Annotated in this window: 58 protein-coding genes, 1 tRNA gene and 3 pseudogenes (1 of these 62 cut by a window edge); 38 read left to right on the forward strand and 24 right to left on the reverse strand. The window is 68.5% G+C overall.

Annotation, left to right across the window (positions count from 1 at the left end):
• The 4 genes and pseudogenes from DI276_RS51870 to DI276_RS07260 all read left to right on the forward strand — a co-directional run.
• Positions 1-193, forward strand: a pseudogene (locus tag DI276_RS51870) (hypothetical protein); the annotation flags it as partial.
• A 374-nt stretch (positions 194-567) separates the two neighbouring features.
• Positions 568-870 carry a YbaB/EbfC family nucleoid-associated protein gene (locus DI276_RS07250; protein WP_112262747.1) on the forward strand — a complete coding sequence of 101 codons (303 nt, stop codon included), beginning with the start codon at positions 568-570 and terminating at the stop codon, positions 868-870.
• Between the two features lie 15 nt (positions 871-885).
• Complete coding sequence (gene recR, locus DI276_RS07255; RefSeq protein WP_112262505.1) at positions 886-1,494, forward strand: recombination mediator RecR; 609 nt, start codon at positions 886-888, stop codon at positions 1,492-1,494.
• Positions 1,491-2,009, forward strand: coding sequence for a uridine kinase family protein (locus DI276_RS07260; RefSeq protein WP_112262506.1), 519 nt, complete (start codon positions 1,491-1,493; stop codon positions 2,007-2,009). Before recR ends, DI276_RS07260 begins: the two co-directional genes overlap by 4 nt.
• On the opposite strand, the gene DI276_RS07265 is transcribed toward DI276_RS07260, so the two are convergent.
• Positions 1,988-5,266 (reverse strand): AfsR/SARP family transcriptional regulator, encoded by a 3,279-nt coding sequence (locus DI276_RS07265; RefSeq protein WP_112262507.1) that lies wholly within the window; start codon positions 5,264-5,266, stop codon positions 1,988-1,990. The genes DI276_RS07260 and DI276_RS07265 overlap by 22 nt on opposite strands.
• Positions 5,267-5,483: 217 nt before the next feature.
• Here DI276_RS07265 and DI276_RS07270 point away from each other — a divergent pair, with 217 nt between their 5' ends.
• The 6 genes from DI276_RS07270 to DI276_RS07295 all read left to right on the forward strand — a co-directional run bounded on the left by DI276_RS07270 (position 5,484) and on the right by DI276_RS07295 (position 11,900).
• Positions 5,484-7,163, forward strand: coding sequence for an ABC transporter substrate-binding protein (locus DI276_RS07270; protein WP_112262508.1), 1,680 nt, complete (start codon positions 5,484-5,486; stop codon positions 7,161-7,163).
• Between the two features lie 42 nt (positions 7,164-7,205).
• Positions 7,206-8,210, forward strand: a complete 1,005-nt coding sequence (locus tag DI276_RS07275; RefSeq protein ID WP_112262509.1) for an ABC transporter permease — start codon at positions 7,206-7,208, stop codon at positions 8,208-8,210.
• A 5-nt stretch (positions 8,211-8,215) separates the two neighbouring features.
• Positions 8,216-9,142: an ABC transporter permease gene (locus tag DI276_RS07280; RefSeq protein WP_198680499.1), complete on the forward strand. Its 927-nt coding sequence runs from the start codon at positions 8,216-8,218 to the stop codon at positions 9,140-9,142.
• Positions 9,143-9,148: 6 nt separating this feature from the next.
• The gene (locus DI276_RS07285; RefSeq protein WP_112262511.1) at positions 9,149-10,147 is read left to right on the forward strand and encodes an ABC transporter ATP-binding protein; all 999 of its coding nucleotides are present in this window, start codon (positions 9,149-9,151) and stop codon (positions 10,145-10,147) included.
• A 26-nt stretch (positions 10,148-10,173) separates the two neighbouring features.
• The gene (locus DI276_RS07290) at positions 10,174-11,250 is read left to right on the forward strand and encodes an ABC transporter ATP-binding protein (protein ID WP_112262748.1); all 1,077 of its coding nucleotides are present in this window, start codon (positions 10,174-10,176) and stop codon (positions 11,248-11,250) included.
• 68 nt (positions 11,251-11,318) lie between these two features.
• Positions 11,319-11,900, forward strand: coding sequence for a TetR/AcrR family transcriptional regulator (locus DI276_RS07295; protein ID WP_112262512.1), 582 nt, complete (start codon positions 11,319-11,321; stop codon positions 11,898-11,900).
• A 20-nt stretch (positions 11,901-11,920) separates the two neighbouring features.
• On the opposite strand, the pseudogene DI276_RS07300 reads toward DI276_RS07295, so the two are convergent.
• Positions 11,921-12,343 (reverse strand): annotated as a pseudogene (locus tag DI276_RS07300) (DedA family protein); the annotation flags it as partial.
• A 43-nt stretch (positions 12,344-12,386) separates the two neighbouring features.
• Between DI276_RS07300 and DI276_RS07305 the strand changes: the two are divergent.
• The 4 genes and pseudogenes from DI276_RS07305 (at position 12,387) to DI276_RS50775 (ending at position 16,489) form a co-directional block, all read left to right on the forward strand.
• A complete protein-coding gene (locus tag DI276_RS07305; protein WP_112262513.1) occupies positions 12,387-12,701 on the forward strand; it encodes a hypothetical protein in 315 nt (104 codons plus the stop codon).
• A 115-nt stretch (positions 12,702-12,816) separates the two neighbouring features.
• On the forward strand, positions 12,817-14,382 hold the full coding sequence (locus DI276_RS07310) for a discoidin domain-containing protein (RefSeq protein ID WP_332874622.1): 1,566 nt from the start codon (positions 12,817-12,819) through the stop codon (positions 14,380-14,382).
• A gap of 29 nt (positions 14,383-14,411) precedes the next feature.
• Positions 14,412-15,598, forward strand: a pseudogene (locus tag DI276_RS50770) (MFS transporter); the annotation flags it as partial.
• Positions 15,584-16,489: a hypothetical protein gene (locus DI276_RS50775; RefSeq protein ID WP_408610508.1), complete on the forward strand. Its 906-nt coding sequence runs from the start codon at positions 15,584-15,586 to the stop codon at positions 16,487-16,489. The pseudogene DI276_RS50770 and the gene DI276_RS50775, both read left to right, overlap by 15 nt.
• On the opposite strand, the gene leuA is transcribed toward DI276_RS50775, so the two are convergent.
• Positions 16,479-18,287 carry a 2-isopropylmalate synthase gene (gene leuA, locus DI276_RS07320; RefSeq protein WP_112262514.1) on the reverse strand — a complete coding sequence of 603 codons (1,809 nt, stop codon included), beginning with the start codon at positions 18,285-18,287 and terminating at the stop codon, positions 16,479-16,481. The genes DI276_RS50775 and leuA overlap by 11 nt on opposite strands.
• A gap of 331 nt (positions 18,288-18,618) precedes the next feature.
• Here leuA and DI276_RS07325 point away from each other — a divergent pair, with 331 nt between their 5' ends.
• From DI276_RS07325 to DI276_RS07335, 3 genes are read left to right on the forward strand one after another with little or no spacing between them, the layout of a single operon-like run.
• A complete protein-coding gene (locus tag DI276_RS07325) occupies positions 18,619-18,915 on the forward strand; it encodes a hypothetical protein (protein ID WP_112262515.1) in 297 nt (98 codons plus the stop codon).
• A 30-nt stretch (positions 18,916-18,945) separates the two neighbouring features.
• A complete protein-coding gene (locus DI276_RS07330) occupies positions 18,946-19,221 on the forward strand; it encodes a hypothetical protein (protein ID WP_112262516.1) in 276 nt (91 codons plus the stop codon).
• 10 nt (positions 19,222-19,231) lie between these two features.
• Complete coding sequence (locus tag DI276_RS07335) at positions 19,232-19,732, forward strand: NUDIX domain-containing protein (protein WP_112262517.1); 501 nt, start codon at positions 19,232-19,234, stop codon at positions 19,730-19,732.
• Here DI276_RS07335 and DI276_RS07340 read toward each other — a convergent pair.
• Positions 19,718-20,278 (reverse strand): nitroreductase family protein, encoded by a 561-nt coding sequence (locus DI276_RS07340; RefSeq protein ID WP_112262518.1) that lies wholly within the window; start codon positions 20,276-20,278, stop codon positions 19,718-19,720. The two genes, DI276_RS07335 and DI276_RS07340, sit on opposite strands and share 15 nt — an antisense overlap.
• Positions 20,278-21,435, reverse strand: a complete 1,158-nt coding sequence (locus DI276_RS07345) for a hypothetical protein (RefSeq protein WP_112262519.1) — start codon at positions 21,433-21,435, stop codon at positions 20,278-20,280. The genes DI276_RS07340 and DI276_RS07345 overlap by 1 nt, the downstream gene beginning before the upstream one ends.
• A gap of 170 nt (positions 21,436-21,605) precedes the next feature.
• Here DI276_RS07345 and DI276_RS07350 point away from each other — a divergent pair, with 170 nt between their 5' ends.
• From DI276_RS07350 to DI276_RS07380, 7 genes are all read left to right on the forward strand, one after another.
• Positions 21,606-22,871, forward strand: a complete 1,266-nt coding sequence (locus tag DI276_RS07350) for an aspartate kinase (RefSeq protein ID WP_112262520.1) — start codon at positions 21,606-21,608, stop codon at positions 22,869-22,871.
• Positions 22,868-23,932, forward strand: coding sequence for an aspartate-semialdehyde dehydrogenase (locus tag DI276_RS07355; RefSeq protein ID WP_112262521.1), 1,065 nt, complete (start codon positions 22,868-22,870; stop codon positions 23,930-23,932). Before DI276_RS07350 ends, DI276_RS07355 begins: the two co-directional genes overlap by 4 nt.
• 43 nt (positions 23,933-23,975) lie before the next feature.
• A complete protein-coding gene (locus DI276_RS07360) occupies positions 23,976-25,118 on the forward strand; it encodes an ADP-ribosylglycohydrolase family protein (RefSeq protein WP_112262522.1) in 1,143 nt (380 codons plus the stop codon).
• A gap of 9 nt (positions 25,119-25,127) precedes the next feature.
• On the forward strand, positions 25,128-25,859 hold the full coding sequence (locus tag DI276_RS07365; RefSeq protein ID WP_112262523.1) for a class I SAM-dependent methyltransferase: 732 nt from the start codon (positions 25,128-25,130) through the stop codon (positions 25,857-25,859).
• Positions 25,856-27,271, forward strand: coding sequence for a gluconokinase (locus tag DI276_RS07370; protein WP_112262524.1), 1,416 nt, complete (start codon positions 25,856-25,858; stop codon positions 27,269-27,271). Before DI276_RS07365 ends, DI276_RS07370 begins: the two co-directional genes overlap by 4 nt.
• A gap of 195 nt (positions 27,272-27,466) precedes the next feature.
• A complete protein-coding gene (locus DI276_RS07375) occupies positions 27,467-28,654 on the forward strand; it encodes an MFS transporter (protein ID WP_112262525.1) in 1,188 nt (395 codons plus the stop codon).
• 11 nt (positions 28,655-28,665) lie between these two features.
• The gene (locus DI276_RS07380; protein ID WP_157984568.1) at positions 28,666-29,841 is read left to right on the forward strand and encodes an MFS transporter; all 1,176 of its coding nucleotides are present in this window, start codon (positions 28,666-28,668) and stop codon (positions 29,839-29,841) included.
• On the opposite strand, the gene DI276_RS07385 is transcribed toward DI276_RS07380, so the two are convergent.
• Positions 29,817-30,869 (reverse strand): alpha/beta hydrolase, encoded by a 1,053-nt coding sequence (locus tag DI276_RS07385; RefSeq protein WP_112262527.1) that lies wholly within the window; start codon positions 30,867-30,869, stop codon positions 29,817-29,819. The two genes, DI276_RS07380 and DI276_RS07385, sit on opposite strands and share 25 nt — an antisense overlap.
• Positions 30,870-30,934: 65 nt before the next feature.
• On the opposite strand from DI276_RS07385, the gene DI276_RS07390 reads away from it, so the two are divergent.
• From DI276_RS07390 to DI276_RS07400, 3 genes are all read left to right on the forward strand, one after another.
• Entirely contained in the window at positions 30,935-31,510 is a 576-nt protein-coding gene (locus tag DI276_RS07390; RefSeq protein ID WP_112262528.1) for an NADPH-dependent FMN reductase, read from the forward strand.
• Positions 31,511-31,590: 80 nt separating this feature from the next.
• Positions 31,591-32,013: an organic hydroperoxide resistance protein gene (locus DI276_RS07395; protein ID WP_112262529.1), complete on the forward strand. Its 423-nt coding sequence runs from the start codon at positions 31,591-31,593 to the stop codon at positions 32,011-32,013.
• A gap of 16 nt (positions 32,014-32,029) precedes the next feature.
• Positions 32,030-32,506, forward strand: a complete 477-nt coding sequence (locus DI276_RS07400; protein ID WP_112262530.1) for a Dps family protein — start codon at positions 32,030-32,032, stop codon at positions 32,504-32,506.
• Here the strand turns inward: DI276_RS07400 and DI276_RS07405 are convergent.
• From DI276_RS07405 to DI276_RS07415, 3 genes are all read right to left on the reverse strand, one after another.
• Positions 32,503-33,483: a DUF4872 domain-containing protein gene (locus DI276_RS07405; RefSeq protein ID WP_112262531.1), complete on the reverse strand. Its 981-nt coding sequence runs from the start codon at positions 33,481-33,483 to the stop codon at positions 32,503-32,505. The genes DI276_RS07400 and DI276_RS07405 overlap by 4 nt on opposite strands.
• A 185-nt stretch (positions 33,484-33,668) precedes the next feature.
• On the reverse strand, positions 33,669-34,754 hold the full coding sequence (locus tag DI276_RS07410; protein ID WP_112262532.1) for a hypothetical protein: 1,086 nt from the start codon (positions 34,752-34,754) through the stop codon (positions 33,669-33,671).
• 25 nt (positions 34,755-34,779) lie between these two features.
• Positions 34,780-36,594 carry a prolyl oligopeptidase family serine peptidase gene (locus tag DI276_RS07415; protein WP_198680502.1) on the reverse strand — a complete coding sequence of 605 codons (1,815 nt, stop codon included), beginning with the start codon at positions 36,592-36,594 and terminating at the stop codon, positions 34,780-34,782.
• A gap of 42 nt (positions 36,595-36,636) precedes the next feature.
• Between DI276_RS07415 and DI276_RS50780 the strand changes: the two genes are divergently transcribed.
• Positions 36,637-37,338, forward strand: coding sequence for a hypothetical protein (locus DI276_RS50780; protein WP_198680503.1), 702 nt, complete (start codon positions 36,637-36,639; stop codon positions 37,336-37,338).
• Positions 37,335-37,784: a DUF3291 domain-containing protein gene (locus DI276_RS07425; protein WP_112262533.1), complete on the forward strand. Its 450-nt coding sequence runs from the start codon at positions 37,335-37,337 to the stop codon at positions 37,782-37,784. Before DI276_RS50780 ends, DI276_RS07425 begins: the two co-directional genes overlap by 4 nt.
• Here the strand turns inward: DI276_RS07425 and DI276_RS07430 are convergent.
• A complete protein-coding gene (locus tag DI276_RS07430; protein WP_112262534.1) occupies positions 37,763-38,515 on the reverse strand; it encodes a heparin lyase I family protein in 753 nt (250 codons plus the stop codon). The genes DI276_RS07425 and DI276_RS07430 overlap by 22 nt on opposite strands.
• A gap of 126 nt (positions 38,516-38,641) precedes the next feature.
• Here DI276_RS07430 and DI276_RS07435 point away from each other — a divergent pair, with 126 nt between their 5' ends.
• Positions 38,642-39,121, forward strand: coding sequence for a GAF domain-containing protein (locus DI276_RS07435; protein WP_112262535.1), 480 nt, complete (start codon positions 38,642-38,644; stop codon positions 39,119-39,121).
• On the opposite strand, the gene DI276_RS07440 is transcribed toward DI276_RS07435, so the two are convergent.
• The 7 genes from DI276_RS07440 to DI276_RS07465 form a co-directional block, all read right to left on the reverse strand.
• Positions 39,114-39,407, reverse strand: a complete 294-nt coding sequence (locus tag DI276_RS07440; protein ID WP_112262536.1) for an antibiotic biosynthesis monooxygenase family protein — start codon at positions 39,405-39,407, stop codon at positions 39,114-39,116. The genes DI276_RS07435 and DI276_RS07440 overlap by 8 nt on opposite strands.
• Positions 39,408-39,417: 10 nt before the next feature.
• The gene (locus tag DI276_RS49770; RefSeq protein WP_157984569.1) at positions 39,418-39,735 is read right to left on the reverse strand and encodes a hypothetical protein; all 318 of its coding nucleotides are present in this window, start codon (positions 39,733-39,735) and stop codon (positions 39,418-39,420) included.
• A gap of 131 nt (positions 39,736-39,866) precedes the next feature.
• Positions 39,867-40,928, reverse strand: a complete 1,062-nt coding sequence (locus tag DI276_RS07445) for a pentapeptide repeat-containing protein (protein ID WP_157984570.1) — start codon at positions 40,926-40,928, stop codon at positions 39,867-39,869.
• Positions 40,929-41,191: 263 nt separating this feature from the next.
• Positions 41,192-41,629: a hypothetical protein gene (locus tag DI276_RS49775; RefSeq protein ID WP_157984571.1), complete on the reverse strand. Its 438-nt coding sequence runs from the start codon at positions 41,627-41,629 to the stop codon at positions 41,192-41,194.
• Positions 41,593-42,594 carry a hypothetical protein gene (locus DI276_RS07455; protein ID WP_157984572.1) on the reverse strand — a complete coding sequence of 334 codons (1,002 nt, stop codon included), beginning with the start codon at positions 42,592-42,594 and terminating at the stop codon, positions 41,593-41,595. Before DI276_RS07455 ends, DI276_RS49775 begins: the two co-directional genes overlap by 37 nt.
• A 362-nt stretch (positions 42,595-42,956) precedes the next feature.
• A tRNA-Pro gene (locus DI276_RS07460) sits at positions 42,957-43,030 on the reverse strand.
• Between the two features lie 19 nt (positions 43,031-43,049).
• Entirely contained in the window at positions 43,050-44,003 is a 954-nt protein-coding gene (locus tag DI276_RS07465; RefSeq protein ID WP_112262540.1) for a metallophosphoesterase, read from the reverse strand.
• Between the two features lie 68 nt (positions 44,004-44,071).
• On the opposite strand from DI276_RS07465, the gene DI276_RS07470 reads away from it, so the two are divergent.
• Positions 44,072-44,542 (forward strand): GatB/YqeY domain-containing protein, encoded by a 471-nt coding sequence (locus DI276_RS07470; RefSeq protein WP_112262541.1) that lies wholly within the window; start codon positions 44,072-44,074, stop codon positions 44,540-44,542.
• A 43-nt stretch (positions 44,543-44,585) separates the two neighbouring features.
• Here DI276_RS07470 and DI276_RS07475 read toward each other — a convergent pair whose 3' ends face one another.
• Positions 44,586-45,302, reverse strand: coding sequence for a haloacid dehalogenase type II (locus DI276_RS07475; protein WP_112262542.1), 717 nt, complete (start codon positions 45,300-45,302; stop codon positions 44,586-44,588).
• Between the two features lie 54 nt (positions 45,303-45,356).
• On the opposite strand from DI276_RS07475, the gene DI276_RS07480 reads away from it, so the two are divergent.
• Positions 45,357-46,007, forward strand: a complete 651-nt coding sequence (locus DI276_RS07480; protein ID WP_112262543.1) for a GntR family transcriptional regulator — start codon at positions 45,357-45,359, stop codon at positions 46,005-46,007.
• 1 nt (position 46,008) lies between these two features.
• On the opposite strand, the gene DI276_RS07485 is transcribed toward DI276_RS07480, so the two are convergent.
• Positions 46,009-48,468 carry a transglycosylase domain-containing protein gene (locus DI276_RS07485; RefSeq protein ID WP_112262544.1) on the reverse strand — a complete coding sequence of 820 codons (2,460 nt, stop codon included), beginning with the start codon at positions 48,466-48,468 and terminating at the stop codon, positions 46,009-46,011.
• Positions 48,469-48,705: 237 nt separating this feature from the next.
• Between DI276_RS07485 and DI276_RS07490 the strand changes: the two genes are divergently transcribed.
• Positions 48,706-48,996, forward strand: a complete 291-nt coding sequence (locus DI276_RS07490) for a WhiB family transcriptional regulator (protein ID WP_045311615.1) — start codon at positions 48,706-48,708, stop codon at positions 48,994-48,996.
• A gap of 5 nt (positions 48,997-49,001) precedes the next feature.
• On the opposite strand, the gene DI276_RS07495 is transcribed toward DI276_RS07490, so the two are convergent.
• From DI276_RS07495 to DI276_RS07505, 3 genes are read right to left on the reverse strand one after another with little or no spacing between them, the layout of a single operon-like run.
• Positions 49,002-50,129: an ArsA family ATPase gene (locus tag DI276_RS07495; RefSeq protein WP_112262545.1), complete on the reverse strand. Its 1,128-nt coding sequence runs from the start codon at positions 50,127-50,129 to the stop codon at positions 49,002-49,004.
• Positions 50,126-51,118, reverse strand: a complete 993-nt coding sequence (locus tag DI276_RS07500) for an ArsA family ATPase (RefSeq protein ID WP_112262546.1) — start codon at positions 51,116-51,118, stop codon at positions 50,126-50,128. Before DI276_RS07500 ends, DI276_RS07495 begins: the two co-directional genes overlap by 4 nt.
• 44 nt (positions 51,119-51,162) lie before the next feature.
• Positions 51,163-51,414 (reverse strand): hypothetical protein, encoded by a 252-nt coding sequence (locus DI276_RS07505; protein WP_112262547.1) that lies wholly within the window; start codon positions 51,412-51,414, stop codon positions 51,163-51,165.
• A gap of 68 nt (positions 51,415-51,482) precedes the next feature.
• On the opposite strand from DI276_RS07505, the gene DI276_RS07510 reads away from it, so the two are divergent.
• Genes DI276_RS07510 through DI276_RS07525 form a run of 4 tightly spaced genes read left to right on the forward strand, consistent with a single transcriptional unit; the run spans position 51,483 to position 53,845 of the window.
• Entirely contained in the window at positions 51,483-51,638 is a 156-nt protein-coding gene (locus DI276_RS07510; RefSeq protein ID WP_112262548.1) for a DUF4177 domain-containing protein, read from the forward strand.
• A complete protein-coding gene (locus DI276_RS07515) occupies positions 51,635-52,087 on the forward strand; it encodes a RidA family protein (RefSeq protein ID WP_112262549.1) in 453 nt (150 codons plus the stop codon). Before DI276_RS07510 ends, DI276_RS07515 begins: the two co-directional genes overlap by 4 nt.
• 1 nt (position 52,088) lies before the next feature.
• Positions 52,089-52,691, forward strand: a complete 603-nt coding sequence (locus DI276_RS07520) for a hypothetical protein (protein WP_112262550.1) — start codon at positions 52,089-52,091, stop codon at positions 52,689-52,691.
• An 11-nt stretch (positions 52,692-52,702) separates the two neighbouring features.
• The gene (locus tag DI276_RS07525; protein ID WP_112262551.1) at positions 52,703-53,845 is read left to right on the forward strand and encodes a hypothetical protein; all 1,143 of its coding nucleotides are present in this window, start codon (positions 52,703-52,705) and stop codon (positions 53,843-53,845) included.
• Here the strand turns inward: DI276_RS07525 and DI276_RS07530 are convergent.
• Both DI276_RS07530 and DI276_RS07535 read right to left on the reverse strand, forming a co-directional pair.
• Positions 53,839-54,645, reverse strand: a complete 807-nt coding sequence (locus DI276_RS07530) for an MBL fold metallo-hydrolase (protein WP_232836506.1) — start codon at positions 54,643-54,645, stop codon at positions 53,839-53,841. The two genes, DI276_RS07525 and DI276_RS07530, sit on opposite strands and share 7 nt — an antisense overlap.
• Complete coding sequence (locus DI276_RS07535; protein WP_112262552.1) at positions 54,642-55,436, reverse strand: NUDIX hydrolase; 795 nt, start codon at positions 55,434-55,436, stop codon at positions 54,642-54,644. Before DI276_RS07535 ends, DI276_RS07530 begins: the two co-directional genes overlap by 4 nt.
• Positions 55,437-55,475: 39 nt before the next feature.
• On the opposite strand from DI276_RS07535, the gene DI276_RS07540 reads away from it, so the two are divergent.
• A protein-coding gene (locus tag DI276_RS07540; RefSeq protein WP_112262553.1) for a hypothetical protein crosses the window boundary here: on the forward strand, positions 55,476-55,575 show its 5' end (the start). 257 nt of this gene lie beyond the right edge of the window; only the first 100 of its 357 coding nucleotides appear in the window; the start codon lies at positions 55,476-55,478; the stop codon falls past the right edge of the window.

A 55,575-nucleotide genomic window follows, 5' to 3' on the forward strand; every position in this document is an offset into this window, starting at 1 on the left:
CCCGCCCCCAGAACCGCCAGAGCCAGACGACCCCCTCCCGCCGGAACCAGAACCGGACGACGAAGAGGCGATGCTGGCCGAAGCGGCCCGCCCAGCGGACCCGGACGCAATGCCCCAAAGCCAGGACCCAGAAGAAGCAATGCTCAAACTCCTGGCCGACGAACTGGGCGCCCGCCCGCTGAAGAAGGCGTAGTCCCACAAGCGCCCGGCTCACGGTCCACAAGCGACGGCCCACCCGCCACCGGCCCCGACACAACGCCGGGCCTTCAACATGTCGGCGTACTTGCAGACTCCAAGTTCTCCCGCGTTGGCGAATCCGAGCAGTTGGTGACGCCGCAGGCAAGCTGCTTTTCAGTGCGCTTCGGGTGGGTCCACGGCTCGTGCCGGGGACCCACCCGGACCGCACCACCTACGCACCCGGCGCGCACCCCAACGCAAGGCAACCACCCCGCAAGGCAACCACCCCACAAATCCGCGCCCCTCAAAGCCACCCCGACCAAAGCCCGTACGCTGGGAACCAACACCCCAAACCCGAGAGGACCAGCGGTGCAACCCGGTCAGTTCGACATGCAGGCCCTGCTCCAGCAGGCCCAGAACATGCAGCAGCAGATGGCAACCGCCCAGGAAGAGCTGGCCAACACCGAGGTCACCGGCAACGCGGGCAACAACCTGGTCACCGCGACCGTCACGGGCGGCGGCGAGCTGGTCAGCCTGACCATCGACCCGAAGATCGTCGACCCGGAAGACGTGGAGACCCTCCAGGACCTGGTCATCGCCGCGATCAAGGACGCCAACCAGAGGGCCCAGCAGCTGGTGGAGCAGAAGCTCGGCCCGCTGGCCCAGGGCGGCCTCGGCGGACTGCTCGGCTGAGAAACCGGCTGACCCGTGTACGAGGGCCCAGTACAGGACCTGATCGACGAGCTGGGCAGACTCCCAGGCGTCGGCCCCAAGAGCGCCCAGCGGATCGCCTTCCACCTCCTGGCCGCGGAACCGGCTGACATCGAGCGGCTCCAGCAAGCACTCCAGAAGGTCAAGGAAGGCGTTGTCTTCTGCGACGTCTGCGGCAACGTGAGTGCAGAGACCAGGTGCCGCATCTGCCGCGACCCGAAGCGCGATCTCAGCCTGGTCTGCGTGGTCGAGGAGCCGAAGGACGTCCAGGCGATCGAGCGCACCAGGGAGTTCAAGGGCCGCTACCACGTCCTGGGCGGCGCGCTCGATCCGCTGAGCGGGGTCGGACCGGACCAGCTCCGCATCCGCCAGCTGCTCAACCGGATCGGCACGGCCACCGACGGCGTGGACATCTCCGAGGTCATCATCGCCACGGACCCCAACACCGAGGGCGAGGCCACGGCCACCTACCTGGTCCGGATGCTCAGGGACTTCCCGGGCCTCACCGTCACGAGGCTGGCCAGCGGCCTGCCGATGGGCGGCGACCTGGAGTTCGCGGACGAGCTCACCCTGGGACGTGCGCTATCTGGTCGCCGGAGCATGTGACCCAAGCTCCACCGCGACTGGGCAACACCCGCCTGGTCGCGGTGGACGGCCCGTCAGGCGCGGGCAAGTCGACGTTCGCAAGAGAACTCGCCGACAACCTGAACGCCCAGCTGATCAGCACTGACCACTTCGCAACGTGGGACGACCCGACCACGAAGTGGTGGCCGAGGCTCGTCAAAGCGCTGACAGAGGTAGCCAACGGCAGACCGGGCCACTACCGCAAAACCGACTGGTCCCAAGGCTTCCCGTGCGTCGAACAGGGCGAGGAAGTGACGATTCATCCACAAGGGACGATCATCCTCGAAGGCTTTTCCTCAGCCAGGAAAGCAAACACGCGACTGAACGCAGCCATCTTCGTCGACCACGGAGACGAACGAGCCAGGCTGGAACGCGCGGTCAGAAGAGACGGCGAACAAAGCCGGCAACACTTCATCCGTTGGCAGCAGTACGAAAGAGGCTGGTTCGCGGTGGACGAGACCAGGCAACGAGCGGACTACGTCGTCACCTCGAGCTGAGCCTGCACGACCAGCGCCTCAGGCGTACCGATCGAGCTGAACACCTCCAGCGACGACGCCCAGTACGACCGAGCACCCTCCACGTCGCCCAACCCCGCGGACGCGTCGCCGGCCAACTGCAAAGCACGTCCGTAAACCCAGCGGTGCCCGGAGTCCGAACCGACGGCAGCTGCCCGCAAGGCGCACTCCAACGCACCGGAGGCGTCCGAGGTGTCCAGATGGGTCCGGCCGAGCACGAGCAGCACTTCCATCTCCGCCAGCCGGAACTGCGACCGTCCGGCCTCGACCAGCGCTGAGGTCGCCATCGACAGGGCTTCGGCATACCGGCCCACCCCGCGGTACGCCGACGCCAGCCCGCGCCGGGCGAGGCAGACGCCCCACGAGTAGCCGGTCTCCACGCCGATCGACAGCGCCGACGAGAACTGCTCGATCGCCTCGGCGAGCCGCCCAGCGCCTTCCAGAGCACGCCCGAGCAGGTTCATCGCGTCGCAGACGCTCTTGACGTTCTCCAGCTCCTGTGCGATCTGCATGGCCAGCGACGCCTCGACGGCGGCCTCGTCGTACCGGCCGCGCATGATCAGCGTGATCGCCATGCCCTCGTGCACGGTGTGGCCGAAGTTGCGGGCGGCCGCACGTTCGTACAGCTCGCTCGCGCGCACGAAGTAGGACGCGCCGAGGTCCGGCCTGCCGCGCCACGCGTGCACCTCGCCCAACGCGCGCATGGAGTTCGCCTGGGTGAACCACGAGTCGATGCGCTTGCCGGCTTCCAGCGCCTCCTCGAACGTCGCCGCCGCGCGGTCGAGCTGGCCCAGCTGCATGTAGACGCCGCCGAGGTTGAACAGTGCGTTGGCCTGCACCTGGAAGGCACCGATCCGGCGGGTGATCACCAGGGCGCGTTCCAGGTGGTCGGCGGCGTGCTCCAGTTCGCCGAGGTCGATGTAGACGCTGCCCGCGTTGGACAGCACGGCGGCCTCGGCCTCCGGCAGGTCGATGTGTTCCTGCAGCGCGATGGCCTGCTGGTAGTAGCCGAGCGCGTTGCGGTGCTGCCCGGTCACCCAGTACAGCGTGCCCAGCGACGACAGCATCGCGAGCTGGCCGAGCTCGTCCCGCGGCGCTCGGGCCCCGAGCAGCCCGGCCTTCGCGGTCTCCCGCCACTCCGCGGTCAGACCCTGCATGTAGAAGTAGCCGCGCAGCGCGTCGGCCAGCTGCCACGGCGAATTTTCGGGGTCGCGCTCCACGGCGTGCGCGACCAGCGCCACCAGGTTGGCGCGCTCGACGTCCAGCCACGTCAACGCCTCGGTGGAGGTGCTGAACGTCCGCGGCGGCACACCGTCCAGCGGAGCGGGACGCGGGAAGCGGAACAGCGCCGACTTCATCGCGGACGTCGCGTTGTCGACCGAACGCACCGCCCAGTCGACCAGGCGCCGCAACGCCAACCGGGAGTCCGCGCGGCCCTCCTCGAACGCCAGGCGCTCGGCCGCGTAGTCGCGCAGCAGGTCGTGGAACTGGTAGCGCGACGGCGCGTGGTTCGCGATCAGGTTCGCGGTGGCCAGCCGGTCCAGCCGACGGCGAGCGTCCTGAGTGGTCAGTCCCGACAGCGCGGCCGCCATCTCCGGCGTGAAGTCAGTGCCGGGAACCAGCGACAGCAACCGGAACATCTGCGCGAGCTCGGGCTTCAGGGCCGTGTAGGACAGATCGAACGCCGCGTGCACCGCGACCCGTTCGTCGCCTTCGACGGCCAGCGCGGCGAGCCGGTTGCCCGCCCGCAGCTCCTCCACGTAGTCCGCAATGGACAGCTCCGGACGCGACACGAGGTTCGCCGCTGCGATACGCAAAGCCAATGGCAGATGCGCGCACAACGCCGCGAGCTCGAGTGCGGCCTCCTCTTGGGACGCCACCTCGTCCGCACCCAAAATGCCCGCCAACAACGCCTTGGTCTCGTTCCAGTCCAGCACGTCCAGCCGCACGTTCGAGGCGGCGTGCGACACGGCCAGACCACGCAACGTGTCGCGTGAGGTCACCAGCACCGCACATCCCGGCGAACCGGGCAGCAGCGGCCGGATCTGCTCGGCCGAAGACGCGTTGTCCAGCAGCAACAGCACGCGCTGACCGGTCAGGGTCGACCGGAACATCGCCTCCTGCTCGTCCTGGTCGAGCGGCACCTGGTCGGGTTCCGTCCCGAGCGCGCGCAGGAACCGCGGCAGCACGTCGACCGCGCTCAACGGCGGCCCTGGGGCGTATCCGCGCAGGTTGACGTACAGCTGACCGTCCGGGAAGTCGGCCCTCATCCGGTGCGCCGCGTGCACGGCCAGCGCCGTCTTGCCCACACCCGGCGGACCGGCCAGCGTCACGACCGGCACGCCCTGCGCGGTCCGCAGCAGCGCCACGATCAACGACACGGCCTCGTCGCGGCCGACGAAGTCCGGGATGTCAGCTGGCAACTGTGAAGGAACGACCCGCTCGGGTTTCGCGGCCACGACGGAAGCACCAGTAGAAGCAGCCGCCACCGAGTCGATCGACCCGGACAGCACCTGGCCGTGCACCCGCCGCAGCTCGTCACCGGGATCGATGCCCAGCTCGTCACCCAGAAGACGGGAAACCCGCTGGTAGGCGGCCAGTGCCTCGCTCTGCCGGCCGGACCGGTACAGCGCCACCATCAGCTGCGCCCAGAACCGCTCGCGCAACGGATGTTCGCTGGTCAGCCGGGACAGCTCCGCGACCAGCTCGCCGTGGCGGCCCAGTTCGAGGTCGACCTCGACCCGGCGTTCCAGCACGTGCAGGCGACGTTCGTTCAGCCGCGGCACCTCGTCGCGGTGCAGGATCTCCGACGGCACGTCGACCAGCGCCGGACCCCGCCAGAGCCCGAGCGCGGCGGCGAACGCGGCCGAGGCGGCCTGCAGGTTGCCGGCGGCGCGCTCCTGCTCGCCCAGTTCGATCAACGGCTCGAAGCGCATCAGGTCGATGGTCTTCTCGTCCACATCGATCAAGTAGCCGTCCGGGACGGTCCTGATCGGCACCGATGGCCCGAGCAGCTGTCTGAGACGCATCACATAGGTCTGGAGGGTGGCTCTGGCGCGCGACGGAGGATCTTCACCCCACACGTTCGCCGCCAGCTCGTCCACGGACACGCTGGTGCCCGCACGCAGCAACAACGACACGAGCAGCGCCCGCTGACGGCCGGCGCGGACCAGCAAAGGTTCGGAGTCGAGGAGGACCTGGAGTGGGCCGAGCACGCGGAACTCGACCTGCCTGCTCATGTGACCTCCTCCGCGTGTCGGTGTTGTTTCTACAGCCTAGGAGAGCGTTCGACGTATCCGTGGTGCTCACGTTGGGTCAGCGGACATGCGCCGGACGTATCAGAATGCCTGGTCTAGTGGCCGGATCGTGACCTGAGTAGCCCCGGAGGGGGTATGTACAACGGTTATGGTCGGCGACCACACCGTGAGATGTGCGGATTGTCCAAGGGGTGTTTTGATGGTCCACTCAGTAACGGCTCGCCGCCGTTGGGTTGCCGCGATCGGCTTCCTCAGCGTCAGCGCGCTGGCCCTGTCCGGTTGCGCGCAATCCCAGCGCGACTCTGGTGGTGGCGGCAAGCAGGGCGGCACGCTGACCTTCGGTGCTGCAGGCGCACCGAAGCTCTTCGACCCGTTCTACGCGACCGACGGCGAGACCTTCCGGGTTGCTCGCCAGATGTACGAGGGCCTGGTCGGCTTCAAGCCCGGTACGGCCGAGGTCGAGCCCGCGCTGGCGACCAAGTACGAGCCCAGCACCGACGGCAAGACGTGGACCTTCACCCTCAAGGAGAACGTGAAGTTCCACGACGGCACGGCGTTCAACGCCGAGGCCGTGTGCTTCAACTTCGAGCGCTGGTACAACCAGAAGGGTGCGGGGCAGAGCGACGCCGTCTCGCAGTACTGGCTGGACAACTTCGGCGGGTTCAAGACCACGCCGGACAAGCCCTCGTTGTACAAGTCCTGCACGGCCAAGGACGCCAAGACCGCGGTCATCGAGCTGAACGAGGTCACCTCGCAGTTCCCGTCGGTCCTCGGCTTCACGTCGTTCTCGATCTCCAGCCCAGACGCGCTGAAGAAGTACGACGCGGACAACGTCCAGGCCGCCGGTGACGCCTTCACCTACCCGGCCTACGCGAACGAGCACCCGACCGGCACGGGCCCGTTCAAGTTCGGCAAGTACGACAAGGCCAACAACACCGTCGAGCTCGTCCGCAACGACGACTACCACGGCACGAAGGCCAAGCTGGACAAGATCGTCTTCAAGATCATCCCGGACGAGACCGCCCGCAAGCAGGCGCTCAAGGCCGGCGACATCGACGGTTACGACCTGCCGAACGCGGCTGACTGGGCCGGCCTGAAGTCCGACGGCTTCAACGTCGCGATCCGCCCGGCGTTCAACGTCTTCTACCTGGGCATCAACCAGAAGAACAACCCGAAGCTGCAGGACCTCAAGGTCCGCCAGGCCCTGATGTACGCGATCAACCGCGAGCAGATGGTCAAGTCGCAGCTGCCGGAGGGCGCCAAGGTCGCCACGCAGTTCATGCCCGAGACCGTCGACGGCTACAACAAGGACCTCAAGGCGACTCCGTACGACCTGGAGAAGGCGAAGTCGCTGCTGGCCGAGGCCGGCGCGTCCGACCTGACGCTGAAGTTCTACTGGCCGTCCGAGGTCACGCGTCCGTACATGCCGTCCCCGAAGGACCTGTTCGGCGCGATCTCCGGCGACCTGCAGAAGGCCGGCATCAAGATCGAGGTCGTCACGAAGCCGTGGAACGGTGGCTACCTGACCGACGTCGACCAGGGCATCCCGGACCTGTTCCTGCTCGGCTGGACCGGTGACAACGGCACGGCTCACAACTGGGTCGGCACGTTCTTCGGCCGCGCCGACAACCGCTTCAACACCGGCGCGTCGCCGTGGGGCAAGACGCTCGCGGAGGACCTGGCGAAGGCCAGTGCCGAGCCGGACGAGGCCAAGCGCACGAAGATGTACCAGGAGCTCAACAAGAAGATCATGGAGCAGTACCTCCCGGCGGTGCCGCTGTCGCACTCGCCGCCCGCTCTGGTGTTCAAGTCGGACATCAAGGGTGTTGTGCCCAGCCCGTTGACCGACGAGAAGTTCGGCCCGGCCTCCAAGGGCTGAGCGAACTAGCTCCCACCACAAGAGAACAACGGGGTAGCTCAAGTGCTCCGCTACACGATTCGACGGCTGGTTCAGCTGGTCGGCGTGGTGCTGGTGCTCTCGCTGCTGCTCTTCGCGTGGATGCGACTTCTCCCAGGAGGGCCGGTTTCGGCCCTCCTGGGAGATCGCTCTACTCCGGAGAAGGCGGCTGAACTCACCAAGCAGCTCGGCCTCGATCAACCGATCTTCGTCCAGTACATCAAGTTCCTCGGTCGCGCCGCGACCGGCGACTTCGGCGTCTCCACCGGTGTTCAGCCCGGTGACTCGGCGCTCGACATCTTCCTCCAGCGGTTCCCTGCGACGATCGAGCTCAGCTTCTTCGCGATCGTGATCGCGATCGCGATCGGCGTCCCGCTCGGATATCTCGCCGCGAAGCGCCGCGGCGGCTGGTTCGACAACTTCAGCGTCATCGGCTCGCTCATCGGCGTGGCCGTGCCGGTGTTCTTCCTCGCCTACGTCCTCAAGGACGCCGCGTCGGTCGGCCTCGGCCTCCCGTCGCAGGGCAGGCAGGGCGACATCAACGCCACCCGCGTCACCGGCTTCTTCACCCTCGACGGCGTGCTCACCGGTGAGTGGGACGCGACGTTCGACGCGCTGGAACACCTGATCCTGCCGTCCATCGCGCTCGCCACGATCCCGTTCGCGGTGATCTTCCGCATCACCAGGGCGGCCGTGCTCGACGTGCTCGACGAGGACTTCGTGCGCACCGCCGAGGCCAAGGGTCTCACCGCACAGCTGATCCGCCGCCGGCACGTGCTGCGCAACGCGATGCTGCCGGTCGTCACGACGATCGGTCTGCAGACCGGTGCGCTGCTCTCCGGCGCGGTGCTCACCGAGAAGGTGTTCTCGATCCCCGGTGTCGGTCAGGCGCTCGCCATCGGGTTCGAACGCCGGGACTACCCGGTGCTGTTGTTGCTGATCATCATGGCCACGATCGTGTACGTCGTGGTCAACCTGTTGGTCGACCTCTCGTACGCGCTCATCGACCCGCGCATCAGGACGAGGTGAGCGCAGTGGTTCTTGGACTTTCTTCGAAGAAGGAAAAGATCGACGGGGTCGCCGAGTCCGCGGGTGTCTCGCTGGCCGCGAGCGCGTGGAAGAGGCTGCGCCGCAGTCCGGTGTTCCTCACCGGCGCGGTGATCATCGGCCTCTTCATCGTGGTCTCGGTGCTCTCGCCGTGGCTCGCGCCGCACAACCCGTCCGAGCCGATGCTGATCGACCAGGTCGTCAAGGCGCGCAACGAGATCCCGCCCGCGCAGCCGGGCCACCCGCTCGGTGGCGACCTGCAGGGCCGCGACTTCCTGTCGCGCCTGCTGGTCGGTTCGCAGCAGACGTTGATCGTCGGTGTCGGTGCGACGCTGATCGGCCTGGCCGGCGGCCTGTTCCTGGGCACGCTCGCGGGTGCGCTCGGTGGCTGGGTCGACTCGGTGGTCATGCGTCTCGTCGACGTCATGCTCTCGCTGCCGTCGCTGCTGCTGGCGTTCTCGATCGCGGCGATGTTCGCGAAGCCCAGCCAGTTCACCGTGATCCTCGCGGTCGCGATCGTGCAGATCCCGGTGTTCGCCCGGTTGCTCAGAGGCTCGATGCTCGCGCAACGGCACAGCGACCACGTGCTGGCGGCGACCGCGCTCGGCGTGAAGAAGGGCGCGATCGTGTTCCGGCACATGCTGCCGAACTCGCTCAGCCCGGTGATCGTGCAGTCCACGCTGGTGCTGGCCACCGCGATCATCGAGGCGGCAGCACTGTCGTTCCTCGGCCTCGGCAACCCGGACGACCGGATCCCGGAGTGGGGGCAGATGCTCGGCGACGTGCAGAACGTCTTCGACACGCATCCGCACCTCGCGGCGTACCCGGCCATCTGCATCATCATCGTGGCGCTCGGCTTCACGCTCATGGGCGAGACGCTGCGCGAGGCCCTCGACCCGAAGAACAGGCGGTGAGTCGTCGTGGCACTGCTCGAAGTACGTGACCTCACCGTCGTGTTCCAGCGCAAGGGCGAGGAGCCGTTCCGCGCCGTCGACGGCGTCAGCTTCGACGTCGAGCCGGGCCAGACCGTCGGTCTGGTCGGCGAGTCGGGCTGCGGCAAGTCCGTGACATCGTTGGCGATCATGGGTCTGCTGCCCAAGCGCGGCGCGAAGATCAGTGGCACCGTCAAGTACGACGGCACGGACCTGCTCAAGCTCTCCGACAAGGAGATGCGCGACCGTCGTGGCCGCGACCTCGGCATGGTCTTCCAGGACCCGCTGTCGTCGCTCAACCCCGTCGTCCCGATCGGCCTGCAGGTCACCGAGGTGCTCGAACGGCACCGCGGGCTGTCCCGCAAGGAAGCCATGATCGAGGCGAAGAACCTGCTGGACAAGGTCGGCATCCCCGACCCGAACCGCCGGCTCAAGGAGTACCCGCACCAGCTCTCCGGCGGGATGCGGCAGCGCGCGCTCATCGCGATCGCGCTGGCGTGCCGGCCGAAGCTGCTGATCGCGGACGAGCCGACGACGGCGCTGGACGTGACCATCCAGGCCCAGATCCTGTCGGTGATGAAGGAACTGGTGCAGGACCTCGGCACTGCTTTGGTGATGATCACCCACGACCTGGGTGTCGTCGCGGGCCTGTGCGACGAGGTGAACGTGCTGTACGGCGGCAAGGTGGTCGAGAAGGCCATGCGGCACAAGCTCTTCGCCGAGCCGCGCCACCCGTACACGCACGGCCTGCTGGCCTCGATCCCGCGGTTGGACGCGGCGCCCGGCGAGAAGCTGACGCCGATCAAGGGTTCCGTCGCGGACAACATCCCGTGGGAGCACGGCTGCGCGTTCGCACCCCGTTGCCCGAACGCGCTGGACGTCTGCGTTCAGGTCACGCCTCCCGAAGAAGACCAGCTGGGCCGCTTGCTCCGCTGCCACAACCCGGTGGTTCCGGGAACTCCCGCCGCCGAGGAGGTGCCGGTGTGAGCGAGACCCTGGTGTCCGTGCAGGACATGAAGGTGCACTTCCCGATCAAGCGCGGCGTCTTCATCGACCGCACCGTCGGGTACGTCTACGCCGTCGACGGCGTGGACCTGGAGATCAAGCGCGGCGAGACCTACGGCCTGGTCGGCGAGTCCGGCTGCGGCAAGTCCACCCTCGGGCGGGCGATGCTGCGGCTGAACGAGCCGACCGCGGGCAAGATGGTCTTCGACGGCCAGGACTTCTCGGCGTTGAAGGGCGAGGAGCTGCGCAAGATGCGGCGCCGGATCCAGATGGTGTTCCAGGACCCGCTGTCCTCGCTCGACCCGCGTCAGTCCGTGGAGTCGATCCTGGTCGAGGGCCTGCGGGCGCACGACCTGGACAAGGGCAAGGAGTCCACGTCGAAGCGGCTGCGCGAGCTGCTGTCGGCCGTGGGCCTGCCGTCCACCGCGCTGCGCAAGTACCCGCACGAGTTCTCGGGCGGTCAGCGGCAGCGCATCGGCATCGCCCGCGCGCTGGCACTGGAGCCGGACCTGATCGTCGCCGACGAGCCGGTGTCCGCGCTGGACGTGTCGGTGCAGGCGCAGGTCGTGAACCTCATGGAGGAGCTGCAGGAGCAGTTCGGCCTGACCTACCTGGTGATCGCGCACGACCTCGCCGTCGTGAAGCACATCTCCGACCGGGTCGGCGTGATGTACCTCGGCGGGCTCGTCGAGGAGGCGAGCGCGGAGGACCTCTACGCCGAGCCGCTGCACCCGTACACGCGGGCGTTGCTGTCGGCGATCCCGGTGCCCGACCCTGTGGTCGAGGACCGGCGCGAACGGATCCTGCTGGCGGGCGACCTCCCGTCGCCGGCCAACCCGCCCACCGGCTGCCGGTTCCACACCCGCTGCCCGTGGCGGCAGGCGTCGCGCTGCGACACCGAACGCCCGGTGCTGCGCGAGCTCAAGCCGGGACACAAGGTGGCGTGCCACTACGCCGAGCAGATCCGGTCCGGCGAGATCCAGCCGCACGAGGTCAAACCGATCCTGGTCGAGGAGGGCGACGGCCTCTCGCCGGACGTCCCGCTCGTGGGACCGGCGTCCGTCACCGAGGCGCTGAACCCGTAACGCGATCCGGGGCCACCTTTCGAGGTGGCCCCGTTCGTTTCTCCAGACTGCTCTGTTGCCCTGGGCCGATGGACAGTCGTGGGGCGATTCTGCTCAGGGCCGCTGAGATCGCGTCGGTGGACGGCCTCGAAGGCGTCACGATCGGGCGGCTCGCGGTCGAGCTCGGCATGAGCAAGAGCGGCGTGTTCTCGCACTTCGGCGCCAAGGAAGAGCTGCAGATCTCCACCGTCCACGCGGCCGCGGAGATCTTCTCCCGCGAGGTCGTGGTTCCCGGCGGATCGTTGCTGGACCTGTGCGGCCGCTGGCTCGACTACTCGAAGCGCCGGGTGTTCCCCGGCGGCTGCTTCTTCGTCGTGACGCGCTCGGAGTTCGCCGCCCGCCCCGGCCGCGTGCGCGACGCGTTGATGCTCTTCAACCTGCGCTGGATCTCACTGCTGGAACGGCTGTGCGGTGACGCGCAGATGGCTTTCGAAGTGGACGCACTCCTCGCCGCCGCCGACCGCTTCGCCGTGCTCTACGACGACGCCTCGGCGTACGAGAGAGTGCGCTCCGCGTTGCGCGCACGCCACACCATGCCGATGGGGATGGAGATGAGCATCGCCACGGCGAACGACAGCAGCATCGCGAGCCAGGCCTCGTCGACGATCTGACCGCCGATGTACCCCATCGTGGCCGGGTAGAGGCTCCACACCGCCGACCCGATGGCCGCCACCGGCACGAACCTGCGCAGCGGCCACTTCAGCGCACCCGCCAGCAACGCCCCGACGATGCCGCCGGCCGGCAGGAACCGCGCCGCGATGAGGATCGTCTCCCCTTTGGACGCGAGCTGGTCGGCGGTCCACACGACCATCGCCCGCGCCTTGACGTTCCTGTTGACGCGGTCGAGCGCCCGCATGCCCATCCGCCGCCCCATCGTAAAGTTGATCATGTCGCTGGCCAGGCATCCGGCCGCGGCGACGGCGACCACCAGGTACAGCGGGACCTCACCGGACGCGGCCAGGACACCGGCGCCGATGAGCACGGCCTCCGTCGGTGCCAGTGGCACGACGGCGACCAGGAACAGCACGACGAGGCTGGCGGCTGTGGTGCTCATGATCCGTGAACGTACGTGACCCAGATGAACAATCCCGACCTGGGTGTTTCTTCAGCCCGCCCACAGGTGGGAAGTCGATCTGCGCTCGCTGTCCATTGTGGTGTCGCGGTTGGCGTGGATGGCGGCCCGCTGTCCGAAAGGGCATGACTGGCCGTCACGTACCGGGAAATCCCGGTACAAGTTCTGGATCTTCGTTGCCCTCACCGCGGCAATCGGCGTGACCTGGTCGTTGTCCGATCCTGTCAGCCAGATCAGCCTCTATGACTTGGTGCGACGCCTCCTGCTCGGCCTGATTCAGGGCGTGAGCGTCGCCATCGCCGTCCTGTGGCGCTTCAACGAGTCACGGCATGACACCTGATGACTGCTCGGTACCCGTCTTGACCTGCTTGTTCACCCGTCATTAACCTCCGAGGTCCAATAGGAAAGCTTGTTTACCAATACTTCGAGCCGCTGCCCTTGCCCAGGAGGACGAAGTGATCAGAAAACGCACCAGAACAGGCGTGGCCGTAGCCCTGTCAGCGCTGGTGGTCTCGCAGATCGTGGCATCGGGCACGGCCAGTGCGGCTGATTCCCTGCTGTCCGCCAGCAAACCCACCACCGTCTCGTCCGTGGAGGCTGCGACCTTCGGCGGCGCCAACGCCGTGGACGGAGATCCGACCACTCGGTGGGCGAGCCTCGAAGGCCACGACCCGGAGTGGATCGCGGTCGATCTCGGCGGCAACGCCACGATCTCCCGTGTCAAGCTCAACTGGGAGGTCGCGTACGCCTCCGAGTACAAGATCCAGACGTCGGCCGACGGCTCGTCGTGGAGCACCAAGAAGACGCTCTACAGCCAGAACGGCGGCATCGACGACATCGCGATCTCGACCACCGGGCGCTACGTGCGGATCTACGGCACCAAGCGCGGCACGCCGTACGGCTACTCGTTGTGGGAGCTCGAAGTCTGGGGCAGCCGCGACGGCGACAACACGCCGCCGACCGCGCCGGCGAACCTCGTCAGCACCGGCACGACGTCGAGCTCGGTCAGTCTGCAGTGGACGGCCGCGAGCGACAACATCGCCGTGACCGGGTACGACGTGTTGCGCAACGGCAGCGTCGTCGGCACGCCCACCGGCACGTCGTTCACCGACACCGGTCTGGCGTCCGGCACGACGTTCACCTACACGGTCAAAGCACGGGACGCGGCGGGGAACCTCTCGCCGGCGAGCAACGCGGTGACGGCGACGACCCAGCCGGCCGGACCCGGTGACAACATCACGATCGTCGTCGCCGGTGACATCGCCTCGCTGACGAACGGCGAGCACTACGAGACCGCGAGGCTCATCGAGCAGATCAAGCCGAACCACATCCTGACGGTCGGCGACAACCAGTACGACAACGGAACGCTGACGGAGTTCCGCAACCACTACGACAAGTCGTGGGGCAAGTGGAAGAGCATCACCAAGCCCTCGCCCGGTAACCACGAGTGGTACGACCAGCTGCGCGGTTACAAGTCGTACTTCGGCGCCATCGCCTACCCGAAGGGTCTGCCGTACTACAGCTGGGAAGCGGGCGAGTTCCACTTCGTCTCGGTCGACTCCGACCCGATCGACAACAACGGTTCGGACTCGGCGCAGCTCAGCTGGATCAAGTCCGACCTCGCCGCCAACACCAAGCCCTGCGTCGTCGGCTACATGCACCACCCGCGGTTCGGCTCCGGCAAGTACGGCGACAACCCGAACATCGCGCCGTTCTGGAACGCGTTCGCGGACGCCAAGGCGGATCTGATGCTCGGCGGCCACAACCACCACTACGAGCGACTGTCCCCGTTGAACAAGAGCGGTGTGATCGACCAGACCAACGGTGTGCGGTCGGCGATCGTCGGCATCGGTGGCGACTACCTCTACTCGGAGCGCGTCCCGCGCCAGGGCACGGAGAAGTACTTCAACGACAGCCACGGCGTCATGAAGCTCACCATCTCCGGCCGCTCCTACTCGTGGGAGGTCATCGACACGGCAGGAACGGTGCGCGACAAGGCCGGTCCCTACACCTGCAAGTGACCGGTTCTGGCCGTTGATCGGAGGCCGTCGTGTACATCGCAACCGCTCGACAAGCTCCTGCTGCAGGTGGCACTGGCAGGATCGCGGGGAACGTGTTCGCCCTGGGCGCGGTCTCACTGCTCACGGACGTCTCGTCCGAGATGGTGACCGCGATCCTGCCGCTCTACCTCGTGCTGGGGCTGGGGTTCTCCCCACTGCAGTTCGGTGTGCTCGACGGCATCTACACCGGTGTGACGGCGCTCGTGAGAATCGTCGGCGGTCATGCGGCTGACCGCTGGCAACGGCGCAAGCTCGTGGCGGGACTCGGATACGGGATCTCCGCGGTGGGCAAACTCGGACTGCTCGCTGCCGGTACCTCGGCCACCGCCATGGGGCTGGTGCTGGCCGGGGACCGGACCGGCAAGGGCTTGCGCACCGCGCCCAGGGACGCGCTGATCACGTTGAGCAGCGAACCCTCGGCGCTCGGACGTGCCTTCGGTGTTCACCGTGCCATGGACACCGTTGGCGCGTTCCTCGGTCCACTGGTCGCGTTCTGTCTCTTGTGGACACTGCCGGCTCGCTACGACGTGGTGTTCGTGGTGAGCTTCTGCTTCGCCGCGCTTGGTGTTCTCGTTCTGGTGCTCTTCGTGCGGGATCACCGCGACGTGCTGCCACGCGTCGCGGTGTCGTTGAAGAGCGCGTTCGGATTGCTGCGGTCCAGGCCGTTCCGGCGGGTCTGCCTGGTCACCTGCGGGCTCGGGTTCCTGACGCTGGGCGACGGGTTCATCTACCTGTTGCTGCAGAAGAAGCTCGAAGTCGACGTCGCTTACATCGCGTTGCTGCCCCTCGGCACGGCCGGCGTGTACCTGCTCGCCGCCGTGCCGATGGGCGCGTTGGCCGACCGGGTCGGCCGGTGGCGGATGTTCCTCGTCGGCCACCTCGCGTTGCTCGGGGCGTACCTGCTGTTCGCGGGCACGTCCGGGATTCCGCTGCTGGTCGGCGTTCTGGCGTTGCACGGCCTGTTCTACGCGTGCACGGACGGCGTGCTGATGGCCGTAGCCGGACCGATGATCCCGGACGAGCTGCGGACGTCCGGTCTGGCCCTGCTCCAGACCGGCCAGGTGCTCGCACGGGCGAGTTCTTCTGTTCTCTTCGGTGCGTTGTGGACGTGGTTCGCTTGGTGAGGGTTCTTGTCGTCATCGCCGCCGTGATCGTGTTGGGCGTGGGCGCCACCGCCTACGCCCTGCGCACGCCGGAGGAGATCCCGGTCGCGATCGAGCCCGGCCCGGTCGAGCTGTCGACCGGGCGGTTGCTGTTCGTGGACGACGCGAGCGGCAAGGTGGCGTCGGTTCCGCTGTCCTCGCCCGATGGTCCGCGGCGAGTGAGTTCGTTGTCCTGCAAGCGGTTCTTCACGGCGGCGAAGCAGGGGCTGTGCCTCGCGGACCGTGGTGGCCCGTTCCCCGGCTCTGTCGCGATCTTCGTCGACCAGTCACTCACGGAGACGCACCGCATCGACGTCGCGGGTGTGCCGAACCGCGTGAAGCTGTCGCCGGACGGCCGCATGGCGTCCTGGACGACCTTCGTCACCGGCGACTCGTACGCGCAGACCGGTGCGTTCTCCACCCGCACGGGCATCTACGACCGGGAAACGCTGCTGTACCAGAGCAACCTGGAGAACCTGCGGGTCCCCGGAATGAAGCGGGCGGAGGACAGGAACTACTGGGGCGTGACGTTCACCGAGGACGACCACACCTACTACGCCACGCTGTCCACCGGGGGTAAGACCCACCTGATCAAGGCCGACACGACCGACAACTTCGCGAAGCCGTTGCGGGAGAACGCCGAATGCCCGTCGCTGTCCCCGGACGGCAAGCGCGTGGCGTTCAAGAAGCGGGTGCCGGGCGACGGTGCGCGGCCGTGGCGGCAGCACGTCCTGGACCTGAGCACGATGGTGGAGACACCGCTGGCCGAGACGCGTGGGATCGACGACCAGGTCGTGTGGCTCGACAACGACACCATCGCCTACGGCCTGCCGGGTGAGGGCATCTGGGCCGTGCAGGCGAACGGGGAGGGCGCGCCTCGGCAGCTGGTGCCGCGCGCGTCCTCCCCGTCGCTTGTTACCGGTTAGCGCGGTTGACGGCGGAGACGATCGCGCGGAACGAAGCGGCGACCGTTGAGCTGTCGATGCCCACGCCCCACAGCACCCGGTCGCCCACCGCGCACTCGAGGTAGGCGGCGGCGCGGGCGTCGTCACCGGCGGACAGCGCGTGCTCGGCGTAGTCCAGCACGCGTACGTCGTAGCCCACCGAGGCGAGCGCGTCGACGAACGCGGCGATCGGACCGTTGCCGGAACCCGTGATCTCCTGCTGCTCGCCGTCGATCAGCAGCGTCGCGGTGATCTCCTCGTGCCCGCTGCCGTCGGAGGAAGCCTTGTGCTTCAGCAGGTACAGCGGCACCTTGCCGTGCAGGTACTCCTCCGCGAAGGCGTCCCACATCTCCTTCGGGTTGATCTCGCCGCCCTGCGTGTCGGTGACCTCCTGGATCACCCGCGAGAACTCGATCTGCAGGCGCCGCGGCAGGTCGAGGTGGTGCTCCTGCTTCATCAGGTACGCCACGCCGCCCTTGCCGGACTGCGAGTTGACCCGGATGACGGCCTCGTAGTTGCGGCCGACGTCCTTCGGGTCGATCGGCAGGTACGGGACCTCCCACGGGAAGTCGTCGACGTGCTGCCCGGCGTCCTTGGCGTCGGCCTCGAGCGACTCGAAGCCCTTCTTGATCGCGTCCTGGTGGCTGCCGGAGAACGCGGTGAACACCAGGTCGCCGCCGTACGGGTGCCGCTCGGGCACGGGCAGCTGGTTGCAGTACTCGACCGTGCGCCGGATCTCGTCGATGTCGCTGAAGTCGATCTGCGGGTCGATGCCCTGGCTGAACATGTTCATCGCCAGCGTGACCAGGCAGACGTTGCCGGTGCGCTCACCGTTGCCGAACAGGCAGCCCTCGATCCGGTCCGCGCCGGCCAGGTACCCCAGCTCGGCCGCGGCCACGCCGGTGCCGCGGTCGTTGTGCGGGTGCAGGCTCAGGATGATCGAGTCGCGCTTGTCGAGGTTCCTGGACATCCACTCGATCGAGTCGGCGTAGACGTTCGGCGTCGCCATCTCGACCGTGGCCGGCAGGTTGATGATCAGCGGCTTCTCGGGCGTGGGCTGGATGACGTCTGTGACCGCGTTGCAGACCTCGAGCGCGTACGTCAGCTCGGTGCCGGTGTAGGACTCCGGGCTGTACTCGTAGCGGAAGTCGGTCTCGGGGTACTGCTGTTCTTGAGTTTTGGCGAACTTCGCGGCTTCCACGGCGATCTTCTTGATGCCGTCGCGGTCGGACCGGAACACCACTCGGCGCTGCAGGATCGACGTCGAGTTGTAGAAGTGGACGATCGCCTTGTTCGCGCCGCGCAGGGACTCGAAGGTCCTGGCGATGAGCTCTTCGCGGCACTGGGTCAGCACCTGGATGGTCACGTCGTCCGGGATCGCGCCGTCCTCGATGATCTCGCGGACGAAGTCGAAGTCCGTCTGGGACGCGGCCGGGAAGCCGACCTCGATCTCCTTGAAGCCCATGCGGACCAGCAGGTCGAACATCTTGCGCTTGCGGGCCGGCGACATCGGGTCGATCAGGGCCTGGTTGCCGTCCCGCAGGTCCACGGCGCACCATTGCGGAGCTTTTTCTGCTCGTTTGGTCGGCCAGGTGCGGTCCGGGACGTCGATCACCTCTACTACCTCGTGGAACGGGCGGTAGCGGTGGAACGGCATGCTGCTGCCGAGCTGACGGTTCCAGGTCGGTTGGGTGGCCGGGGCCGGGCGCGCTGGCTGGCGGATTCGGCTGTTACCCGAGGTGTAGGCGTCTGCTGACGTGTAGTCGTCGTGGGAGGTCATTTGGTGCTCCTGCGGGTCGTCTCACGGGAACGACCGGCGGCAACGCTGAAGCCCGCGACGGGGGGCCGGTCTGATCAGACCCCGTCACGGCAGCGAAGCAGGAGGGAACGCCACACGTCGGACAGAGTAGCCATAGGTTGGGTGAAGATGGAACTGAGGGACCGGATCGTGGGATGCGGTCACTTGTTGTGACCGAGTCTGCTCGCCTTGCGTTGGGGTGCGCGCCGGTTCGTGTGCGCCATCGCCGCTGGCCTGCGGCTTCGCTCTCGCGGGTGCCCGAAGCTGTCAACCTGCAAGTTTTGCCAGGCGTGAATCCGGGAAAAGTTCAGGTATGTCCAGATTACGTACGACCAGTGGCCGCGGCACGGCTTCACGCGTGATCAGCGGCATCGGTGTGGTCTTCGCCCTGATCGAGATCCTCTACATCCTGATGATCATTCTCGGCGCGAACCAGGGGAACGCGTTCTTCAAGTTCATCCAGTCCCTCGCCGAGCCCCTCGCCCTGTTCTTCCCCGGCCTCTTCGGCACCGGCAACTACAACCTCGACGTGTTCCTGAACTACGGTCTCGCCGCCGTGTTCTGGCTGGTCGTGACCGGCATCCTTGCCCGTGTGGTGTCGCGCTACTGAGTAGTAGATTCCCGGCCTATGCGTACGCGCGTGGTCGGGATCGCCGCAGCAGTTGTCAGTTGGGTCGGCCTCGCGCTGGCGGTCGTGCTCGTGGTGCACGTGGTGCTGACCGTCGGCGGGGCCAACCCGGGCAACCCCATCACGAGCACGGTCAAGGGGCTCGCGGAGCCGATCGCGCTCGCGTTCAAGGATCTCTTCACGCCTGCCGACGCCAAGCTGAAAGTCATCGTCAACTTCGGGCTGGCGGCGTTGTTCTGGCTGGCCGTTCGAGCGATCGTCCTTAAGCTCGTGAGGCGGCTGAACTAGGTTCGGAGCCATGGCGCGCGACGACTTCTGCAACAACTGCGGCACGAGCTATGCGGACACGGCGACATATCCGCGGACGTGCGGAAACTGCGCGCACATGGTGTGGGCGAACCCTGTGCCCGTCGTGGTGCTCCTCGTGCCGGTCAAGGACGGGCCGCGGACCGGGCTGCTCACCGTGAGGCGGGCGATTCCGCCGGTGGGGCAGCTGGCGTTCGTCAGCGGGTTCATGGACCGCGGTGAGTCGTGGCAGCAGAGTGCCGCGCGCGAGCTTGAAGAAGAAGCGAACGTGCGAATCAACCCTGAAGACCTACGGCCGTTGCACTTCGTGTCGACGCCGGACGGGGCGACGGTGTTGTTGTTCGCCACTGCGCCTGCGATCAACGCCGAGGACATGCCGCCGTTCGTGCCCAACGACGAGGCGTCCGAGCGCAAGGTGATCTTCGAGTGCGTGCCGTTGGCGTTTCCGCTGCACAACGAGGTCGCCACGAAGTACTTCTCAACCGAACAGTGACTGGCCCCAGGTGTCGGTGAAGACCGTTTCGGAGAGCGGGTGGCGGCGGCGTTCGCGCTGTTCACGGGCCTGAAGGTCCTCCGGGAGGTCTTCTAAGCGGCCCGGTCGGCCGACTGCCATGACGACCAGCGGGCGCACGTCGGAGGGCATGGCGAACGAGGAGTGGGCGGCTGTCTTGTCGAAGCCGCCCATCATGTGTGCGATCAGGCCCAGGTCGACGGCCTGCAGGGCGATGTTCTCCATGGCCAGGCCCAGGGCGAACTCGGTGTTGGGCAGGTCGCCGCGGGAGTCGGCCGTGATCACGCAGCCGACCAGCAGCACGGACGCGCGAAACGCCCAGGTCTTGTTTCCTGGGCGCAGCGTTTCGAAGATCGCGTCGAACGTCGGGGTGCCGCGCTTGCCGACGATGAAGCGGGCCGGCTGGCTGTTGCCGTGGGACGGGGCCCAGCGGGCGGCTTCCAGCAGGACGCGCAGCTCGTCGTCGGACACCGTGGCGTCGGGGGAGAAAGCGCGCGGGCTCCAGCGCTTGGAGATCAGCTCGTTCATCAGATCGCATACTGCCAAACGGCCAGCGCGTAGGCGCCGAACCAGGCGCTGAACAGGATGGCCACGCCCAGCACGGTCAGGACGGTGGACAGGCGGCGGCGGGCCAGCACCAGGGCCAGCGGGACCAGCAGCGTGAAGGCCGGCAGGAGCAGGCGGGCCTTGGAGTTCATCAGGCCGTTCGAGCCGATGTCCATGATCAGCACGCCGATGCCGTAGACGATCAACGGCCACTCCAGGCGGCGCTGGAAGGCGTAGAAGACGAGGACCACGGCGAGGATCAGCAGCCAGACGGTGCCGGTCTCGAGCTCGGAGCGCGGGTTGCCGAGGTGTTCGAAGGCGAACTTCAGCGTGGCCGCGCCGCCGTCGAACTTCGAGCCCCAGCCGCGTTGCTGCACGCCGAACCAGCCCGCGAGGTCGCCGGTGCGGAACGCGACCCAGCCCAGGTAGGCGAGCAGGCCCAGCGGGGCGATCAGGGCGCCTGCCCAGGCTCGCCAGTCGCGCCGGTCCGCGATCAGCGCGACCAGTGCCGCCAGGACGACGGCCGCGATCAGGGCACCCGCGGTGGGGCGGACGAGACCTGCGGCGGAACAGCAGACGCCGGCGAGGATCCACTGCTTCTTCACCACACCCACCAGCGCCCACACGGCGAACGCGCAGAACGTGGCCTCGGAGTAGGTCATGGACAGCACGACGGCCATCGGGGAGGCGGAGAAGAGCGTGACCAGGATCAGGCCGGTGCGGGTCGAGCCGCCGCGCACCGAACGGCCGAGCACGAACAGGCCGTAGGCGCAGAACAGGCCGCTGATCAGGCTGACCGCGAAGGCCGCGCCCTCCACGCTCACGCTTGGCAGGCTGTCGACCCACCTGATCAGCGCGGGATAGCCGGGGAAGAACGCGAGCGGCGTCTCGGCGCTGCGCCTGCCCGCGGCGTCGGTCAGGCGGATGGGGACGTCGTCGTAGCCGCCGGCGGCGATGCCGAGGAACCACTCGCCGTCCCACGACTTGAGCTCGCCGAGCGAGGTGTTGGTCGTGCCGTGCAGCTTGTTCTGGTACTCGACGACCAGCTGCAGGACGTACAGGCCGACCTGGCGGACGAAGAGGTAGATGAGGGCCGGAACCGCCCACAGCGCAGCGGGGTGTCTGAGCGCCTCAGCCATCCGTGAGCGCGCATTGCTCTCATGCACGGCTGCTGGGGCCTCCACATCAAAGGCGGTCGACGACACCCGGACAGAGTAGTCACGCGCGTCACGGCTCAAGAGTCTCACCAGGTGGTCCGGGTAGGCTGCCTACGACGTGGGGTTTTAGTCGCGCGAAGGAGGTCAGGTCGGTGGCGCTCGTCGTCCAGAAGTACGGCGGTTCATCGGTAGAGAGTGCCGAGCGGATCAAACGCGTGGCCGAGCGCATCGTCGCGACCAAAAAGGCGGGGAACGACGTCGTGGTCGTCGTGTCCGCCATGGGTGACACGACCGACGAACTGCTCGACCTCGCCCGCCAGGTCTCCCCGGTGCCGCCAGCGCGTGAGCTCGACATGCTGCTCACCTCGGGTGAGCGGATCTCGATGTCCCTGCTCGCGATGGCCATCCACTCGCTCGGTGCCGAGGCGCGGTCCTACACGGGCTCGCAGGCCGGCGTGATCACGACCTCGGTGCACGGCAAAGCACGCATCATCGACGTGACGCCGAGCCGGATCCAGGACGCGACGTCCGAAGGGGCAATCGCGATCGTCGCGGGCTTCCAGGGCGTCTCCCAGGACTCGAAGGAGATCACCACGCTCGGCCGCGGCGGCAGCGACACCACCGCGGTGGCGCTCGCGGCCGCGACCAAGGCCGACGTGTGCGAGATCTACACCGACGTGGACGGCGTCTACACCGCCGACCCGCGCATCGTGCCGAACGCGAAGAAGCTCGACACGATCACGTACGAGGAAATGCTCGAGATGGCCGCGTGTGGCGCCAAGGTGCTGATGCTCCGCTGCGTGGAGTACGCCCGCCGCTACAACGTGCCCGTGCATGTCCGCTCTTCGTTCAGCAACAAGACCGGAACCATCGTGTCCGGTTCAGTGGAGGACCTTCACGTGGAACAGGCGATGATCACCGGCGTCGCGCACGACCGGTCTGAAGCCAAGATCACTGTCACCGCCGTGCCCGACCACCCCGGTATCGCGGCCAAGATCTTCCGGGTTGTGGCCCAGGCCGAGCTCGACATCGACATGGTCGTGCAGAACGTCTCGCAGGCGGCGTCCGGCCGCACCGACATCACGTTCACGCTGGCCAAGGTCGACGGCCCGCGCGCGGTGGCGGCGCTGGAGAAGGCCCGCGGCGAGATCGGGTTCGACCAGGTCCTCTACGACGAGCACGTCGGCAAGGTGTCGCTGATCGGCGCGGGCATGCGCTCGCACCCAGGCGTCACGGCGACGTTCTGCGAGGCGCTGGCCACGGCCGGCGTCAACATCGACATCATCTCCACCTCGGAGATCCGCATCTCGGTCATCTGCCGCGACACCCAGCTCGACGACGCCGTCCGTGCCCTGCACGACGCGTTCGAGCTCGGTGGCGAGGAAGAGGCCGTCGTCTACGCAGGGACTGGCCGATGACCGCCCCAGTGCTCGCGCTCGTTGGCGCGACCGGTGCCGTGGGCACCGTGATGATCGACATCATGAACACCCGCTCCGACTTCCCGTGGGGCGAGGTCCGGCTGATCGCGTCCGCGCGCTCGGCCGGCAAGAAGATCAGCGTGCGCGGCCAGGAGCTGACGGTCATCGCGCTCTCGCCCGAGGCGTTCGACGGCGTCGACATCGCGATGTTCGACGTGCCGGACGAGGTCTCGGCCGAGTGGGCCCCGATCGCCGCCGAGCGCGGTGCCATCGCGATCGACAACTCCGGCGCGTTCCGGATGGACTCGGACGTGCCGCTGGTCGTGCCCGAGGTCAACGCGGACCAGATCGAGAACCGCCCGCGCGGCATCATCTCGAACCCGAACTGCACGACGCTGTCGATGATGGCGTCGCTCGGTGCCCTGCACCGCGAGTTCGAGCTGAAGGAACTGGTCGTGGCCTCGTACCAGGCCGCGTCCGGTGCGGGTCAGTCCGGCATCGACCGCCTCTACGCCGAGATCAGCGCGCTGGCCGGCAAGGAGGCGGGTGTCGTCGCGGGTGACGTGGCCGAGGCGCTGGCCGCCGCCGGTCTGTCGGCCGACGACTCGCCGTTCCCGGCTCCGCTGGTGCTCAACGTGGTGCCGTGGGCGGGTTCGCTGAAGGACGACGGCTGGTCGTCGGAGGAGCTGAAGGTCCGCAACGAGGCTCGCAAGATCCTCGGCATCCCGGACCTGAAGGTCTCGGCCACCTGCGTCCGCGTCCCGGTCGTCACCACGCACTCGCTGTCGGTGCACGCCACCTTCGCCCGTGAGGTCACGGTCGAGGCCGCGCACAAGATCTTCGAGGAGCAGCCGACGATCGTCCTGATCGACGACCCGGCGGCGAAGAAGTTCCCGACGCCCGCCGACGTCGTGGGCGGCGACCCGACGTACGTGGGCCGCGTGCGCCAGGCGCTGGACTTCCCGAACACGCTGGACTTCTTCGTGTGCGGCGACAACCTGCGCAAGGGTGCCGCGCTGAACACCTACGAGGTCGCGGAAGAGCTCGCCAAGCGCCTCTGATCCGGTCATCTCCCCGCCGCCCGGCCGGTATGGTCGGGCGGCGATGGGGGAGATCAACTGGACCTGGGGCCCGCGCCGGTGGACCGACGCGCGGGGACACGACTTCTTCGTGGTGCGGCCGCCGGACGACCGCAGGCTGCGCGGCTGCCTCATCGGCGGTGCGATCGGCGACGCGCTCGGCGCGAACACCGAGAACCTGCCGATGGAGGTCGTGTACGAACGGCACGGCCCGGCCGGCGTCACCGACCTGCCGGCCAAGCCGGACATCACCGACGACACGCAGATGACGCTGTTCACGTTCGAGGCGGTCATCAGGTCGCACGTCCGCGCACGCCTCACCGGCAGGGCCGATCTCACCGACGTCACCCAAAACGCCTACCAGCGGTGGCTGCACACTCAGAAAACCCCGTGGGACAAGGCACGCGGTCCGTCCACTCTGGACGAACCGGACGGCTGGCTGGTCTCGCACGCCGACCTCTTCCGCAGGCGAGCGCCAGGACTCACCTGCACGAGTGCGTTGCAGGAGTACGCCCGCACCGGCGCGCAGGCCACGATCACCAAGCCCGTCAACAACTCCAAGGGTTGTGGCGGCGCCATGAGGGTCGCGCCGGTCGCGCTCGCCGACCACGATCCGGCCGTGGTGTTCGCGCTGGCCGCCGACAACGCCGCCCTCACGCACGGCCATCCGAGCGGTTACCTGTCCGCGGGCGTGTTCGCCGTGCTGGTCCACCAACTGTTGCGCGGCAGGGGTTTGCTGGCCGCACTCGACGTGGCGGTCCCTCCGCTCGTGCGGTGCGAAGGCCACGAGGAGGTGCTCGCCGGCATCGACCAGGCTGTCGAGCTCGCCGCGTTGCGGGACCCGAGCGTCGCGCGGGTCGAGCAGCTCGGGCGTGGCGGCGTCGGCGACACCGCGCTCGCGATCGCGTTGTACTCGGCACTCGTCACCGACGACCCGAACCACGCGTTGCTGATCTCGGTCAACCACGGTGGCGACAGCGACTCGACGGCGTCCATGTGCGGCAACCTGGTCGGTGCGCTGCACGGTGTCGACAGGATCCGGCCGGACTGGGTCGAGCGCGTCCAGTTCCGCGACGTGATCGACCGGATGGTCGCCGACTGGGCCGTGGAGACCGGTCCGGCCGCGCCGATGGCACAGGAGTGGTTCACCCGCTACCCGCCCTCCTAGGCTGAGGTCATGGCGGAGAGCGACGAGCAGTACGACGCGCTGGGCGCGATCTACGAGCGGGCCAAGCACATCCCGACCGGGCTGGCCGAACGCGCGACGCTGCTGTCGGCCGTCGGTGACCTGCGCGGGAAGTCCGTGCTGGACGTGGCGTGCGGCACCGGTTTCTACGCACGGCTCTTCCACGACCTCGGCGCGACGAAGGTGGCGGGCGTCGACTCGGCCGGCGAGATGATCGAGTACGCCCGTCACGTCGAGCGACGCGAATGGCGTGGCATCACCTACCAGCAGCACGACGCGACCACGCTGCCGGTGCTCGGCGAGTTCGACGTGGTGACGGCCGTCTGGCTGCTCGGCTACGCGGACGACGTGCCGGCGCTCGACGCGATGATCAGCAACCTCGAGGCCAACCTGGCGGAGAACGGGCGACTCGTCGTGCTCGTGCCCAATCCGGAACCGGACTGGGAGCTGTACGCGCAGTACGGCCGCTACGGCTACGAGATCATCCCCACCGGCCCCATGAACCTGAAGCAGCCGGTCCGCGTGCGCGTCCTGGGCGACCCGCCGTTCGACTTCGACTCCTTCTACTGGGAGCGCGGCGTGTTCGAGGACGCGCTCGTCCGCGCCGGCCTGACGGACGTGACCCGCCAGCCGGTCGTGGTGCCGGACGAAGAGGAGTCCTGGGACGGGCTGCTGCAGTGCCCGAGCTTCGGCGTGTTCACCGCGGTCCGGGACAGCGCATGATCGTTCTCGCGGTGGATCTCGGCACCACGGCCACGAAGGTCGTCGCGGTCGACGCCCAGGCCCGCGTGGTGGCCTCGACCGAGCGCGCCTACCCGATGCGCACCAGTGGCGTGGAAGCCACCCACGACCCGTTCGAGGTCCTGAACGCCGCACTCGACGCGCTGGCCGAGCTGGCGTCCGAGGACGTCCGCGCCATCGCGTTGACCGGCGCCATGCACTCGATCATGGGCCTGGACGCCTCGCTGCGTCCGGTCACGGAGTCGCTGAGCTGGGCCGACAACCGCGCCATCGAGCAGACCGAACGCCTGCGCGGTACGGCCGAGGGACTCGCCCTGCACCAGGCCACCGGCGCCCCGATCCACTCGTTCACGCCGCTGATGAAGCTCGCGTGGTTCCACGAGAACGGCGTGCAGGCCGCGAAGTGGTGCGAGATCAAGGACTTCGTGCACCTGCACCTGACCGGCGAGCTGCTCAACGAGCACTCGTGCGGTTCCGGCACGGGTCTGATGAACATCCACACCCTGCAGTGGCACGAGCCGTCGCTGGAGTTCGCCGGGGTGTCCGCCGACCAGCTCCCACCGCTCGTCGAACCCACGCACTCGACGCCCCTCAAGGCCGAGATCCCCGGTCTGCGCCCAGGCATCCCGGTCATCATCGGCGGTGGCGACGGCCCGCTCGGCAACCTGGGCGTCGGCGCGGCCACTCCCGGTTCCGGCGCGGTTTCGCTCGGCACGTCCGGCGCACTCCGCGTGGCGCAACAGGGTCCGGGCGTCGACGAGGAAGGCCGCACGTTCAGCTACGCCATCGCCGAAGGCCTGTGGGTCCGCGGTGGCGCGATCAGCAACGGCGGCGTGGTCGCGCAGTGGGCCTCCGAGACGTTCGGTGTTCCGGTGGGGGAGCTGCTGGAACAAGCCGGAGCAGTCGACTCGGACGGCCTGGTCGCCCTGCCCTACCTGCTCGGCGAGCGGGCACCGTGGTGGGACCCGACCGTGCACGCCGCGTTGTTCGGCCTGCGCCGGGAACACACGCCGCCGCAGATCACCAGGGCGCTGGTGGAAGGCGTCTGCCAGCAACTGGCGCTCGTGCTGGACGCCGTTCCGCACGTCGACTCGTTGCGGATCACCGGCGGTGCCTTCCGGGCCCCGATCTGGGCGCAGACCCTGGCCAACACCCTCGGCATGCCGCTGCACCTCACCGAGGACACGGGCGGCTCGGCCGTGGGCGCGGCCCTGCTGGCGTGGCGCGCGTTGGGCGAGATCGAGTCGTTGACGGTCGACCTCGTGCAGCCGATTCAGACGATCACGCCGGACGAGGACGCCATCAGGAGGTACGCGCAGGCACGGCCGTTCGTGGCGAAGGCGTACCGGGCGCTGGAGGAGCTGTACAGCGAGGGCACCGGCCCCAGAACGTGACCTCGGCACGTTCGACGTGGAAGCCGGCGAGCTCGATCGCCGGCTCGAAGACGCAGTCGACGTCTTCGACCCGGCCGCATTCGCGACACACGAGGTGGTCCAGTGCTGCCACGGCCGTCACCCTAGTCCTGGGATCTTGAGCACATCAAGAAAACGAAGGGTTAAACATTTTGCCACCCGAGTGAGGATGGCGGTGTGGATCTCGCCCCCTTCAAACACGTCCTCCTGCTGCCCAAGGTTCGTCCGCTCACGCTGCTGATGTTCTTCGCGCGGATGCCCCCGGCGGCGACCGGCGTGATCTTGACGCTGCACGTGGCGGTCACCCTGAACCAGGGCTACGGAGCCGCTGGACTGGTCGGGGCGGCGGGCACCATCGGCATGGGGCTGGGCGCTCCGCTGATGGGCAAGCTGGTGGACGAACGCGGGCTGCGGGCGATGCTCACGATCAGCGTCACGGCGTCCGCGGCGTTCTGGCTCACCGCACCGTTGATGGGCTACTGGGTGCTGCTGGTCAGCTCGTTCCTCGTCGGCCTGCTCGGCGTGCCGATGATGTCGATCGGCCGCCAGGTGATCACCGCGCTCGTGCCGGAACACCAGCGCCGGGTCGCGTTGTCCGTCGACTCGATCTCGGTCGAGCTGTCGTTCATGGGCGGACCTGCGCTCGGCGTCTTCGTCGCCACCAAGTTCTCCACGAACGCGGCGTTGATGTTCATCGGTGTCTCGACCCTGATCGCCGGGGTGCTGCTGTACTGGGCGAACCCGCCGATGATCCACGAGGACGAGGTCGTCGTCGACGGGCCGAAGCCGCGGTTGTTCGAGTGGCTGCGCGGCCGGATCGTCGGCGTCCTGATCGTCTGCGTCGGGGCGACCGTGTGCCTCACGGGCATGGAGGTGTCGGCGATCGCGTCGCTGGAGCACATCGGCAAGGCGAGCCTGCTGGGCGTCGTGTTCGTCGCGATGTGCGCGGCGTCGATCGTCGGCGGTCTGGTCTACGGCGGGGTGAAGAGGGCACCCAGCGTGCTCGTTCTGCTCGTGGTGATGGCCGCCTGCGAGATCCCGGTCGGGCTCGGCGACGGCAGCGTGCTGTGGCTGTGCGTGCTCCTCATCCCGATGAACCTGACGGTCGCACCGTTGATCGCGGCGTCGGGCGAGCACATCAGCAGGCTGGCCCCGCCCACAGCTCGTGGCATGGCGATCGGCCTGCAGGGCTCGGCGTTCACGGCGGGCAGCGCGGTCGGCGCACCGCTCGCGGGCGTGGCGATCGACCACGGCGGCGCCCCGCTCGGGTTCGCCGTCGTCGGCGTGGTCGGGCTGCTGGTGGCGGGTGTCGCCTGGCTGCTCGCCCGGCAGCGCGAGCGGGTAAATCCATTGCCAGTGGGGTGACGATGAGGGGCGTGAACCTCGCCCCGTTCAAACACGTCCTGGCGCTACCGGGGGTTCGTCCCCTGATGCTGCTGATGTTGTTCGCCAGGATTCCTCCGACGGCGGCGGGTGTCACGGTGACCCTGCACGTGGTCACCACGCTCGACAAGGGTTACGCGGCGGCCGGCACGGTGGGGTTCGCGACCATGATCGGCCTCGGCCTCGGGTCGCCGTTGATGGGCAAGCTGGTCGACAGCAAGGGCCTGCGGATCACGCTCGCGCTGAGCCTGCTCGAAGGCGTCTTCTGGGTGACGGCGCCGCTGATGGAGTACTACCTGCTGCTGGTGCTCGCGTTCGCCAACGGCCTGGTCGCGGTGCCGATGATGTCGATCGGACGGCAGGCGTTGACCGCGCTCGTGCCGGAAGGACAACGACGTCCGGCCTTCTCGCTGGACTCGATCTCGGTCGAGCTGTCGTTCATGGTCGGGCCTGCCGCCGGGGTGCTGATCGCGACGAAGTTCTCGAGCGGCACGGCGCTCGTCTCGATCGGCGTGGCGATCCTCGTGGCCAGCGCGGTGCTGTTCGTGGTGAACCCGGTGCTGGTGCACGAGGACGAGGTCGTCGACGGTCCACAACCGAAGGTGCGGGAGTGGTTGCGCGGGCCGGCGATCACCGCGTTGATCATCCCGTTCGGCGCCACCATGGCGTTGTCGGGCATGGAGATCGCCTCGATCGCGTCACTGGAACGCGTCGGCGAGCAGAGCTGGCTCGGCCTGATCTTCGTGGTGATGTGCGCGGCGTCGGCGCTCGGCGGACTCGTCTACGGCAGCCTGAAACGGGTGCCGGGTGGCGTGGTGCTGCTGGCGGGCATGGCGCTGCTCGAGATCCCGGTCGGCATCGGCGACGGCAACGTGGCGCTGCTGGCGCTCGCGCTGATCCCGATGAACCTCCTGTGCGCGCCGACGATCGCCGCCTCGACCGAGCAGATCAGCAAGCACGCGCCCGCCTCGGCCCGCGGGCTGGCGCTGGGCCTGCAGGGTTCGGCGTTCACGTTCGGCGTCGCGGCAGGTCAGCCGCTCGCGGGGCTTGCCGTGGACCACAGCGGGCCCCCGCTCGGCTTCGTCGTCGCAGGATTGGCCGGACTGGTGATCGCCGGTCTGGGCTGGGCGTTCTCCCGTCAGCGTCAGGCGGTCTCGGCCACGTCCTGAGCGGAGTTCGCCAGCGCGAGGCCGGTCCGCAGCGCGCCGACGGCTTCGGACACGGCCTCGCGGAAGATCCCGCCGACGCCGAGCACGTTCGCGAAGCCGTGGAACAGGCCCTCGTGCCTGCGCAGCACGACCGGCACACCCTCGCCGGCCAGGCGTTCCGCGAAGGCCTCGCCCTCGTCGCGCAACGGGTCGTAGCCCGCGGTTGCGATGTAGGTCGGGGGCAGGCCGGAGAGGTCGTCGGCGAGCATGATCGACAGCCGCGGGTCGTGCCGGTCCCGGCCGCCGGCGCTGTACTGGTCGAGGAACCAGTCCATCTTCTCGTCGGTAAGGAAGAACCCGTTGCCGAAGATCTCGCGCGACCGGCGGCGCACCGACGCGTCCACGCCGGGGTAGAAGAGCAGCAGGAAAGCGATGTCGATCTCGGCGGCGTGCGCGGTCACCGCCGCCAGGTTGCCGCCGGCGCTGTCACCGCCCAGTGCGATCCGCTTCGGGTCGATGCCCAGGTCCCCGGCCTTCGCGACGGCGTAGCGCAGCACCTCCGCGGCGTCGTCGACCGCCGCTGGGAACGGGTACTCGGGCGCGAGCCGGTAGTCGGCCGCCAGCACCCGCACGCCCGCCTCCCTGGCGAGGAACCGGCACAGGTTGTCGTGGGTCTCCAGACCTCCGGTGACCCAGCCGCCACCGTGGTAGAAGATCAACAACGCCGAGCCCTCCGCCAGGCCGTCCGGCGTGTAGAGACGGCCGGCGAACTCGCCGATCGTGAGCTCGCGCGCGCCGACTCCGGTGATCTTCGGACCCGCCACGAGCTTCGAACTCAACTCCAGGTCGAGGCGGCTCTCGGATGCTGTCTTCGTGCGCCAGTCCGTCCCGGACAGGTGTGCCAGCTTCAGCAGCAGCTGCGCCTCCGGGTGCAGGTCCTGGCCGTCCAGACGGATCGGGGTACCGGCGATGAGACGGCGCACCGGGCCGGGCAGACCGAACGCGAAGCGCAGAGCACCGGCCAGCACGGCCGCCTGGAAGTTCGACATGTGTTGCACGTTACTAGCGAGTAGTGCTGGATCTCCAGGTATCTGGAGGTGGAAGGATCGGCGTCATGACGGTGACGGTGGTGGGCATCGGCGGCTCGATCAGGTCCGACTCGCAGTCCGAGCGGGCGCTGCGGGTGGCCCTGGCCGGTGCTCGCGAGCTCGGAGCGCAGACGATCCAGTACAGCGGCCCTGAGCTGGTGCTCCCGTTCTACGACCCGTCGGTGCCGGAACGCACGGACATCGCGTTGAAGATGGTCGAGGACCTGCGTCGCGCGGACGGCGTGATCCTCGTGTCTCCCGGCTACCACGGCACCGTGTCCGGCCTGGTGAAGAACGCGCTCGACTACATCGAGGACCTGCGCGACGACGAGCGCCCTTATCTGGACGGCCGCGCGGTCGGCACCATCACCGCCGCGTACGGCTGGCAGGCCGCGGTGAACACCTTGTCGGCGGTCCGCTCGATCGTGCACGCGCTGCGCGGCTGGCCGACGCCGCTCGGTGCCGCGATCAACTCCGCGCAGGTCAAGTTCGACGGCGACGGCGCTTGCTCGGACAGCGACGTGGACCGCAACCTTCGAGTGATCGGCCGCCAGGTCGTCGAGTTCGCGCTGCGCCATGCGTCTCAACTCGACGTGAACTGACTCACGATCGGGCAGATAAGTCGCGTGCGACCCGTTGGGTACCAGTGGGTAACAAAACCACTGACTCAAGGGAGAGCGGAATGAACACGCTGTACACGGCCGAGGCAACTGCTTACGGAGAAGGCCGCAACGGCGAGGTGCGCTCCTCCGACGGCGTGATCGACGAGGTGCTGTCGGTCCCGAAGGAGATGGGCGGCCCCGGCGGTGACGCGACCAACCCGGAGCAGCTCTTCGCGGCCGGTTACGCGGCCTGCTTCAACTCCGCTCTCGCCGCAGTCGCGCGCGCGAGCAAGATTCAGCTCGCTTCTTCTGAGGTAACCGCCAAGGTGGGGATCGGCCCGAACGGCGCCGGGGGCTTCCAGCTCACCGTCGAGCTCGCGGTCACCATCCCCGGATTCGACCAGGCGGTCGCGGAGAAGCTCGTCGAGCAGGCCCACCAGGTCTGCCCGTACTCGAACGCGACGCGCGGCAACATCGAGGTGGCGCTCACCGTCACCGTCTGAGGAGGCGCGTTCAACCATGGCCAAGAACCCGATCACCAGCCCGCTGTCCGACTCCGACCGTGACGCGGTGGGAGCAGTTCTGCAGGCGGCGCTGGTCGACCTCGTCGACCTGTCCCTGATCGGGAAGCAGGCGCACTGGAACGTGATCGGCAAGAACTTCCGCAGCATTCACCTCCAGCTCGACGAACTGGTCGTCCTGGCGCGCAATGCCGCCGACCAGGTCGCCGAGCGCGCGGCCGCTCTCGGCGTCACGCCGAACGGCATGGCGAAGACCATCGCCGCGTCGTCCGGCGTGTCCGAGATCTCTTCCGGCTGGCTGAAGGAAGACCAGGTCGTCACGTCGATCACGGCAGCCCTGGCGTCGCTGATCTCGCGGATGCGGTCCCGCATCGACGAGACCGACAAGCCGGACCTCGTGACCCAGGACCTGCTCATCGGCATCACGCAGGAGCTGGAGCAGGCGCACTGGATGTGGCAGGCCCAGTCGGCCTAGCCCATGAGTTGACGGACGGCCCGCTCCTCGATGGAGCGGGCCTCGTCGACTTTCTCGGCCAGCTCGTCGTAGTCGCCCCCGCGCGCGATCTCCGACCAGAGCTGTCCTGCCTGCTGGAACTCTTGCGCGCCGGGCAGGTCGTTCTCGGTGAGGAACTCGGCGTAGAGCGGCCTGGTGGCTTTCGGCGCCGTGTACTGGACCTCCAGGCAGTCGTGCAGCCGCTGCATGACCGCGCTCCTGCCTTCTTGGTCGGGCCAGCGCCGGCTCCAACCCTTCTTCCCCTTGTCGCGCAACTGTTCCGCGAGCTTGCGCATGCCAGAGAAGCCGAAGTTGACGTCGAAGTTGTTGCCCAGCACCGGTCCGGTCAGGTGCTCGCACGTCATCTCGACCGCCTTGGCGACGTCCGGCTCCCCGATCCGCTCACCGATGCTGATCATCTCGTGCTTGCCCTGACCCCAACTGCTCATGAACTCGCTGAGGGGCTGCGTGTTCGTGCCGTGGTTGTGCACGGTGACCGTGTCGCCGTCGACCCCCAGCACCCCGACCGGGTGCTTCTCCTTGCCCAGCAAGCAGATCACCGGATCGTCGGCGTTCCTCAGCTGAGCCTCCGCCCTCCGCGCGGATGTGGTGCTGGTGACCTCGTGCGCGATGTTCGCGTGCATGAGCGCGGTCGGGATGAACGGCGCGGGGTGGTGCCGCGCGACGATCGTCATCGTCGGCACGTGCCCCTTGTACTCGAACACGAAGTACATGAACCCGATGCCGCCGGCCAGCCCGGCCAGCATCGCCTCGGACCACTCGCCGTCCAGGATCTCCCTGAGCAGCCACGAATCGTGCATCTGCCCAGCCGGCCGTCCATCCTTGAGCACGTGCCTGCGCGCGGTGGTGTACGACTCGCCGGTGCGCTCCATCCGTGCGCGAACCAGGCGCTTGAACGACTTCTGCTCGGTCATGACGTGCCTCTCGCGGACGCGCACGAGCCGTTCCCCACGCCTTGCTCTGCTCGTCCGGGCTGCGTTTCGTGCACACGGCTGACCGGCGCCGGGAGGACAGGAATCCCCTTTGCCTCCGCGACGTCGGTCAGCGTGGGTGACCGATCAGGAGGTGAGGCGCTCCGGCAGCGCCATCACCAGGTTACTTCGCCAGGTGCCTCGCGTCGTCCCTACGGCGTGACAGCCAGCGAGGGCCGGTTGCTCAAGGGCAGGAAGACGCCACGCCCCACGTCCCACTCGCCGTTGAAGTTCTTGGACAGCCAGCCGAGCCTGACCACGATCCCGGACGTGGTGGTGAAGAGGACCTGATCACTCTCTTTCAGCTCGCTCGGCGCGGTGGGGGTGAACGTCAGGGTGCCGCTCGGTCCGGCCTTGAGCACGCCGGGGACGTCAGCGGACCTGATGCGCACCTTGCCCTGGCCGGCCTGGGTGATGGGAGCGATGTCGACCCGTCCTGAGGCGTCCGTGACCACGCCCACCAGCACGGACGAGTTCACGATCAGGTCCCCGGCCGCCGGCTTGTCGTACCTGGCGGTGATCGTGTCGCCGACGCTGGACACCGTTGCCGCGGTCACCGCGTGGTCGCGGACTCCGGCCCCCAGCCGCGTGAGCCGCCCATCGGAGTCTTCGTCGGTGTACGTGTTGACGCCGCTGTTCCACGCACCGGCCCCGCGCGGCAGGATCCGCCAGATGATCTCCCCTGGCAGTCCTTCGCCACCGACGTCGGAGCCGAGCATCATCGTGGGCACCCCCGGCGCCGACAGTGCGAATGCCAGGCTGCCCTCGTTCGGGATCGGCGAGTCGGAGGGTTCCTGGCGGGCGGCGACGAAGCCGACGGCCATCGCGTACGGCTCCGGGAAGCTCAGCGCTCGCACGAACAACTGATCGCTGCTCGGATCGCCCGCGGTGGCCGCGCTGGTCACGAACGCCACCACCGGCCGGTCGTCAGCGGTCTGGCCGGCCAGGGCGACCAGCAGCACGTTCACCGGCAGCGATGACGAGCGGCCGGCGTACACCGGTTCCACGTCGCCGACGGGGACACCCGTGTCGCGCCACACCTGCTCGGCACGGTCCAGCAGTGCCTCGTCGCCGGCCAGTTCACCCCGCGGCGTCCAGTCCTCGACGTGCTCGTCCGCCTGGTAAACCGCGAAGTCGACCACGATGTCCGCGACGACCGCCAGGACCGCGACGAAGGTGATGCCGACGAGCGCTGCCGTCCACGGCGCTCGCCAGATCCACCTCAGGTGCTTCGTCAACCCGGCCGCCCCCCAGCTGCCCCGATCACCTCGCGAGATGCCGCCGCGCGAAGTCCACTTCGGCCGCCGTCTGCCGCATGGTCTCCGCGACGACCAGCGAGCCGTGTCCCGCGTCGTAGCGGTACATCTCGTAAGTGTGATCGCGAGCCGCGAGCGCGTCGAGGTAGTTGTCGATCTGCCGGATCGGGCAGCGCGGGTCGTTCTCACCCGCGAGCACCAGCACCGGCGCGGTCACCTGCGAGACGTAGGTCAACGGCGAGCACTCGCGATACAGCTCCGGCAGCTCCTCCGGCGAGCCGCCGAACAGCGCCCGGTCGAACGCCCGCAGCGGCTCCATCTCGTCCTCGTACGCGGCGAAGTAGTCCGCGACCGGGACGCCCGCGATGCCGACGGTCCAGCGTTCCGGCTGCACGCCGATGCCGAGCAGCGTCAGGTACCCGCCCCACGACGCGCCGCTCAGGACCGAGCGGGACGGGTCGGTGAGGCCGGACTCGACCGCCCAGTCGTGGACGGCGGCGATGTCCTCCAGCTCGGTGAGGCCCGGCCTGCCCTCGATCGCGTCCCGCCACTTCGAGCCGTAGCCGCTGGAACCGCGGTAGTTGACGTGGACGGTGGCGAACCCGGCGTCCAGCCACACCGCGCGGTAGGCCGAGAAGCGGTCCTCGTCGGAGGAGTGCGGGCCGCCGTGGATCAGGAAGACGGTCGGGAACGGGCCCTCGCCGGCGGGCTTCGAGACGAGTGCGTGCACGTCGCCGACGAAGACGTCTTCCAGCTTGAACGAGGTCGCGGGACGGGCGCCGGCAGGCTCGACCAGCACGCGCTCGGTGCCGTCGGTGGCCAGCGCGCGGATCACCGTGGACTTCTCGGCGGACGACCACGAGTACTCGATCGTGCCGTCCGGGCGCACGCCCGCGGAGCCGATCACGCCGGGCGCGGTGTCCAGAGTGGACAGCTCGCCGGTCGCGAGGTCGTAGCGGTGCACGGTGTTGCGGGCGTGGTGGGTGTGCACGATCAGCAACGCGGACGCGTCCGGGTACCAGTCGGCTGCGACCTCGCCCGGCAGGTCGAGGACGATCTCCTGCTCGGTGTCGGCGGCGACGTCCCAGATCAGCAGCTCCTCGCGGCCGCGGCGCTCGTGCAGCACGAGCAGGCGCTGGTCGCCGCGGACCGGGCTGAACGAGATGGCGTCCAGACCGAGACCCTTGCCGTCCCACTTCTCGGCGACCACAGAGCCGTCGGAGGCCTTCAGCGCGCGCAGGGCCATGTGCCGGTTGTCGCCGTGCTCGGAGTGCGCGATCACGACCAGCGACTCGTCCTTCGCCATCGCGGTCACGCCGGCGTCGTTGACGTGCTGGTAGAGGACCTCGGCGGCGGCACCGTCACGGGACAGCCACACCGTCGTGCCGTCGTCGGTCGAGGCGGCCACCGCGACTACGTTGCGGCCGATCTCCAGCCCGGCGGGGTAGCCGGCGTGGATGTTCGCGACCGCGGGCTCCGCCTTGCTGCCGTCCGCAGTGAACGGCTCGCGCACCCAGACGCCGAACTCGTCACCGTCGTGGTCGTCGAACCACCAGATCTCGGTGCCGTCCGGGTTCAGCGTGCCGTGCGACGTGCCGTTCGGGCGGTCCGTGACCTTGCGGTGCTCGTCCGTCGCGCGGTCCCAGGCGTAGATCTCCCACACGCCGCTCGCGTTGGAGACGTACAACGTGCGGTCCGGTGCGTCGTCCGCCCAGCTCGGCAGGCTCATCCGGGGAGCGGTGAACCGCTCGCGCCACCGGGTCTCGGCGGCCGGATCGTCGAAGAGCTGGTCCGGAACGTTGGGAGCAGGGTGCGTCGTCACGTCTCAACACTAGAGTCAGCAGCAGGTCTAGGGGGATTCGAGATGACACAACCACCACAGTGGGGAGCGCCGCAGCAGCAGCGGCCGCCGTACCAACAGCCGTACCAACAGCCGTACCAACAGCCGTACCAACAGCCGTACCAACAGCCGTACCAACAGCCGTACCAACAGCCGTACCAACAGCCGTACCAACAGCCGTACCAACAGCCGTACCAACAGCCGTACCCGCAGCCCGGCTACGGGCCACCGCAACAGCCCGCACCTCCGATGTACCAACAGCAACCGCCACCCGGCTGGCTGCCGCCGAAGCCGTCCCAGTTGACGGTCCTGGCGGTGCTGAACTGGGTGCTGGCGGCCGGGATCTTCGGCATCGCGGCGTTCGTGATCCTCAGTTTCCTGATGTCGGGCGGCACCCTGGTGGTCGGCATCATCCTGGCCGTCCTGATCGCCCTGTTCGGTGTGTTCAACGCGCTGGGGGCGCTGTCGATCAACCACCCGCACTTCCCGAACACCACGGCGTCGCAGATGTCCGGGATCGTCACCATCATCTTCCTCGGCGTCATGCTGGTCCGCTCCGTGCGCAGAGGAGCGGCCGAGCTCCTGCCCTCGCTGGGTGTGGGCGTGCTGATGTGCGTCTGCGCGTTCGGCCTGTTCCTGGCCACGCGCCCCGCGGTGAAGCAGTGGATCGTGGCGAAGCACCGGCTGTCGCTGGCGCAGGGTCACGTGCCGAGGAACCGCCGATGACCTTCGAACTGGCCCAGGTCAACATCTCCCGGCTGCTGGCGCCGCTGGACAGCCCGCAGCTCAAGGACTTCGTCGACGCGCTCGACCCGGTGAACGCGGTCGCGGACGCCGCGCCCGGCTTCCGCTGGCGCCTGCAGGACGAGGCGGGCGACGCGACCGCGATCCGGATCTTCGACGACGACTGGCTGATCGTGAACATGTCCGTGTGGGAGTCACCGGAGGCGTTGCTGGCCTACGTCTACGGCGACGCCCACCGGACGATCCTGCGCGGCCGGCGGCAGTGGTTCCACCACCCGACCGAGGCGATGACCGCGCTGTGGTGGGTGCCCGCCGGTCACCGCCCCACCGTCGCGGAGGCCGAGGAACGCCTGGTGCACCTGCGTTCGCACGGCCCGTCGTCCCACGTGTTCACGTTGAAGCAGACCTACGGCGCGACGTCCGCGTAGCTGGTGCCGAGCTTGGCGCTGTTGAGCCAGGCCGTGGCGCGCCCGCTGTTGGGGCCCGACCGGTAGACACCCCACTTGGTGTTGACGTGCGTGCCCCACAGCGTCGCGCCCGCGTAGCGCTGCTGCCCGTTGCTGAACGTCTGCTGCACGCCGTTGCGGTACAGCTCGACCCAGCCGTCGTTGCCGCGGCTGAGCCGGAAGCCGATCACCCAGTCGTTCCACTGCCCGGCCGGGAACGGCACGGTCCAGATGTGCCTGGAGCCGCCGGTGGGCGCGGTGAGCTGGAAGTGCAGCTTGCCGTCGCCCAGCGTCCGCAGCACGAACGGCCCGGACTTCGGCTGCGACCCGCTCGCCCCGGAGATGTGCAGCTGGTAGACCGCGATCCAGTGGCCGCCGTTGGGGTTGACGTCCCACTTGGCCCGCCAGCCGAAGTAGAACGTCTTGCCGACGTCCGCCGAGCCGATCCGGTAGGGCGAGCCGTTCTTGCGCATGCCCCGGCTCTCGCAGCGCTCCTTGCCGTTGCTCCAGTCCCAGGTCTCGTACTTGATCGACGCCCCGTACCTCGGGTCGTTGGCCGTGGTGATGCTGCCGGGATCCCGCTCCAGCCCGTCGAACACGGCAGCAGGCCCCTCGGCCGGATCCGCCTCCCACAGAACGGCCGCGGCCTGTGCCGGCGCCGGGGTGAGCAGCGCGGCCGTGACGGTGATGGCGAGCGCCCGATGTGCGCGCATCAGATCTCCCTCGATGCAGCGCCCGCGACGTGATTCGCACGGTATCGACGATCAATTGACCGCACCAGAGCGCACCCGGCATCGGAATATCTAGGTGCTCGGCCCATTGGGAGTTAATGTTGATACATGTCCGAAACGATGGATCGCCTCGCCGGGGCTGCCACGTTGGAGGAAGTACAACGAATCGTCCGCACCACGGCCCGTTCGTCGCTGGCAGCGCACGGTGCCACGTTGGTGCTGCTGGACGGCGACCTCTGCTACTACGCGGACGAGGACTCCATGAGTCCGCTGTGGAAGGGCCAGCGCTTCCCGGCGGTGAACTGCATCAGCGGCTGGGCGATGTTGAACCGCCAAACCGTGGCGATCAAGGACATTCGCGTCGATTCGAGGATTCCTCAGGAAGCGTATCGCCCGACATTCGTCCGAAGTCTGCTGATGGTCCCGATCCTGCGCCCGGAACCACTCGGCGCGATCGGCTGCTACTGGGCCGTCCCGCACGTCGCCACGCCAGCCGAGACGGCGACGCTGGAGGCGTTGGCCGAGGCTGCGGGGGAAGCACTCGAACGCTTCCCGGAGGGCCTGCCCGCGCGGGGCTTCTTCAACTAGCCTGGAAGTGCCGCAGCTTGAGCGGCTCCAGCAGGTACTCGTCCTCGTCCGGGAACGTCACCGGATCGGTGCGCCAGCGCGCTCCCGCGTAGTTCTCCAGCGCCTGCTCGTCCCGCCACCGGCTCACGTACTGAACCCGTTGCGGCTCTTCGAGATCCACGAGCACGTCGTGGCTGATGAGACCTTCGTAGGTCGCCGGGAAAGTCGCGACGAGCTCCCGCACGCGTTCCACGAACTCCTGCTCGCGCCCAGGCCGCACGAGCGCTTCGGACACACGAGTGATCATGCAGCCGATCTTATTGACGGCTCAGTTCCTCGTCGAAGATCTGATCAACCTGCCGCGAGGCCCGCGACAACGCTTTGACCGCACCGACGACCACCACGAAGCCGGCAGCAGCCGCGGCCGCGATCCAGACCGACGTGAGCGCGTAAACGATCGCCAGCGACTGCGCCACCACAATGGACTTGGCCGCTATGACGATCCACGGCCTATGGGCGGGTTTGGCGGCGGCGGTATCCATCACGACATCTCCCGACTTTCCAACGATGGCCGAACCACTGCCTTCGTCGTCTGGATCTAGACAGCTGTTACGGTCCGTGAGTTGAACCGTCAACCTTCACTCGTAATGGTTAACGCTACGTGCACGTTCCGTATAGTTTGGTGCAGAACGGTGGCGCTGCGTCATGCAGACACCGTGGCTCCTGCGGCTGCTCGTGTCGAGCTAAACCGCACGATCGGGTGGCATTAGCGGTCGTCTCCCAGCACCACGGGGACCGGCACGAACCGGCGCTGCGGGGCACCTCCGTCGACGACCAACTCGTGCTGAGTCCAGCCGAGGGGCGATGCCCGGTCGGCGAGGTGCTCCTGGTTGCAGGCCTGCACCGACGCGCCCGACATGACGGGCGGGACCGCGAATCGTGTGTCGACGAACAAGGTGCGCCCGGTGAAGGTCGCCCCGTTGAACGAGGCCTCCCCGGTGAAGGTCGCATGCTCGAACGAGGCCGTCCCGCTGAAGCTCACGTCGTTGAACTGAGTGCGGCGAGGCCGGCAACCGGCGAGGTCGAAGTTGATGAGATGGGCGCCGGTGAGGTCGAGGTCCAGGTCGGCCCAGAAGGAGTCGACGGGGCGTCGCGGTGTGTCTCCCGGATGCAGATGGCGGGTCAGGATGCGTTGGGCGGTGAGCCGGACCTCGCGTTCCTGGCGCCGGTCCTCGTCCCGCACGGCGGCCGCGGACGGCGTGGCTGCCACCCGGCGGGCCGGCGTCGCCCGCAGTGACCCGCCGATCCCACGCCACGCCCGGACACCCGGTTTGTCCGGGGGCGGTGTGTAAGGCGCGCGCAGATAAGCGCAGATCACATTGACCACGGTCTGCCGGTGTTCGGGGTTGTCCTGGGCCACTCGTTCCAGCGCGTACAGCGCGCCGTGCCGCACAGCCGCCTTGTCGGACCCCAGTTGTTCCACCGCCTTGACGTACAGGTCGGTGAGCCGGCGTTCGGCGGCGTCGTGCTCGCTGGCCCACTGCCGCCGCCACGCGAGGACCAGGGTCATCACCGCGCCGGTTCCCGCCCCCACCGCCAGCGCGGTGCGGATCAGGTCCAGCCGCTCCGTCGACGAGGCGGTGTTCAGCACCAGCACGAACACCAGCACCGCCAACGTGGTCATGACCATGACGGGTGTGACGATCAACAGCAGGGCACGCACGGACGTTCCCGGCAACTTCCGCCGGTTCGGTCGCTGGATCACCGGCTGACGCAGTCGCTCCCGGACACGTTGCAGGACGTACTGGGCACGCTTGGACGCGGTCACACCTCTACGGTCGCTGCGCGTCACCACTTCGCTACAGCGGCAGGGGCACTCCGGCTTTGCACGACGATTCGGGTGTCCAGTTGCGGCAACAAATCGTGCGTAGTCCTCATTGGACACAGCTGCCATCGGTCGGGTGGTTGACCTGACCGCCACCGTTGGGTTCAACCTGTGCCGCTTGCTCGCCAGGGCCGACGACCGAGTCACCGACGAGGAAGGCGAAGCGCGCGTGCGCATCGGGGTCGCTGCGGCTCAGGCAGGTGTGCTCAGCGGGCCAGGTAGTCGCAGGGCAGGTCCACGGTCCAGCCCGGCGGGTTGTGCACCAGCTGGCCGAACAGCTGCCCGGCGGCGCACTGCGCGCGGGCGTCCGCGATGGTCTGCTCCCAGGTGACGCCCGTGAGCACCCCGGCGCCGGTGCGGGTGTGCTGCACGACGCCGGCGACCAGGACGAGCGCGATCACCACCTGCCAACTCCGCAGCACCGCGCGCCCCCACGGCCGACGCGGCACCAGGTCCAGCCCCAAGGCGACCGCGCTGAACATGAACAGGCACGGGATGACGCTGTAGCGCTGGGCGGTCAGCACCACGCCCGGCCAGCTCACCGCCAGCACGTTGATCCAGTTCATGGCCAGCGACGCGGTGATCACCACCGCGCCGAGGCCCAGGCTCACCAGCGCCACCAGCCGGACCGCGAGCGTGCCCACCGCAGCGCGGCCAGGATCGGCAGGCCCGCCAGCAGCAACGCCACCAGCAGCGGCAGGTGGCCGTGCGCCGGGTAGTAGTGCTGCACCTGCTCGGACCCGGTGAAACCGGCCAGCGGCACCCTCAGCAGCGCGGCCAGCACCACCTGCATCGGCTCGTAGCGGTCGCCCGAGTAGGCCAGCCGTTCAGTCCGCGACATGGCCACGGCCTGCAGCGCCGAGGCGGCGAGGAAGGCTGCGGAGACCGATCTGGCCCTGGGCAGCAGCAGCCGCACGAGCGCGATCGGCACCAGCAGGAACACCATCGGGCTCGTCAGCGCAGCCAGCACCGCGAAGACGGCCACCGGCACGCGCGGCGCGGACCGCCACAGCAGCGCCCAGAACACGCCGTAGAACATGAACCAGTGCAGGTTGGTGAGATTGCCCAGCGGGTCCGACAGGCCCACCGGCAGCACGACCACCAGCGCGGCGTGCGCGAACCGCACCGGCGACGAGCGCAGGTACGCGCGCGAGGCGGCGTAGACCAGCAGCGCGACCAGCGACCGCACCGCGGCCGAGGCCACGGCGAACACCGGCGCGACCAGCTCCGGCGGCAGCAGCGTGACCACCGGTTCGGCGATCAGCCGGGGCAACGTGTGCAGGTAGCCGCCGTAGGGGCCGGTGATGACGGTCAGGAACTCGTAGCGGACGCCGTCGAACAGAAAGATCCCGCCGTCTTCCGCCCACAGGTGCGTCCAGCGGCTCCGCCCGGCGGGGATGAGCAGTTGGAAGGCCGTGGCGGCCAAGAAGGCCACGACGTAGCCCACCGCCAGCCGACCGCGCGGCCACGGGCTCGGCGGCGCTTCCGGCAACACCCTCCCGGCCCAGCCGCGCCACCGCGGCCGCCGGGTCGCCACCGGCTCCCGCGCGACCGCCGCGTCCTCGCCCACCAACGTCGAGTTCTCGTGCAAGACCGAGTTCTCGTTCACCACCGGCTCCCGCTCGCGACACCGACCCGGGACACCGGGTCGGCCCTCCGGTTCCCGCCCGGACACCCCACGGGTCGAACCGGTGGCGAAGCGTAGCGTTACTGAACTATTCCAAGTCGCTACGGTGCGTGAATTCCACGTAGGCGGACTTACGGCTCGTCATCCGCCCAGGTAGCGCCCGCGGGCACTGCCCGCGCGCCTGACAAAGCACTACCGGCTAGGACGCTTGTGCGTTCTGCTCCGGGAAGCGAGTCGGGGAGTTGTTCTCCCATTCTCCCAAAACGGCCCGGAATGGGCCTCGAACACAAATCAGCCCCTGTCCACGTCTACTGTGGACAGGGGCTGACCTGTATTTATTTCAATCGGGGTGACAGGATTTGAACCTGCGACCTCTTCGTCCCGAACGAAGCGCGCTACCAAGCTGCGCCACACCCCGGCTGGGAACGAGTAGAACTCTACATCATGTCTGCCCCAGCTCCGAATCGGGCCCCCTCATTTCGCCCCTGACCAGGCGTAACGGGCCGAGGAACCAGCGTCAGCAGCGAAGCCTCCGGAGGGCAGCAGAACCGCACCGGCGCGTACGGCGAAGTGCCCATCCCGGCGGACACGTTCATCCACATGTGCGAGCCCCACCGCGAAACTCCGCGGGCGCGACCGCGGTCCAGTTCGCAGTTGGTCACCAAAGCGCCGTAGAACGGCACGCGCAGTTGTCCGCCGTGGGTGTGTCCGGCCATCACGAAGTCGTAGCCGTCGGCGGCAAAGGGGTCCAGCACGCGCGGCTCCGGCGAGTGCGTGACGCCGAGACGCAGGGCGGCGTTGGGGTCCGGGGCGCCCGCGATGTCCGCGTACCGGTCGCGCTTCAGGTGCGGGTCGTCCAGGCCGGCCGCGAAGATCGTCTGGCCGCCGACCTCCACGGTCCTGCGAACGTGGGTCAGGTCCAGCCAGCCGCGCTCGATCATGCCCGCGCGCAGGTCGCGCCACGGCAGCGTCACGCCGTGGATGCGCTTGGTCTTGGCGGACGGCAGCAGGTAGCGCACCGGGTTCTTCAGGCGGGGCGCGTAGTAGTCGTTGCTGCCGAACACGAACACGCCCGGCTTGTCCAGCAACGGGCCCAGCGCGCGCAGCACGGCCGGCACGGCGTCCTTGTGCGCGAGGTTGTCGCCCGTGTTGACGACGAAGTCGGGGTTCAGGTCCGCGAGGGCCGCGACCCAGCGCTGCTTCGACACCTGGTTCGGCGTCATGTGCAGGTCTGAGATGTGCAGCACACGGATCGGGCGCGCGCCGGGGGACAGCACCGGCACTGTTGCCGTGCGCAGGGTCCAGTGCCTTCTCTCGATTCCCGCCGCGTACGCGATGGTCGCGGTGCCGAGTGCGGTCGTGACGAGGAGGGCGCGGCCGAGCTTGTTCACGTGTCAAGGGTACGGAAGGCGGTTAACTCGATCGGCGCGGCATCCGGCGGGCGGTACCGTTCTGCGCCATGGCGGAGTTGAAGACGCGGCTGCAGAACGACCTCACTGCGGCCATGAAGGCCAGGGAGACGGTCACGGCCGGTGCGTTGCGGATGGCGCTCACGGCGGTCACGAACGAGGAGGTCGCGGGCAAGCAGGCGCGCGAGCTCAGCGACGACGACGTCGTGAGGGTGCTCGCTCGCGAGGCGAAGAAGCGCAAGGAGGCCGCGGAGGCCTTCGACGGTGCCGGCCGGGCCGAGAAGGCCGAGCTGGAGCGCCAGGAGCTCGCCGTGCTCGAGGCCTACCTGCCCGCCCAGCTGGACGACGCCGAGCTGGCGTCCATTGTGGACAAGGCAGTGCAGGCGGTTGCCGCGCAGCTCGGTGAGACGCCGGGACCCAAGCAGATGGGCCAGGTCATGAAGGCGGTCAACGCCGAGGTGGCCGGACGGGCCGAGGGTGGCCGGGTGGCCGCCGCGGTGAAGTCCAAGCTCACCAGCTGACCGAGTGCCGCAGCGGAGGAGAAAACCGCTGCGGCACCCCAGATCAGAACGCCTGATCCACCGCGTCCGCGAACTCGCCCATCGACCCGAACTCCAGGTCGTAGCTGAACTCACCGGAGGGCTGCGGCGTCGCGCCCCAGCCCGGCTTGTCGCGCCGCCGGTTGATCCACACCGACGGCAGGCCCTCGCGCTTGGCCGGCACGTGGTCGTGGAACAGGCTCTGCGCCACGTGCAGCAGGCGCGACCGTTCCACGCCCAGCTCAGCCAAAGTGACGTCGAGCGCCCGGAAGTGGTTCTCCGCCGGCTTGTACGCACCGACGTCCTCGGCGGTGATGATCGCCGCGAAGTCACCGCGCAGCTGCTCATTGCTTCCCGCGAACCCGGCGCGGTGCACATTGGACAGAATGATCAACTTGTAGCGGGAAGCCAGCCGCGCCAACGCCTCCGCTGAGTCGGGGAACGCCGGCCAGTCCGGAACGGACGCACCCAGCCGGGCAGCCCACTCGGGACTCACCTCGTGCCCCAGCGTCGCACCCGTCCGGCGGAACGCCTCCGCCAGCACGTCCGGGTACAGCCGGAACGGCGTCTCCGCCTCCACGGCCGCCTCGTGCGGGCTGTAAGCGACGAGCAACTCCTCGTCGGTCAGCGAGAGCCCTTCAGCACGTGCCCACGGTGCGAGCACGGCGGCGATTCCGCTCTCCCAGTCGATGAGCGTGCCGTAGCAGTCGAAGCTGAGCGCCTGGAACTTGGTGAGGTCCATGCCGACCAACTGTAATACAGTTCAACTGTAGGGCAACTGACTAAACTGACCCCCATGTCCGCCCTCGACGGCCTCGAAGTGCGCCGCACCACCACGGCCCAGCAGCTCGCCGACGGCCTCTCCGAACGGATCATGGCCGGTGCGTTCGGGCCTGGTGACCGGCTCAGGGAGAGCGCGATCGCGGCCGAACTGGGCGTCGCGCGCAACACCATCCGCGAGGCCGTCCGCATCCTGGAGCTGACCGGTCTGGTGCGCTACGAGGTCAACCGGGGCGCCGTCGTCATCGCCCCGACGCCGGAGAACGTCAAGGCGCTCTACACCGCCCGCGAACGCCTGGAAACGGCCGCAGCGGCCCGCACCGCGAGCCCAACGCAGCTCGAAGCGATCAACAACGCGTTCGACGAGCTCGTGCAGGCCGCCAAGACCGGCGACATGAGCGAGATCGTCGACCGTGACCTCGCCTTCCACCAGGCGATCGTGGCGCTGCTCGACAGCTCACGGCTCGACGAGTTCTACGCCGCGATGACCAAGGAGCTGCGCTTCTACCTCACGGTGCTCACGAAGTCCGAGACGCCGGCGGAGGTCGTCGCCGAGCACCAGGTCATCGTCGACGCCATCCGCGCAGGCGACCGCGACGGGGCGGTCGCCGAGATCCGCGCCCACATCGACGCGAGCGTGGAACGCCTGGTCGAGATGCTCAGGTGAGCTATCTCCTGGGCACGCCCGGCGGATCGGTCGGCAGCGTGATCGGTGGTGGCTCGTTCGGGTTGCCCTGGCCCGGTGGCGGCTGGTTCGGGTCGCCGCTCGGTGGATCGGCCGGCTGCGGCGGCGGGACGTAGCCCGAGCTCACCGAGAGCGTGACGATCGTGCCCCGCAACGCGTTGCCGCGCGGCGTCTGGCTCACGACCGTCCCCTTCGGCTGGTCCGAGTTGACCGTCTGCTGGCTCACCTTGTAGCCGGCCTGCTCGAGGATCCGCACGGCGTCGTTGACCTGGCGGCCCACCACGTCGGGGATCTGGATCTCCTTGCCGCCCTTGAGGTACCGCTGGTCGACCGGCGCGAGGCCCTTGGGCGGCACCCCGGCGTGCAGCCTGGTCATCGTGTCGAACCACGTCTTGGCCGGGATGGTGCCGCCGAAGATGTTCCCGTTGGCGCACAACCGGGGCGCACCGGGGGCGCCCAGGCAGATCGGCCGCGGCGAGGTGCCGTCGTTGAACACCTGCACGGCGCCCGCGAAGTCCGGGGTCGCGCCGATGAACGCCGCGGACTTGTACTCCTCCGTGGTGCCCGTCTTGCCGATCATCGGGCGGTTCCACTTGGCGTTGCGGGCGGCGGCCGCGGCGGTGCCGTTGCCCTGGTCGTCCTTGCTCATGCCGGCGGCGAGACCGTTCGCAAGGCCCTCGGCCACGACCTGCTCGCACGGCGCCTCGTTGACCGGGACGGCCTTCTGGTTGCGGTCCAGCACCTTGGCGATCGGCGTCGGCGGGCACCACTTGCCGCCGCTCACGATGGTCGCGACGACGTTCGCGAGCTCCAGAGTGGACACCGGCGCCGGCGACAGCGTGAACGACGCGTTGCCGCCGCCCTGCTTGTAGAACTCGGTCTGCGAGATGCGGTGCTGCTTGTCCTTGGCCTTCGGGTCCGGCCGGGTGCCCTGCAGGTTCGTCGCCATCGTCTCGCGCATGCCGAGCCGCGAGGCCATGTCGACCACCGGGTCCATGCCGGTCTGCTCCTCCAGGATCACGAAGCCGGTGTTCGGCGAGGTCTGCAAGGCCTGCTGCAGCGTCATCGACGACGGGTAACTGCCGTCGAAGTTCGACAGGCAGTACCAGCGGGTGCCGGGCTCCCCGGTGCTCGGGCAGCGCTGCGCACCACCCTTGAAGACCCTCGAGACGTGGTGGGTCGGCGTCGGGATGACGTTCTCGATGCCGAGGCCCTTCTCCAGCGCCGCGGCGGCCGTGAAGACCTTGTAGATCGATCCTGCGCCGAACTTGTTCTCCACGCCGCTCGGCAGGTCGAACGTCGTCTGGTGCTGCTGCGCCTTCAGGCCGTAGTCGCGGTTCGAGACCAGCGCCAGCACGTCGTGGCGCTCCTTGCCCGGCTTCACGACGGCCATCGTGTTCGCGATGCCGTCGATGTGCTTGGCCACGCCGGCCTCCGCGGCCGCCTTCGCCTGCGAGGTGACCGCTCTGTCCAAAGTGGTCTGAATGGTGTAACCGCCGGTGCGCAGCTGTTCCTCGCTGAAACCCGCGCGTTGCAAGTAGTTCACCACGTACGAACAGAAGAAACCGTTTTCCGGACCGGCGCCGACACAACCGTTCGGCGGGGTGCGAACCGGGTTCGCGAGCCCGAGACCTTCCTTCTTCGCGGCCTCACCGGCGTCGTGCGAGAGCTTGTCGTTCTCGACCATCCTGTCGATCACTTGATTACGTCGCTGCAGTGCTTTGTCCGGGTACGCTTCGGGGTCGAGCGCTGACGGACTGTTCACCATTCCGGCGAGCATCGCACTCTGTGGAACGGTCAACTTGTCCGGCGTCGTGTTGAAGTAAGCCTGCGCAGCCGCGGCGATGCCGTAAATGGTGGAGCCGAAAGGAACGACGTTCAGGTACCTGGCGAGGATCTCCTCCTTGCCGAGCTTTCGCTCCAGCTGCAACGAGATCCGGGCCTCGCGCATCTTGCGCGCGATGGTCTGCTCCTGGGCCTTGGCCTGCTCCAGCTTGTTGTTCCGCGCCACGACGTGGACCAGGTAGTTCTTGACGTACTGCTGGGTCAGCGTGGACGCGCCCTGCGACACAGAGCCGCTGACCTGGTTCGTCAGCCCGGCGCGGATGGTGCCCTTCCAGTCCACGCCCTGGTGCTCGTAGAACCGGCGGTCCTCGACCGAGATCAGCGCCGCCTTCATCGTCGGCGAGATCTTCTCCGGCGGTGTCAGGACTCTGTACTGGTCGAACAGGTAGGCGATCGGCAGCCCGTCCTTGTCCGTGACCGTGGTGATCAACGGGGGATCTGTGGTCACGAGGTCGGCGGAGATGCTGTCCACGGTGTCGCTGGCTCGGTTGGACACGAGGCCTGTCGCGCCCACCACGGGGAACAGCATGCCGGCGAGGAGAACCCCAGCCAGCAGGCACAGGCCGAGCATCTTGAGCACGCCATTCCTGACTCGCACGCAGGTCAGCGTACGCCGTACACGAACGGGTGACGGTGATCAGTAAGGGCCGTTACTCAGCATGAGTAGACATACGCAAGACAGGTAACAACTCGGTGGCCCAGGGTTGGACGTGGAACCGAACGGCACTACAGTCCGTCAACGTCCAAGGAATGCAGCCGTGGCTCGAACGCTACGGCATCCGTGGCAGGGGTGTGGCGGATTTCCACATTTGGACAGCACTGAGGAGTGGGGGATATGAACCAGGGGGATTGGCGTATCAACGCTTCGTGCCGTGATGAGGAGCCGGACCAGCTCTTCGTTCGTGGTGCGGAGCAGCGCAAGGCGAAGCTCGTGTGCCTGGGTTGCCCAGTTCGCATGGAATGCCTGGCCGAAGCGCTGGACAACAAGATCGAGTTCGGGGTCTGGGGAGGCATGACCGAGCGCGAACGCCGTGCTCTGCTGCGCCGCCGTCCAGACGTCGACTCGTGGTTCGAGCTGCTCGACAACGCACGTCAAGAGCACCTCGAAGACACGCGGGTCGGCTGAGAGCACTACTCCCCGGCCAGGCGCCGACCTATCTCTCGAAGGCCGTCCAGGTCGTGCACGTCCGCGGGCAACGCGGGCACGCCGACCAGCGCCACACCGGGGTGAGCACGTGTGAACCGGGCCAGCAGTCGCCTTTCCCGATCGGCGACTGCTACCCGGTCCGCATGCAGCCGGAGCACTGCCGCTGCCAGCGGCGCCTCACCGGAGCGGTCCAGGTCGTCCGCTGCGGCGAGGGCCTTCGCCGCCGGCAGCTCAGTCGCGATCACGGGATGCGTCCTGTTCGCGACGAGCCCGCACAACGGCATGTTCTCGGCGCTGAGCCGCTCGACGAAATAGCTCGCCTCGCGCAACGCGTCCGGTTCCGCCGCCGCCACCACGACAAATCCGGTGCCCGGTGAGCGGAGCAGTTCGTACGTGCGCTGGGCGCGCTCGCGGAATCCGCCGAACATGCTGTCGAACGCCTGCACGAACGTCGACGCGTCCTGCAGCAGCTGGCCGCCGACGATCGTCGACACGGCCCGCGTGAAAAGGCTGAAACCGGTTCCGACGATCTTGAGCAGCCCGCGTCCGCTCGCCCGCGCTGGTGCCGAGAGCATGCGGATGAACTTGCCGTCGAGCACCGTCGACAACCGCTGCGGCGCGTCCAGGAAGTCGAGCGCCGACCGCGACGGCGGGGTGTCGACGATGATCAGGTCCCACTCGTCCTGCGCCACCAGCTGGCCCAGCTTCTCCATCGCCATGTACTCCTGCGTGCCGGAGAACGACGAGGAAATGGTCTGGTAGAAGGGGTTCGACAGGATCTGGTCGGCCCGGTCGCGGCCCGCGTGGGTGAGTACCATGTCGTCGAACGTGCGACGCATGTCGAGCATCATCGCGAACAGCTCGCCCTTGGGCTCGAAGCCCTCGACGACGACCTCGCGCGGGTGGTTGTCCAGTTCCCGCAGGCCCAGCGACTGCGCCAGCCTGCGGGCGGGGTCGATGGTCAGCACGACCACGCGCCGGCCCCGTTCGGCCGCGCGCAACGCCAGTGCCGCCGCGGTCGTGGTCTTGCCGACGCCGCCGGAGCCGCAGCAGACCAGCACGCGGGTCTCCTGGTCGTCCAGCAGCGGGTCGAACTCGAGCTTCGCGGTCACCGCACACCTGCCGCGACCAGCACCTCTGCCAGCTCGTACAGCGCGGCAACGTCCACTCCGTCGGTCAGCTCGGGCAGCTCGACCGTCGGCAGGTCCGAGTGGCTGAGCAGCTCCATCGCCTCCTGTTGCGACTCCACCCGGATGGCGTGCTCCACCGTCTCGTCGACCAAACCTTCGAGGGTGAACTCGTCGAGCTCCAGCCCGGTGGACTCGAGTCCCGCCAGCACGCGCGACGAGTCGATCCTGCCCTCGGCGGCGACCGGGACGGAGCGGGCGGGCAGCCGGGCCGGGTGGACCCGGTTGACCAGCACCGCGCCCGGTCGCAGGTCGGCGCCGTCGAGCTCGGCGACCGCGTCCAGCGTCTCGCGCACCGGCATCTCCTCCAGCAGCGCCACCAGGTGCACCGCCGTGTCGCCGGAGTGCAGCAGCCGCACCACGCCCTCGCTCTGCCCCTTGATCGGCCCGACCTTCGCGAGGTCGGCCATGGCCTTCGTGACGTCCAGGAACTTGACCACGCGTCCGGTCGGCGGCGCGTCGAGCACCACCGCGTCGTACAGGTGGCGGCCGTCCGAGCCGGTGCGGTTGACGCACTCCTTGACCTTGCCGGTCAGCAGCACGTCCCGCAGGCCGGGCGCGAGCGTGGTGGCGAACTCGATCGCGCCCATCTTGCGCAGCGTCCGGCCCGCGAACCCGAGGTTGTAGAACATCGCCAGGTACTCGAGCAGCGCGGCCTCGGCGTCGATCGCGAGCGCGTGGACCTCACCGCCGCCGGGAGCGGACGCGATCCGTTCCTCTGCGTAGGGCAGCGGGGCCCGGTCGAAGAGCTGGGCGATGCCCTGGCGTCCCTCGACCTCGATCAGCAGCACCCGGCGGCCACCGGTGGCGAGCGCCAGCGCCAGCGCCGCGGCGATCGTGGTCTTCCCGGTGCCGCCCTTGCCGGAGACCACGTGCAGGCGGGCTCGGGTCAGCTCCTCGGTCCACGACGTCACTCGTCCAGACTATGTGTGAAATCGGCCGAGGGTGGACTCGTCGGTCAATCCATCATGGTGAGGAAGAAAACGGCCATGGCGGTTGCGGCGACCAGCGCCCACGCGACGACGGACGGCAGCCACAGGGCGATGCTGACCGTGATCACGGCCACGATCACGAGCCCGATCAGCCCGGCCTTGACGACGTCCGCGTGCTGACTGTGCTTGCGATCACGCACCTGCGCCATGGCGACGAGCACCATGACCAGCCCACCCACGCCGAACAGGCCGGTGGCGATGATCCGCCAGGTCTCCATGTGATCAAGGTAGCCCGAACGGCCGGAACCACGCATAGGTCGAACGGGTGGCGCGTTAGGCTCCGCGCATGACGAAGTGGGAGTACGCGACCGTGCCGTTGTTGATCCACGCCACGAAGCAGATCCTCGACCAGTGGGGCGAGGACGGCTGGGAGCTGGTCACCGTGCTGACGAACCCGACCGGTGAGCAGCACGTCGCGTACCTGAAGCGGGTGAAGGGATGACCTGGAGCACCCGCCTGAAGGAGCTCGGCGTCGAGCTGCCCGGTGTCGCCGCCCCGCTCGCCGCCTACGTGCCGGCCACGCAGAGCGGTTCCTGGGTCTTCACCTCCGGCCAGCTGCCGTTCGTCGACGGCAAGCTGCCCGCCACCGGCAAGGTCGGCGCGGAGGTCTCCCCGGAGGAGGCCAAGCAGTACGCCGCGACCTGCATCCTGAACGCACTGGCCGCGGTCCACGCGCTCGTGGGGATTGACTCGATCAAGCGAGTCGTGAAGGTTGTCGGATTCGTAGCCTCTGCTGAGGGCTTCACCGGCCAGCCGGGTGTCGTGAACGGCGCCTCGGAGCTGCTCGGGGAGATCTTCGGCGACGCGGGCAAGCACGCCCGGTCGGCCGTGGGGGTGGCCGAGCTGCCGATCGGCGCTCCGGTGGAGATCGAACTGATCGTCGAGGTGTGACATGTCGGACACGTGCCACGAACTGCTGCTGCGGCTCGCCGGTCGCCTGCCGGACGACCTGCTCTGGCGGTACCGGGACTGGGCCGCCTCGGACGCGTATGCGGTGCTAGCGCGGTCGTTGCCGCGCACGCTGCTGCACGGCCGCATCCCTCTGACCGATCACGAGATGCGCCTTTTGCAGGACGCACTGGTGCCCTATGGGGCCGAACCAGGTGCCGTCAGTTCGGTCAAAGGGCTGGACGAACTGCCAGCCACCGACTACACCTTTTCCCCGGAGTCACCCGATCGGGTGCCGATGGGGGATTCCGCGACCGTCGTTCTCGGTGCCACGCTGCGAGGCCGGCACGGGGTCGGTGAGGTTCGCTCCTGCTGGCGCATCGGTCCCTCCGGGGTCAACCGCGTCCTGCTGGTAGCCGCCACCACCGGCCACGCGCGGCTGACCGGCGAGCTGCAGCGCGTTCTGCGGGCGTTGGGCGAACACGACCCCTGCGTGGAGGTCGTGCCGTCCGGCCTTGATCTGCCGCCCTACCACCGGGCGGCGTTGGCGGCATCGGAGCTGGTGTGCGCCGGCGCCGAGTCCGATGAGCACCTGGTGCTCAGCTAAGGAGACTTGACGTGACGAACGACGGTGTCGGCCTGCCGGTCCGTCTCCACGATCTCCTGCTGTCGATGGCCGGGCGGGTCGATGACGACGCCCTGTCGCAGGCGCGCGAGTTCCTCGCGGTCGGAGAGCTCGACCGGGCGGTCGAGCTGCTCGTCGGCTGTCTGCTCGCGGGCAGCATCCCGGTGCTGCCGGACGAGAGAGCGGCCATCACGTGGGCGCTGCACGAGGTGCGTTCGGACGCATCCCTGACCGACCGCCTGCCGGTCGTCGAGGTGCTGCCGTTCGTGCGCCACCGGTTCACCGCCGAGAGCGACCCGACCGCGGACCTCGCGGGCATCCTCACCCGCGCGGTGTCGGTGCTGCCGGACGTCCGCTCGGTGCGCTGCGTCTGGCGTTCGTCGCCGGCCGGCTCCACGCCGGGCCCGTTGCCGCAACGCCTCGTGCTGGTGGACATCGGTCCGCAGGGCTTCGCGCCCGCGACCGCCTACCGGGTGGACGCGGTGCTGCGCAAGGCGGGCGTCCGTGCCGCCGTGGAGGTCCTCACCGTCGGCACGCAGCTCAGCGACTACCACGCCTCCGCGGTGACGGCGTCGCGTCCGGTGCCGATCTCCGGGGCCCCGGTGTCACGTCCTCCCGCGCCGGCCGCCGTGGCCCAGCAGGAACCTGCAGGCGCCTGGTTCGACCAGCCTGAAGACGTTTCCGCTCCGGCGCCGGTGGCCGAGCCGACACCGGCGCCGGAGCCAGTGGTGGAAGAGACCGGCTCACGTCGTACGCGCACGTCCTCGCCTTCGGTGGAGGGCTCGCAGCCGTTCCCGCCCAAGCCCGTGAAGCGGATCTCGATGGCACCGGCCGAGCCGGAGATCGAGACCCTGCCGGAGCCCATGCCGATCAACCGGGCCGAGGTCACCACGGAGCTCAAGCCGGACGAGCTGGCGGCCCTGCAGGCCGCTCTGGCAGAGACGCCGGAGCCGTCCTCCGTGGACGCGAACCTGAGCGAGCGGGAGCGGGCCCTGCTGCAGCAGCTGCACGAGGAGCTGGCGCAGCGGGAGCAGACCGGCGCCAAGGCGACCGACACGGGTCGTTGGCAGATCGACCGGTCCTCTGCTCGTCAGTCGGCGTTCGGCACGTCCAACAACGGGCATCAGCCTCAGTAGTTGCGCAGGTACTCCAGCTGGGCCCGCACGGACCACTCCGCGGCGGGCCACAGCACTCTGTCGACGTCCGCGTAGACGACCTCGACGACCTGGCGCGGGGTGGGGTCGCCGCCCAGTGTCTCGACGGCTTTGCGGACCTGTTCCAGGCGCTGGGTGCGGTGGGCCAGGTACATCCGCGCGGCCTCACCGGCGTCCGCGAGCTCCGGGCCGTGGCCGGGCAGGACCGCGGTGTGCTCCGGCAGTTCGGCCAGCAGCTTGAGCGACTCGAAGTACTCGCCGAGCTTGCCGTCCGGGTGGGCGACGATCGTGGTGCCGCGGCCCAGGACCGTGTCGCCGGTCAGCACCGCCTCACCGTCGATCACGAAGCACAGCGAGTCGCTGGTGTGGCCGGGCGTGCCGAGGACTTTCAGCTCCAGACCCGCGCTGGTGATCACGTCGCCGTCTTTCAGGCCTTCTGAGCCGTAGGTGAACGTGGGGTCGAGCGCGCGCACCGGGGCGTTGACCATTTCGGCGAACTCACGGGCGCCTTCGGAGTGGTCCGGATGGCCGTGGGTCAGCAGGATCTCGGCGATCGGGCCGTGTTCCGCGATCCGCTTCAGGTGGGCCAGGTCGAGCGGTCCCGGGTCGATGACGACGTACTTCGCGGCGTCCGGGGCCTTGAGCAGCCACGTGTTGGTGCCGTCGAGCGTCATCGGGCTCGGGTTGTCGGCCAGCAGCACGGCGGCGTGTTCGGTCACCTGACGAAGCTCGCCGTACTTCGGGTGCGCGGCGCGGGCGCCGATCAACGGGGAGCCGCTCACGGGAGCACCACCCGGATCGTGTCGCCGTCGCGGATCAGCTTGGGGATGATCTTCTCGATGCTGCGTTCCTCCGCCATGACCTTCTCAACGGTGTTCAGGGCCGCGATCTCGTCGAGGGTGCGCCATGTGGGCGGCATGAGCATCCGGCGGCCGTCCTGGGCGTCCTGGATGGCCTCTGCGGGCGTTTGCCAGCTCGCGTCGGAGGCTTCGGTGGTCTCGCCGTCGGCGCGCTGTCCGTGCGGGAGGGCGGCGACGAAGAAGCGGGTGTCGTAGCGGCGCGGTTCCTCGTACGGGGTCACCCAGTTCGCCCACGGCCTCAGCAGATCCGCGCGCAGGACGAGGTCGTTGGCCGCGAGGAACTGGGCCAGCGAGAGTTCTCGGTCCACCAGCTGCTGACGGGCGTCGTGGTAGGCCGAGGTGTCGGCGACGACCGAGTCGTGGTCGGGCCCTGCCAGCAGCACGCCGGACTCCTCGAACGTCTCGCGCACCGCCGCGCAAACGAAGGCGCGCGCAGTCGCTTCGTCAACGCCGAAGATGTCGCCCCACCACTGCGGCGGCGGACCTGCCCAGGCGACGGACGTGTCGGCGTCGCGCTGGTCCACGCCGCCGCCGGGGAAGACGGTCATGCCGCCCGCGAACGCCATGCCCTTCACGCGGCGCAGCAGAAAGGCTTCCACGCCTTCTTCGCCGTCCCGCAGGAGCACCACGGTGACGGCGTCGCGGGCCTCGGCGGGTTGAGCGAGCGGCTTCGCGGGTACCAGGTTTCCCGGCAAGGTCATGTCGTCGGGCATTCTCCGAGCGTACGACCGCGCTTACCCGAGGATGGTGTGATGGCGACGAACGTCTCCGGCTGCCTGGTGAAGATCCTGCTGTTCCTGCTGGGCGTGGTGATGGGCACGGGCCTCACCGCGGTGGCGGGCGTGGTGATGT

Source organism: Lentzea terrae (genome assembly GCF_003265345.1).
GTDB classification, from domain to species: Bacteria; Actinomycetota; Actinomycetes; order Mycobacteriales; family Pseudonocardiaceae; genus Lentzea; species Lentzea terrae.

What these genes read in the sequence shown, in the direction of transcription:
- DI276_RS07365 (WP_112262523.1), top strand. Translation starts at nt 25,128, where the DNA reads ATGGCGGAGAGCGACGAGCAGTACGACGCGCTGGGCGCGATCTACGAG.
- DI276_RS07395 (WP_112262529.1), top strand. Translation starts at nt 31,591, where the DNA reads ATGAACACGCTGTACACGGCCGAGGCAACTGCTTACGGAGAAGGCCGC.
- DI276_RS07515 (WP_112262549.1), top strand. Translation starts at nt 51,635, where the DNA reads ATGACCTGGAGCACCCGCCTGAAGGAGCTCGGCGTCGAGCTGCCCGGT.
- DI276_RS07435 (WP_112262535.1), top strand. Translation starts at nt 38,642, where the DNA reads ATGTCCGAAACGATGGATCGCCTCGCCGGGGCTGCCACGTTGGAGGAA.
- DI276_RS07340 (WP_112262518.1), bottom strand. Translation starts at nt 20,278, where the DNA reads ATGAACGAGCTGATCTCCAAGCGCTGGAGCCCGCGCGCTTTCTCCCCC.
- DI276_RS07425 (WP_112262533.1), top strand. Translation starts at nt 37,335, where the DNA reads ATGACCTTCGAACTGGCCCAGGTCAACATCTCCCGGCTGCTGGCGCCG.
- DI276_RS07480 (WP_112262543.1), top strand. Translation starts at nt 45,357, where the DNA reads ATGTCCGCCCTCGACGGCCTCGAAGTGCGCCGCACCACCACGGCCCAG.
- DI276_RS07360 (WP_112262522.1), top strand. Translation starts at nt 23,976, where the DNA reads ATGGGGGAGATCAACTGGACCTGGGGCCCGCGCCGGTGGACCGACGCG.
- DI276_RS07510 (WP_112262548.1), top strand. Translation starts at nt 51,483, where the DNA reads ATGACGAAGTGGGAGTACGCGACCGTGCCGTTGTTGATCCACGCCACG.
- DI276_RS07325 (WP_112262515.1), top strand. Translation starts at nt 18,619, where the DNA reads ATGTCCAGATTACGTACGACCAGTGGCCGCGGCACGGCTTCACGCGTG.
- DI276_RS07430 (WP_112262534.1), bottom strand. Translation starts at nt 38,515, where the DNA reads ATGCGCGCACATCGGGCGCTCGCCATCACCGTCACGGCCGCGCTGCTC.
- DI276_RS07475 (WP_112262542.1), bottom strand. Translation starts at nt 45,302, where the DNA reads ATGGACCTCACCAAGTTCCAGGCGCTCAGCTTCGACTGCTACGGCACG.
- DI276_RS07520 (WP_112262550.1), top strand. Translation starts at nt 52,089, where the DNA reads ATGTCGGACACGTGCCACGAACTGCTGCTGCGGCTCGCCGGTCGCCTG.
- DI276_RS07290 (WP_112262748.1), top strand. Translation starts at nt 10,174, where the DNA reads ATGAAGGTGCACTTCCCGATCAAGCGCGGCGTCTTCATCGACCGCACC.
- DI276_RS07250 (WP_112262747.1), top strand. Translation starts at nt 568, where the DNA reads ATGCAGGCCCTGCTCCAGCAGGCCCAGAACATGCAGCAGCAGATGGCA.
- DI276_RS07400 (WP_112262530.1), top strand. Translation starts at nt 32,030, where the DNA reads ATGGCCAAGAACCCGATCACCAGCCCGCTGTCCGACTCCGACCGTGAC.
- DI276_RS07440 (WP_112262536.1), bottom strand. Translation starts at nt 39,407, where the DNA reads ATGATCACTCGTGTGTCCGAAGCGCTCGTGCGGCCTGGGCGCGAGCAG.
- DI276_RS07390 (WP_112262528.1), top strand. Translation starts at nt 30,935, where the DNA reads ATGACGGTGACGGTGGTGGGCATCGGCGGCTCGATCAGGTCCGACTCG.
- DI276_RS07490 (WP_045311615.1), top strand. Translation starts at nt 48,706, where the DNA reads ATGAACCAGGGGGATTGGCGTATCAACGCTTCGTGCCGTGATGAGGAG.
- DI276_RS07295 (WP_112262512.1), top strand. Translation starts at nt 11,319, where the DNA reads ATGGACAGTCGTGGGGCGATTCTGCTCAGGGCCGCTGAGATCGCGTCG.
- DI276_RS07345 (WP_112262519.1), bottom strand. Translation starts at nt 21,435, where the DNA reads ATGGCTGAGGCGCTCAGACACCCCGCTGCGCTGTGGGCGGTTCCGGCC.
- DI276_RS07335 (WP_112262517.1), top strand. Translation starts at nt 19,232, where the DNA reads ATGGCGCGCGACGACTTCTGCAACAACTGCGGCACGAGCTATGCGGAC.
- DI276_RS07385 (WP_112262527.1), bottom strand. Translation starts at nt 30,869, where the DNA reads ATGTCGAACTTCCAGGCGGCCGTGCTGGCCGGTGCTCTGCGCTTCGCG.
- DI276_RS07535 (WP_112262552.1), bottom strand. Translation starts at nt 55,436, where the DNA reads ATGCCCGACGACATGACCTTGCCGGGAAACCTGGTACCCGCGAAGCCG.
- DI276_RS07370 (WP_112262524.1), top strand. Translation starts at nt 25,856, where the DNA reads ATGATCGTTCTCGCGGTGGATCTCGGCACCACGGCCACGAAGGTCGTC.
- DI276_RS07265 (WP_112262507.1), bottom strand. Translation starts at nt 5,266, where the DNA reads ATGAGCAGGCAGGTCGAGTTCCGCGTGCTCGGCCCACTCCAGGTCCTC.
- DI276_RS07270 (WP_112262508.1), top strand. Translation starts at nt 5,484, where the DNA reads ATGGTCCACTCAGTAACGGCTCGCCGCCGTTGGGTTGCCGCGATCGGC.
- DI276_RS07355 (WP_112262521.1), top strand. Translation starts at nt 22,868, where the DNA reads ATGACCGCCCCAGTGCTCGCGCTCGTTGGCGCGACCGGTGCCGTGGGC.
- DI276_RS07470 (WP_112262541.1), top strand. Translation starts at nt 44,072, where the DNA reads ATGGCGGAGTTGAAGACGCGGCTGCAGAACGACCTCACTGCGGCCATG.
- DI276_RS07505 (WP_112262547.1), bottom strand. Translation starts at nt 51,414, where the DNA reads ATGGAGACCTGGCGGATCATCGCCACCGGCCTGTTCGGCGTGGGTGGG.
- leuA (WP_112262514.1), bottom strand. Translation starts at nt 18,287, where the DNA reads ATGACCTCCCACGACGACTACACGTCAGCAGACGCCTACACCTCGGGT.
- DI276_RS50780 (WP_198680503.1), top strand. Translation starts at nt 36,637, where the DNA reads ATGACACAACCACCACAGTGGGGAGCGCCGCAGCAGCAGCGGCCGCCG.